Here is a 57,671-nt window from a genome sequence, read left to right on the forward strand (position 1 = left end):
CACTCGCGTGACGGCCCTTCTTCCACTTCTGACTCAGACTAGCCTGAGCGAACACCACCGCCGCATCCCACGCGCTCGCGAAGTGCGCATGCTTGCGCCGCCGATGCTGCATCGTGCCGTACTTGAGCCCCACCTCCCGGCACGCGAGCCGAACGTTCCCGGTGCGGCGGAGGAGCTTGAGGAAAGCACGGTTCTCGAGGGTCTGAGCGCGCGTGAAAGGTCTCGCCACCGGCGAGCGTAAGCAATTGAAATCCTACATTTCAACCATAATCGCCGCTCTCCCCTTCGTGGAAGAGGGCAGGGAGAGGGGCTGCTGCGGGCGCCCCTTTCCTTTTGCTCCCCCGCTGGGCAAAGGTGGGGCTGCCGAGTGAGGGGGCTATATGGCGAAGCTGAACATCAAACAGATTCAAGCCCGAGCGTTGGACATTCTTGAGTCGGCTACCGGTGGGATCAGGTGGGGCGAGTTGCTAAAAGCAATCCACGGCGCCGACCCCGAGACACCGCCAAACACGATCCACGGCGCTCTTCAGTCGCTCTTCTCAAACAATGACGACATCATCAAAGTTGCCCGGGGAACCTATCAGCTCGCGAAGTATGTGGACGCTCAAGCTCTTCAGTCAGTTGCGACAGAGTATGCGAGCGAGACTGAGGGAATCCAGGTCGAAACTCCGGCCAACGTGAAAGTTACGCTCGTAGAATCTGACTTCTACGAGAGCTTTGCACAATGGTTGATTGACGTTGCAGAAGAAGTGAATGCCGCCGTCGCACTTGGCGGCAGCATCCTGAAAGGAAAATGGAGTACGCCGGATGTCATTGGCGTTCTGAAATGCCGACCGCAAGACATCCTGAAATTCGAACCCCAGATTGTTTCGGCCGAGATCAAAATCGATCCCAATCAACCCGTGGTCGCCTTTGGGCAGGCGGTGGCCTACCGGCTCTTTTCACATAAGAGCTACATCGTCGTGCCAACTTCGACGAGCGAAGATGACCTGGCTCGTCTCAAGGCTCTTTGCACGCTCCACGGAGTTGGTCTGGTCAGTTTTGAGCTCAACAAAAGCGAGCCGAGCTACAACACGATTGTTCTACCCGCGCAGGCCAGCCCTGACATGTTCTACGCGAACCAGATGCTGCGACGGCTTCTCGACGCGGATGCCAAGATGTTCAACAAGCTTTTCTGATGCTGGCGGAGGGTAGCAGAATGAGCAACGAGCCGGCGGCAGCCTCATCCGCCGGAAATCGGTCGCTGGCCGATGCTAAGTCGGCAAAGCAGGACGAGTTTTACACTCAGTACGTCGATATTCAGAAAGAGGTCGAAGCCTACCTCGAGTTCGACCCCGATACCTTCCGAGCCAAGGTCGTTTACTGCAATTGTGATGACCCATTTGAGAGCAACTTTTTCAAGTATTTCGCCGCCAACTTTAACAGGCTCGGTCTGAGGAAGCTGATTACCACCAGTTACGACGGCTCCCCCATTGCTGGCGCACAACTCACGTTCGGTGAATACGACGAGAGTAATAGTAAGCGCCAAAAGCCCGTAGCGGTCGCCGTTGAGATCGAAGAAGTGCACGATCTCAATGGAGACGGCGCAACTGGCATTGAAGACGTCAAAGTGTTCTTAGAGCGAAACCCCCATACCCGCACACGCCTGGAGGGGGGTGGTGACTTTCGCAGTAGCGAGTGCATCGCTCTTCTGAAGGAGGCAGATGTGGTGGTTACAAACCCACCCTTTTCCCTCTTTAAAGAATACGTTGGCGAAATTATCGCACACGGAAAGAAGTTCCTCATCGTCGGCCCGAAAAACGCGATTACCTATAAAGAAATATTTCCGTTTATCAGAGAAAATAAGCTGTGGCTTGGGTCAGGCTTTGCTAACGGTAACGCCTATTTCAGTATTCCGTCTCACAGCAATCGGACGTTTGCTAATGGAGTTTTCGACGAGAGCACGGGACTCGTAAAATTTCGCAACGTAGGTTGGTTCACGAACCTCGATCACGGGCGTCGCCATGAGAGAATACCACTTATGACCCTCGCGGATAACCTGAGATTCAGCAAGCATAAGCAGATTAAGGGGAAGGCGTCGTATGAACGGTATGAAAATTTCGATGCCATAGAAGTCCCATACGTCGACGCGATTCCAAGCGATTTCGGCGGCATCATGGGGGTGCCCATCACGTTCCTAGACAGGTACGACCCCGACCAGTTCGAGATCATCGCGAATGGCGACGACCGCGATGAAATGCAGGCTCTTGGGGTTCTGCCGCTGGGATCCGAATATGTCGGCAACGCTGGACGCCGCAAGGTTGGCTTACCAAGCACCAAAAAGGCTCCCTACAAGCGCATCCTCATCCGCGCCCGCCACCCATCGAAGGAGACGGCGAAGTGAAAACGAGCCTTCGCACCGACCTCACTGTCTCCGATGTTTGTGACGGCTTCGTGTACAATCAACTCGAAGGCAAAGGCCTGTTCGGCTTAGGCGGCAAGCTCACTATTCAGCCCGAATATCAACGTAACTACATTTATGCGGAAGGCGGCGGGAAGCGCGAGGAGGCGGTTATCCACTCGCTGCTGAAAGGGTATCCTCTCGGCCTGATCTACTTCAACAAGGTCGGCACGGACAAGTTTGAGGTGCTTGACGGACAGCAGCGCATCACGAGTGTCGGACGGTTCGTGACCAACAAGTTCGCTATCACGGACGACGGCAATCCCAAGACTTTCGACGGTTTGGCCGCGGACCAGCGAGACAAGATTTGTAAGTCGAAACTGCTGATTTACGAATGTGAAGGGACCGAGTCTCAGATCAAACAGTGGTTCGAGACGATCAACATCGCCGGTGTGCCGCTCAAACCGCAGGAGCTTCTGAACGCAATCTACTCGGGACCGTTCGTCACCAAGGCGAAAGAGGAATTCAGCAACAGCCAGAACGCGAACATCCAGAAGTGGGGCGCCTACGTCAAAGGCAGTGCGAACCGGCAGGACTTTCTCGAGCGGGCGTTGGACTGGGTGAGCAAGGGCGAAATCGGCTCTTACATGAGTGCGCATCGCAACGACACCAACATCGATGAACTCAAAAACTACTTCAATAGCGTAATCGACTGGGTTTCGACGGTTTTTACGGATGTGTTGCCCGAAATGAAGGGCTTGGAGTGGGGCCGACTCTATGAGCAATATCACTCCAAGTCATATGATCCGGCCAACGTTTCTACCGAGGTCAAACGGCTTTATGGCAGCCCGTACGTCAAGAACCGCCGCGGCGTCTTCGAGTATATTCTCGGAGGTCTTCAAGACTCGAAGCTTCTGGATGTGCGAGTGTTCGACGACGCGACCAAGCAGTCTGTCTACGCGACCCAAACAGCAGCCGCGCAAGCCAATGGCACGTCAAATTGTCCGCTCTGCGCAGTTGGCCACGCTGCAAATCAGGGCAAGATATGGAACCTTGCCGAAATGGATGCCGATCATGTTTCCGCGTGGAGTAAGGGGGGCGATAGCTCGGCCAAGAACTGCCAAATGCTTTGCGTCACGCACAATCGGGCAAAAGGCAATCGGTAGGGTGCTGCCAATTGATCAGCACCAAGGCAGTTTCCCACGCACGTACCGGTGCGCCAAACCCTCGCTGATCAGCGTTTCGCCAACGCTCGATCCATTGACGTAAACGAGTCTCAGCTTGCGCCCGTAAATATCCGTGTCCCGGTCAATCGACTGTAGGCTGACGGGACCGCTATTTAGCAACTCATGCAGCCGCTGGGTGGCATTGTCGCCCAGTGCCTTCTCGGAGGGGCACTGCCATTCATGCGTCTCAGGTGCATCGATGTCGGCAATGCGAATGTCTTCGCCCTGAAACCAGAACGTATCGCCATCGACAACGCAGTCCGTACCGCCCCCGGCATAGCAATAACCGAAGCTCGTGATGACTGCCGTACTAGTCGCGGGGACGCTGGTGGAAGCTGGCTTCGCCGCACCGAGAGTCCGCAAAGGCCAGCGGGATTGGCTCAGCCACCCGACAATCACGATAGCTCCGACAGTGAGGGCAAGAATCTTCGTCCGGTAGACCAGGTATGCACCGAGACCGCGCCTAGGTTTTCCCCTGCGGTATCTAGGATGTTGGAAATTGCCCTGCTGCCTCCGCCGTGCGGCAAGCGCAATTTTCTCTTCGTAACTCAACGCGTCGTAGGCAGCTGGACTGAGCCAGTCCATTTCGTAACGCTTGTTGCGATCCCCCATATCGCGACGTTAGTCAGCTCATCATCCGTGTAAATCCCGGACGGACGTTCGCTAGCAACAGTTCGGTGTTCACGAATCGTTCTCATCGCCATATCGCTACAGGGCGATGGCTCGATTCGGGATGACTGACCTGCGGGAAAGGGCCTTGGCGGCGGTGAGTGAAGTCGCAGAACGGGCGCGCGATGAACCGATAGAACGGTCCCTAGCTCTTCGATTTACGTTAGCATTCCTTGCCAACTTCGCAGACGAGCGCTGGCCGTTCGATAATTTTTGGCGGGCTGTAGCTGTGCCCGACGACAAGGTGAGAAGTGCGACAGTCGTGGCCGCGCTAAATGCTATCCGGCGCTCGGTGACTTGAGCTGATTTCGATGGCCGTGATATTCGACCTCAACGGGCAGGAAGCGCTCGGAAGACCCGAGCAAAACCGCCGAGCGCCGCAGCGCCTGAACACGGCGAGCCGCGTCCTCCAGTGACTCAGCTTTGATGTCGAGCATCCAATTCCCGCCTTCATGCTCGTAGGACAGGACAAAATCGCGCATGGCCACACAACGCTCAGCTGGCGCTACGGATGCGCCTAGCCAATCATGAAAAGAATGATCGCCAAGCAAGCGCCCACAATGATCAGCGACCAGCCAGGGTAACTAGCCGGTAGTTGGGAACGGCGCGGAAGCACCGCTGCCGCCCCCTACTTCTTCGGCCGCGGATCGTCCGCCGGGTTGGCGTAGGTGATCGCGAACGGGCCCATCGCGCTGACCTCGACCTGCGCGCCGTCGGCGGTCAGCACCCAGTGGTTCATCTTCGCCTTCATGACCACCTTCTCGCCGGGGCTGAGGCCCTGCGCGGCGGTGCGGTTGAGGCGGTCGCTCATGCCGTAGGCGAGCTTGCCCGAAACGACCGTCACATGCTCGTCGCTCGGGTGCCAGTGGGCCGGGACCGAATAACTGGCCGGCATCTTGATGCCGATGGTGAACATGCCCGCCTTCTCGGGATTGCCCTTGATCACCGCGAAGGTCGCTCCGGCCGGAAGCCCCGGCGGGCCGTCCATCCATTTGAGCTCGGCCGGCGTCGCCGGCGCGGCTTTCTTCACCGCGGCGTGGTGCTTGGTCCTGGCAACCGCCGGAGCGGCGATCACCAATGCGCTCAGTGAAAGAAGAATGAAGCTCTTCATGACATGCCCCCTTTCAAACCCCATCAAAGTGGTACTTTGACGGGAACCCTTCTGTTTCGCTGATTCCCATAGCAAAAGTTGCGGGCCCGGCACACTTCGGTTATGGGCGCCGCCTTCCAGCGAAATCTGGAGCCGATGCGGGAGATTGCCTTCGGGTGATCGCTTGAACCGCTAAACTTGAGGCGAGCCTGCCGAGATTTTTCGAGGGCAGGCCATCAACAGAGTGAGACCATGGCAAAGAAAATCACCGGATACATCAAGCTGCAGGTGCCCGCGGGCATCGCCAATCCGTCGCCGCCGATCGGGCCGGCGCTGGGCCAGCGCGGCGTCAACATCATGGAGTTCTGCAAGGCGTTCAACGCCGCCACGCAGGAGCTCGAGAAGGGCGCGCCGATCCCGACCGTGATCACGGTCTATGCCGACCGTTCCTTTTCGTTCACCACCAAGACCCCGCCCGCGTCCTTCCTGCTCAAGAAGGCGGCGCGGCTGAAGTCGGGCTCGGCCGAGCCGGGCAAGATTTCCGCGGGGACGATCCGCCGCTCCCAGCTGGCGCAGATCGCGGAAGCGAAGATGAAGGATTTGAACGCCAACGACTTGGACGCGGCGACGAAGATCATCGAAGGCTCCGCCCGCGCGATGGGCCTCCAGGTCGTGGAGGGCTAAGGACATGGCACAGCTGACAAAGCGGCAGAAGGCGCTGGCGGGGATCGACCGCGAGAAGTTCTACGGCGTCGATGAGGCGCTAAGCCTGGTCAAGCAGAACGCGACCGCCAAGTTCGACGAGACGGTCGAGGTTGCGCTCAACCTCGGCGTCGACCCGCGCCACGCGGACCAGATGGTGCGCGGCGTCGTCAACCTCCCCAAGGGCACCGGCAAGGCGGTCCGCGTCGCGGTGTTCGCCAAGGGCGCCAAGGCCGACGAGGCCAAGGCGGCGGGCGCGGACGTGGTCGGCGCCGAGGATCTGATGGAGACGATCCAAGGCGGCACGATCGATTTCGACCGCGTCATCGCGACCCCCGACATGATGGGCGTCGTCGGGCGGCTGGGTAAGGTGCTTGGTCCCAAGGGCCTGATGCCCAACCCCAAGCTCGGCACGGTCACCATGGACGTGACCAAGGCGGTGACCGACGCCAAGTCGGGCCAGGTCGAGTTCCGCGTCGAAAAGGCGGGGATCATCCACGCCGGGATCGGCAAGGCGAGCTTCGATGAAGCCGACCTCCAGGAGAACTTCCGCGCGTTCATGGACGCGATCGTCAAGGCCAAGCCGTCGGGCGCCAAGGGCAAGTTCGTGAAGAAGGTATCCGTGTCTTCGTCGATGGGGCCAGGGGTCAAGGTCGACCTCGAGGAGATCGTGGGCGCCTAACGCCTTCGATCGTTTGGAAAATCGGAAGGCCGGGCGTTCGCGTCCGGCCTTTTTCGTTCGTTTTGCCGCACTGCAGCAACGGCTCGCCTGTGTCGGGTCGGTCACAGTTTCCGGCCGAGATCGGCGATTTTGCGAATTCATGAAACCATCCCGCAGCGCACCGGTTTCGAGGGCTCCCCAATCCCCAGAAGACAAAGGGTACAAAATGCAAAAATACTTCCTGCTCGCTGCGGCGGGCATCGCCATTGCTGCGCCGGCGGCGGCGCGCGACGGTTCGGGTTACATCGGTGTCGACGGCGGCATCCTGTTCCCCAAGAGCCAGCACATCAACGGCTCGGTCAACTTCACCGATCCGCTGGTAACCGACATCACCGACCAGCGCGTGGCGACGGTCAAGTTCAAGAAGGGCTATGACGTCGACCTCAACGCCGGTTACGATTTCGGCATGTTCCGGGTCGAAGGCGAGCTCGGCTACAAGAAGGCCAACAACAAGAGCCTGCGCTTCGATCCGACCTTCCTGACCGCGCTTGGGACCGGCTCCGGCAACACCGTCACCGACGCCACGTTCGACCTTAACGGCCACAGCAGCGTGCTGTCGGGAATGGTCAATGCGCTGCTCGACGTCGGCGGCGATAGCGGCTTCGGCGCGTCCTTCGGCGGCGGCTTCGGCCGGGCTCGCGTGAAGTCGCTCGGCGACAGCGACAGCGCCTGGGCATGGCAGCTGATCGCCGGGGTCCGCACCGCGATCAGCCCGAACATCGATGCGGGGCTGAAGTATCGCTACTTCCGCACCGGCAAGCTCGATTTCAGCGATGATGTTGCGTTCGTCGGCACCGGCACAGGAAGCGGCGGCACCGTCTTTCTGGACGCCGGCAATCACTTCAGCTCGCACAGCCTGCTTGCCAGCCTGACGTATAATTTCGGGTCGGCCCAGGAAGCGGCACCGCCGCCCCCACCGCCGCCTCCTCCCCCGCCTCCGGTTGAACCGCCCGCGACGCAGACCTGTCCGGACGGCTCGGTGATCCTGGCGACGAGTGCGTGCCCGGCGGCACCGCCCCCGCCGCCCCCGCCGCCGCCGCCGGTCGAGCGCGGCGAACGCGGCAAGTAAGCGAGTTCGGGAACCCGGGCGGAGCGCCTCGCTTCGCCCGGGATTTTCACCGCTCGATGCGCGCCGGTCTCAACCCCCCGGACTGTGGCGGAATCGACACAGGCCCTTGGAAGATTTTTGCTTGCTGCAACCTTCGTGCTTTGTGCATGTTCGGGTGGGCGACAAGACGACCACTTGAAAGGGGGTATTTCCTGATGCGTAAACTCTTGCTTGCAGCAGCCGCCACGCTGGCCATCGCGGCGCCTGCCGCGGCTCGCGACGGTTCCGGCTACGTCGGCGCCGATCTCGGCGCGCTCTTCCCGCAGCAGCGTCACCTCGACGCAACCATCGATTTCACGAACACCGCGAATACCGACACAAGTCTCATTCGTGCTGGCCGAATTCGGTACAAAACGGGCTATGACGTCGATTTGGTCGGCGGCTACGACCTCGGCCTGTTCCGGGTGGAGGGCGAGCTCGGCTACAAGCGCGCCAAGCATCATAACCTGTTCGTTCCGACTAGTTTTTTGAATGTCGTCAACGGTCAGACCGGTAATAGCTTCGTGGGGGAGGATCTTGACCCGAGTCATCGCGTGACGGTCCTGTCAGGCATGATCAACGGCCTCGTGGACATGGGCGGCGATGAGGGCATTAGCGGCTTCGTCGGTGGCGGCGTCGGTGTCGCACGGGTCAAGGAATTGGGAGACAGCGACAGCGGCTTTGCGTGGCAAATCCTCGCCGGGGTACGCACGGCGATCAGCGAGAATATCGATCTCGGCCTGAAATATCGCTACTTCCGAACCGGTCGTAACAACCTTAGCGACACGTCCGCGATTGCGGCTGGATCGGGCGCCTGCGGCGCCTTGCCGTGTTCGGCGGCGACGTTTGTGACCACGTCAGGCGAGCGGTTTGAATCGCACAGCGTTATGTTGAGCCTGGTTTACAACTTCGCCAGCGCGGCTCCGCCGCCGCCTCCCCCACCGCCGCCTCCGCCGCCACCTCCGCCGCCCCCGGCGACGCAGACCTGCCCGGACGGCTCGGTGATTCTGGCGACGGACGCTTGCCCGCCGCCTCCGCCACCGCCGCCGCCGCCACCGCCGGTCGAGCGCGGCGAACGCGGCCAGTAGGTTACGCTTCAGCGAAAACGGTCCCGGGTGGAGCAGCTGCTCCGCCCGGGATTTTTTGTTGAAGGGATCGCGACCGCTTCCCTGTCGTTTGCAGAATTGATTTTGCGCGGCGGTCGGCAATCCGGCAGCGCGCTCGTGCCGTTTCAAATTCGCTTCGAAAATTGAAGGACTGTCACTGCCGTGAAAATCCGCATTGCCCTGCTTGCCGCCGTCGCCCTGACGGGCGCTCTCTCCGCTTGCCGTTCCACCTCGAGCGAACATGCCGTCGAAAGCGGCACCGACACCGTCGACGCCTCGCTGCCGACCCAATTGCCGCGCACCGCAATCCCCAGTCATTATGCAATCGAGATCACCCCGCACGCCCAAAGCCTGAAGTTCGATGGCACAGCGGCGATCGACCTCAAGGTGATCAAGGCCACGCGCGAGCTCGTCCTGAACGCGGCCGACTTGTCGATCTCCCAAGCCACGCTCACGCCCGATGGCGGACAGCCGGTCGTGGCGAAGGTGTCGGTCGACGCCGACAAGCAGACCGCGACTTTCGCCTTCCCCGCCGACTTGAAGCCCGGCGAATATAAGTTGGACATTGCGTACAGCGGCAAGATCAACACGCAGGCGAACGGGCTATTCGCGCTTGATTATACCAATGTCGACGGTCAGCCGGCCCGCTCTCTGTTCACGCAGTTCGAGGCGTCAGACGCCCGCCGCTTCGTGCCGAGCTGGGATGAGCCCGATTACAAGGCGACCTTCGATCTTACCGCGCGGGTTCCGGCCAAGGACATGGCCGTCAGCAACATGCCTTCAACGGCCTCGAAGGATATCGGCAACGGCTTGAAGGCGGTCACTTTCCAACAAACGCCGGTGATGTCGTCCTACCTGCTGTTCTTTGCCACCGGCGATTTCGACCGCATCACCAAGCAGTCCGCCGGCCGCGAGGTCGGCATCGTCATGTCGCGCGGCAATGGCGACAAGGCGCGCTACGCGCTCGATGCCGAGGCGCAAATCCTCCCTTATTACAACGATTACTTCGGCCGACCCTATCCGCTGCCCAAGCTCGATAACGTCGCCGGGCCCGGTGGATCGCAATTCTTCAGCGCGATGGAGAATTGGGGCGCGATCTTCACGTTCGAAAAGCGGCTGCTGCTCGATCCCGCGATCAGTAGCGAGGCCGACAAGCAGGCGATCTTCGGCGTCGAAGCGCACGAAATGGCGCACATGTGGTTCGGCGACCTCGTCACCATGGCGTGGTGGGACGATCTCTGGCTCAACGAGGGCTTCGCCAGCTGGATGGCGAACAAGACCACCCAGCATTTCCACCCCGACTGGGGCGGCGACATCGACCAGGTCGGCGACCGCGAGCAAGCGATGGAGCTGGATGCGTTCGCGACCACCCACCCCGTCGTTCAGACCATCCGCACCGTCGAGCAGGCCAACCAGGCCTTTGACGACATCACCTATGAGAAGGGTCAATCGGTCATCTCGATGCTCGAGGGTTTCGCGGGTGCAAACGTCTGGCGGCAGGGCATCCGCAGCTACATGGCCAAATTCGCCTACAAGAACACGCGGACCGGTGACCTGTGGGCCGCGGTCGAGGGGGCCGGCGCCAAGGGTCTGATGGCCGTCGCGCGCGATTTCACCACCCAGCCCGGAATCCCGCTCGTCCAGCTAAGCGCGTCTCGTTGCCTCAACGGACAGACCGTGGTCCCGGCGATCCTGGGCCAGTTCTCAAACGACCGGCGGCAGCAGGCGGCGGCAAGCCCGCTCGCCTGGCATATCCCGATCCGGACGTCAGGCGGGTCCGGCGCGCCCAGCCTACAGGTCACGCAGGGCCATAATGCCACGCTGAGCGCGTCCGGCTGCGGACTGCTGTTGGTCAATCCAGGCCAGACCGGCTACTTCCGGGTGCTCTATACGCCCGAACAGGCCGAGGCCTTGCACCGCGCGTTCGCGAACCTGCAGCCGGTGGATCAATACGGCATCCTCGCCGATGCCTTTGCGCTGTCGAATGCCGGTTACCAGCCTTTGTCGCGCGCGATCGATTTGCTCGCCGCAATCCCGGCCAACGCACATGCGAAGGTCGCCGAGCTGGGCAGCAACGATTGGCTCCGGCTGTTTCGCATCATGGACGGAAACCCGGCCGCGCAAGCCGCCATCCGCGACCATGCGGCGCGCGCCTATTGGCCGCGCCTCCAGCGCCTCGGCTTCGCGCCGCGCGACGGCGACAGCCCGCTCGACGCCTTGCTTCGCGCCGAATTGATCGCGAGCCTGGGCGAAGTCGGCGAGCCGCATGTCGTCGCCGAAGGCCGCCGCCTCCTCGACGCCCTGCAGCGCGACCCGAAAGCGATGCCGGGATCGCTAAAAACGGCCTGGCTCGGCGTGATCGCCGAAAATGCGGACGCCCGGACGTGGGACGCGCTTCACCGGATGGCCGTTTCCGCGCGCGGGGCAACCGAGCGTTCGACCTATTATCAGCTGCTCGGACTGGCGAAGAATGACGCGCTCGCCCGGCGTGCGCTCGACCTCTCGATCACGAAGGAGCCGGGGGCTACGGTCAGCGCGGGAATCATCGCCAGCGCAGCGGAAAATCATCCCACGATGGCACTGGACTTCGTGCTTTCCCACCTGGCCCAAGTCACACCCTTCATCGACCTTGCATCGAGCTCTCGCTTCGTCGGCAGCCTGGTCCAGGACAGCGGCGACGCGACGCTGATCCCCAAGTTGCAGAGCTACGCGGCGGCGCACATCAAGGCCGAGGACCGCCGACCGATCAACCACGCCGCCGCGCGCATCAAGTGGAAGGCGGACAATCAGCCGCGCATCCAGCGCGAGACTATCGCCTGGCTCAAAGCCCACCCGGCGAACGGTTAAGGCGCGCTGGTCGCCGTCGCCAGATCGACTTTGTCGGCGGGTACGAGCTCGAGGTTCGGACGCAGGGCGCGCAGCTTGTCGATGAACTTCGACGTGTCGCCGACGATCACCAGCGAGATGCGGTCGGGCTGGAGCATCTTGGCCATCGCCGCGGTCGCACGGCCGCCCGATGTCGCCTGAATCCGGCTCGTGTAGGCCACCGCTTCGGATGGTTCGAGGCCCCGCGCGACGAGACTCGCGACGGTGCCGTTGAAGCCGGCGCTGGTTTCCATCTGGCGCTGGAAGCTGCCGATCAGGAGCGTTCGCCGCTGATCGACGAGGCTGTCGTCCAGCGGCTGGGCCGCGAGCCGCCCGAGCTCGTCGAGAAACACCTTGGCGACGTCGGCCGCGCTTTCATTCTTGGTCTGCGCGCTGGCGACCAGCGTACCTTGGTCGAGGCGCGACGCGAGGCTGCTGTAGGCTCCGTAGCTCAGGGCCCGCTTGACCCGGACCTCGATGAACAGCCGCCCGGTCGAGGAGCCGCCAAGCGCCGAATTGGCAACGGCGGCGTCATAAAATTCCGGGTCGGAGCGCTTGAGGCCCCGGGCAAACGCATAGACCGCCGCCTGACCGGCCCCGGGCAGATCGACGACGAGCGTGCGTCCGGGGCGCTCCGCGCCGGCGAGCGACGGAGGCAGCTGCGGCGCTGCCCCGGCGACCTTCCAGTCGCCCAGGACCTGCTCGGAAATCTGCTGGACGGCGGCGGGGTCGATGCCACCGCTGACGACGACCGTGCTGAGCTCGGGCCGCCACCACTGGCTGCGATAGTCGAGCAGGTCGGCGCGGGTCATTCCCGCCAGGCTGGCAGGCGTGCCGGACTGGGCGATCCCGTACGGCGCATCACCATACGCCACCGGCTGGACCAGCAATGCGGCGAGTGAGCCGGGATCCTTCACCGCCACGGCCAGGCCATCGAGGGCGCGTTTGCGCTCGCGGTCGAAGTCGGCGTCGGGGAATGAGGCGTTGCGGACGATATCGGCGAGGATCGCCGCTGCCGCACCGAGGTTGGCCGTTGGCGCCGTGACCGACAAATAGGTCCCATCCAGGTCGACCTGACCCGAATAGGTCGCGCCCAGCTTTTCAAGTTCGGTGGCGATCTGGTCGGCGCTTCGCGTCGGCGTGCCCTTGTCGGCAATCGCGGCCGCGAGTCCTGCCCTGCCCGCCTTGACGCGCGGATCGCTCGCGGCGCCGGCGCGCACGAGGAGGGTCATGGAGGCCAAGGGCGTCTCGCCGGTGCGCGCGGCGATCACCCGAATGCCGTTTGCGAGGCGAGTGTCGGTTGGCGTTGGCAGGACCACCGGCACCTTGTCGCCCGGACCCGGTAGCGGGTCGCGCTCGGCCTCGGCGCGTAGCTCGTTTGCCTTGCCCTTGGCGGGCGGGACGACGCGAAACTTCGGCAGCGGAGTGGGATTGGCCCAGCCCTTCGGATCGCCGTCGCCCTGGACATAGCGGAAACCCAGCTCATGCTTTGGATTGAGGTAGAGCGCAGCAACGCGCTTGACGTCCGCCGCCGTTACCTTGGCGATGCGCGCCAGACGCTCGTCCGCGAAACGCGGGTCGCCCGTCCGCACGAGCCGCTCGCCAAGCTCGAACGCCCGGTCGGAAAAGGTCTCGCGCGCGCTGAGAGCGGCGGCGAGCAGCTCGTTCCTAGCTTCGAACACCTCGTCCGCCGTCGGGCCTGTGGCGCGCAACGACGCTATGACCTTGGCGAGCTCCGGCGCGACGTTGTCCGGCGTCTTCCCGCCGGCGAGGGTGGCATAGGCCGCAAGATAGCTCTCTTCCTCGGTGTCGTTGAAGTTGGTTCCGACCTCGCTGGCGAGGCCGGTCTTCACGAGCGCGGTGTCGAGCCGGTTGTGCTGCCCCGCCGACAGGATGGCGTCGAGGACCTCAAGCGCGGCCATGTCGCGATGCGCTTCGCCGGGCAGCTGATAGGCCGTGCCGACGACCGGGAGCGGAACGTTGGGACCGGTCGCGGTGACTGTCCGCGCGGCGATCGGCTTGTCCCTGGTGGTGATCGCGAGCGGGATCTTGTTCGGCCGGCTTGGGATTGGGCCGAAATAGCGGTCGACCAGGGCGTTGAGCTTGGCCGTGTCGAAATTGCCGGCGACGACCAGGGTCGCGGTGTCGGGCCCGTAATAAGCTTCATGGAAGGCGCGGGCGTCCTCGAGACTCGCCGAATCGAGGTCCGGGATGCTGCCGATCGTCGGACGGCGATGCGGCGTGAGGTTGTAGACATTCTCGCCAATCGCGAAGTTGAACAGGCGGCCGTACGGCGGCGCCAGGACGCGCTGGCGAAGCTCTTCCTTGACGACGTTGCGCTCGGTCTCGAACACCTCCTTGTCGATGACCGGCCGGGCCATGCGCTCGGCATGGGTCCAGATCATCCGCTCCAGATATTCAGCCGGGACCGTCTCGTAATAATTGGTGCGATCGTACCAGGTCGAGGCGTTGCGCGAGCCGCCAACGTCGTCGACCATCTTGTTGATCGCGTTGTAGGGCATGTTGACCGTCTTGCGGCTGAGGATGTGCTCGAACAAATGGGCGAAGCCCGAGCGCCCGTCGGGGTCGTGCTTGGAGCCGACCTCGTACCACATCGAAGTCATGACATTGGGGGTCGAGGTGTCGCGGATGGCAATCACGCGAAGCCCGTTCTTGAGTTTGCGGTCGGTGAAAGCGATCGCGGGAATGTCCATCGCTGGCGCCGCCGCGCGCGCAGGCGCCGGCGCGGCCGGAAGCGCACTCGTGCATAGCGAAGCGGAAAGCAGCGTAACGCCGCTTATAAGTGTCCCACGGATCATCGATGGCCCCCTGGCGATATGAGAATGGCGCAGAGGTCGGGTGGAGATGCCGTTGCGGCAATCCACGTTCGACGGATGGGCGGCTGCCTCCGACAGGGCGCGAGCAGCTTCGCCTTGATCGCGCGGCGAAATTCGCTATAGGCGCCGCTCCGCACCGGGCTTCGGCCCGATGCACTCGTCCGAGACAGTTGCTGAGGCTCGCCTCTTAATTTGCAGCCTAGACGGGGACAGGAATCATTCGAAGCGGGAAACCGCTTCGTCGTGCGTTGCTCTTACGCGGCGCCAGCGATCCCACCCCACGGACTTTAGTTGTTCAGGCTTGCCTGGGCTTTTGTTGAAGCTCGATCGGGCTCGCCCGGTCGAAACTTTGGAGTTGGCATGGATCGTTCGCAAAAAGCCGATCTGGTCGCCGAGCTGAAGAGCGTCTTCTCCGAGACGAGTGTGGTGGTGATCACCCGCAACCACGGTCTCTCGGTCGCGCAGTCCACGGACCTGCGCTTGAAGATGCGCGATGCCGGGGCCCAGTATAAAGTTGCGAAGAACCGTCTTGCCCTGATCGCGCTCGAGGACACGCGCTACAAACCGATCGGCGACCTTCTCAAGGGACCGACCGCGCTGGCGACATCTGAAGACCCCGTTGCGGCCGCCAAGGTGGCGGTCGAATTCGCCAAGACGAACGACAAGCTCGAAATCGTCGGCGGAGCGATGGGCGATACCATCCTCGACGTGAACGGGATCAAGGCGCTGGCGGCATTGCCGTCGCTCGATCAACTGCGCGCGACCATCGTGGGCCTGATTCAGGCGCCCGCGAGCAAGATCGCACGCACGATCAGCGAGCCTGGCGCGCAACTGGCACGGGTTTTCGGGGCTTATGCCGCGAAAGAGGCAGCATAGTTTTTCGCTTTAGTTTTCACGCACGACACATGGGGCGAAGCCCCGCACAGGAGTAAGAAATGGCTGACATTACCAAGCTGGTCGACCAGCTTTCCGGATTGACCGTTCTCGAGGCCGCGGACCTCGCCAAGGCGCTCGAAGAGAAGTGGGGCGTTTCCGCCGCTGCTGCTGTTGCCGCGGCTCCCGCCGCCGCTGCGGCTGCCGGCCCGGCCGCCGAAGAGCAGACCGAATTCGACGTTATCCTCACCGGCGACGGTGGCAAGAAGATCAACGTCATCAAGGAAGTCCGCGCGATTACCGGCCTGGGCCTCGGCGAAGCCAAGGCGCTGGTCGAAGGCGCGCCCAAGGCCGTCAAGGAAGGCATCAACAAGGCCGAGGCCGAGAAGATCAAGAAGCAGATCGAGGATGCCGGCGGCACCGTCGAGCTGAAGTAAGCTTCGCAGCTTCGCTGAAACAAGGAAGGGCGGCTCCTCGCGGGCCGCCCTTTTCTTATTGAAGATCGTCGAGTGCCGCGCCGAGGCGCTTGAGCCCCCCTTCCAGGAGATCGGTCGGGACACCGAGGCCGACGCGGAAATGGTCGGGCATCTCGAACCAGCTGCCCGGTACGACCGCGGTGTCCTGATGTTCGCGAAGGTGGGCGGCGAGCGGCTCGGTATTGCCGGTCCAGCGCGGAAAGGCGACGATGCCGTGCTCCGCGGGCATGCACTCGAGGTCGGGCCGGCCGGCGACGAAAACGTCGAACAACGCGCGATTGCGGCCGAGCATGGCCGGAGTCTGACCGAGGATTTCATCGAGGCGTTCGAAGGCGATGCAGGCGAGCATTTCCGCCTGATGCGCCTGGTTCACCCCGAACAGGTCGTTGAGCCGCCACATGCGCTCGGCAAGCTCGGGCTCGGCGAGGATCCAACCGCAGCGCAGCCCGCTGAGGCCGTAAACCTTGGTCAGACTGTTGGTGCAGACAAACTCCGGTCCCAAATGAGCCGCGCTGCGCCGGGCCGGGACCGCGGAATCGAGATAGACCTCATCGACCAGCACGCGCGCGTTCGTCTTTCGCGCGAGCTTGGCCAGCGCGCCGAGCTCCGCCTCGTCGGCGAGCGCGCTGCTCGGATTGTGAAGATTGGTGATCACGATCAGGCGCGTTCGTTCGCTCAAACCGGCCGCGACGCGGTCGACGTCGATCCGGAAGCGGTCCTCCGCGCGACGGTCGAAGCGCTTGATTTCGGCACCGAGGAAGCTCGCGATCCCGAGGAGCGGCTCGTAGGTCGGGCGCTCGACCAGCACCTCGTCGCCGGGCGCGATCAATGCCGCCATCGCCAGGAAATTGGCCATCGAGGTGCCGTCCGCGGCCGCCACCTGTTCAGCCGCAACGCCGTAACGCCGGGCTATGGCCTCGCGCAGCGGCGGGTAGCGAGGGTGGCTCGCGCCGTCCATGTCGAGATCCGCGATCGCGATCGGCAGCGAGTCCATGCGGAAGTGCGGGACTTCACTGGCGGTCAGCGCGAAGCGCACGGGCGGTTTGAACTTCGCCCAATGCATGTAATCGGACCCCGTCGCCCTCACGCGGGATTCCGGCTCTTGCGCTGCCAGTAGAGACAGGCCGGCACACCGGCCAGCAGGATGGCGTAGCCGACCAGGCTGTTGGTGAGGTTGTTCCAGACCGTGGCGATGACGGTAACGGCGCAGGCAGCGACGAACAGGCCCGTGGTCAGCGGATGCAGCGGCACCTTGAAGCTGACCGGCTGATCGGGATGGCGCCGGCGGAAAATGAACAAAGCGGCGCCGGTCAGGCCGAAGAAGATGAAATCGACCGAGACGACATAACTGAGGATCTGACCGAACGTCCCGGACAGCGCAATGGCCGCCGCGGCGACGCCCTGCAGAACGATCGCCACGACCGGAACCCGACTCTTCGGGTTGACCCGGGCGACGCTGCGAAAGAACAGCCCGTCCTCGGCCATTGCGAAATAGACCCGCGGGGCGGTCAGCATGCCCTGGCTGAGGAAACCGAGCGCGGAAATGGCGATGCCGATGGCGATCAGGGTGGCTCCGCGATCGCCAAGCGCGAGGCGCATGACGTCGGTCGCGGGCGTCCTGGACGCGGCAAGGCCGACGGGCCCGAGCGCCTGGACGCAAACGAAGGCGACCGCTGTGTAAAGGATGATGACTCCGGCGACCCCGAGCAGCAGCCCGCGGGCAAGGTCGCGCTGCGGATTGCGCATCTCGCCGGCAACGAAGCTCGAGGTCTGCCAGCCGCCGTACGAGAACATCACGGGGGTAAGCGCCGCACCGATCGCGGCGAGCGTCGAGATCGAGCCCGGACCCGCGACATCGGGTTGGGGCGCGACGGCGGGCGCTAGGTAGAGGCCGACAAGCACCAACGCGGCGATGGCCAGGATCTTGAGCACCATGAGGCCGCTCTGGACGTTGCTGCCCGACCGCACACCGAGGCAGTTGATCAGCGTGAGCCCCCCTAAAACACAGACCGCGACAGCGCTCTCGGAAATGGGGAGCTGGACCAGGTTCCCGAAATAGCGTGCGAAGGTGATCGCGACCGCCGCCATCCCGCCCGATTGGATCACCAGCAGCAACGCCCAGCCGTAGAGGAAGGCGGGCATCGGGCCGTAGGCGTCGCGGAGGTAGGCATATTGCCCCCCGACATCGGGCCGGCGCGCCGCAAGCTCGGCATAAACGAACGCCGCGGCGAGCGCGACGAGGCCGCCGAGCACCCAGACGCCGACGACCAGGAACTCGGTATCGACATGCCGCGCGACCTCGGCCGGTGTGACGAAAATCCCCGAACCGATGATCCCGCCCATGACCAGCATGGTCGCGTCGAACGAGCCGAGGCGGCGGACGAGGCCGTGTGGTCCGGGGTCGGCGGGGCGAGAAGCGCTCAAGTCAGACTTGCCGGACTGCGCGCTGCGACGACATGCCGGATCATCACATCAGCGCGAACCGTCCGCAAGCCGCAGTCAGCCTGTGAGTTCGTCCAGAAAGTCGTCGATTGCCGCGGTCGCCGCAGGCTCATCGAGTATCGGTGCGTGGCCAACCCCCGGCACGACCGCGAATTTCGCCCGCAGTGCGACGGCCCTCATTTTTTCGAAGACCTCGGCGCTCAGAAGCTCGCTGATCGCGCCGCGGACCACCAGCAGCGGCTTCTGCGCCAAGGCGACAAAGAGCGGCCACAAGTCGACCTTAGGGGTCGGCGCGCCCTTGAACACATTCGCAATGGCCGCGTCGTAATCGAAAACGACTGCGCCATCGTCCTCGCGGCAGTTGCGGCGGGCCATCGCCAGCCAATCGTCACGCGCATAGCCAGGGTAGGCGGCGCCCTGGTGCCTCGCGAGCGCCTCCGCGGCGTCGTCCCAGCTGGCGAAGCGCTCACCCTTACCAACGTAGCTCTGGATGCGATCGAGCCCGGCCTGAGTGAGTTTCGGTCCGACATCGTTGAGGATCGAGGCGGCGATGCGCTGCGGCGCCGTGACCGCGATCGCCATCGTCACCAGCCCACCCAGCGACGTGCCGACGAAAATCGCCTGGGCAATGGCGAGCTGGTCGAGCAGCTGGATCACGTCACCGGCGTAGGCGAGCGGCGTGTAGCGGGCCGGCAGCGGGTCGCGGTCGCTGTCGCCGCGCCCACGGAAATCGAGCGCAATGACTCGGAAGCGCGGTGAATAGCGCTCTGCGAACGCCTCGAAATCGCGCGCGTTGCGCGTGAGGCCGTGAAGACAGAGGAGCGGCGGTCGATCGTCGCTGCCTGGATAGTCGCGAAAGTGAAGGCGGAGGCCGTCGGCGACGACGACGTAGCCGTCGCGATATCGCGGCTCAGCCACGCGGCGTCAGGTCGCTCGGCGGCGCAAGGCCCTCGCCCACGGTCCTGTCATCCGGCCGCGGCTCGCCATAGGCGACCTTGACCGGCACGAAGCCCGACCAGACGCCGTCCGGGCCCGTCTCGGTCGAAACGCTGCTGTTCACTTTGCCGACCGCTTCGTCGATCGGAACGACGACTATCATCGTGCCGCCGAGGTAGCCGTCAGGCAGCGGCGGGAGCACGGCGGTGCGGCTCTTGCCGACCAGCGATTCGAAAACGTGGGTCATGATCGCCTGCTTCTCCGCTTCGTCCTCGACCGTCCGGCCGCGGCCGTAGACCGTCGCCGAGCGGTACAGCATCGAATGGTCTTCGATGCGCCGGCACACCGCCATGGCGTCGATGATCATGACGTTGATGCAGGCTTCGGCGCCGTTGGCGATGGCATTGAGCAAGCGGTTGGTGGCGAGACCATGGAGAATGAGGTCGCTGCCGATCCGGGCGTGGATCATCGGCTGGACGTGGGGAGCGCCATCGATCGCCACCGCGACCGAGGCAATCAGCGCCTCGTCGAAGATCGCGTGGATCGTCTCGGCGTCGTAGGTTGCACGCTTGGCCCGGCGCCGCATCGTGGTGCGTGTCGTGCGCGGATATTGGTCAACCATGCGCGGGCTACAGCAGATCAGGCGGCCTGAAGAAAGGCCTCCGGTGTCAGATCCTCGGTCGCCAGCGCCCGCTGGACCGTCGGCCGCTCCACGATGCGCTGGGCGAGCGCGGCCCAGCGCGGATAAGCGCTCATGTCGTTGCCGATGCGTCTGCCCCAACGGAAAAAGGTCAGCAGATAGGAATCGGCGGCGGTGAAGTGGCCGTCGACCGCCCAGCCGGTCCCAAGCAGGCCCTCGATTTCCGCAAAGTGGCCGCGAAGCGCTTCGTGGCCGCCGTCGACGATGGTCGGATACGCATCCGTGTCGGCGGTGAAGCGCTCGGGCCGCCACACCTGAGCGAAGGCGATATGGACCGTCGACGCGAACCAGCCGAGCAGCTCGTTGCATCGGGCGGCGGCGAGCGGATCGTCAAGCGGAACCGAACCCGCGGCGCCGAACCGCTGCGCGAGGTAATTCAGGATCGCGATGTTCTCGGTGATGATGCGACCATCAACCTCGAGCGCCGGCACACGGGCGTGCGGATTGATGCGCAGATACTGGGGCGTGCGATGGGCGCCTTCGGCGAGCACGACACGCTCGGCAGTGTAGGGCGCCGCCGCTTCCTCGAGGGCCACGTGAGCGACGAGCGAGCACGCGCCCGGCGAATAATAAAGGATCATTGGCGTTCCCTTCCCGCCTTCGTCAGTGCGGAATTGCGGGCGCCGTCGCCAGTCAGTTCACCTCAAGATTCGATTGAATGTATCTCATCGGTGAAAAGCGCGGCGACCGCTTCAACGAACGGCAGCACCACGGGCAGCTTGGTGGAGCTTGGATTCCACACCGCCCAATAGCTGTATTCGGCCGGCACCTCGCGCTCGAACAGGCGGACGAGGCGGCCGCTGCGAAGGTCGTCGACAACCAGCCGCCCGCGGGCCAGGGCAATGCCGTGACCCGCGGCGGCAGCCTCCACCGCGAGCGCGCTGTCGTCGATGTAGAGCGCGTTGCCGGAACGCGACGGGTCGGGCGCGGCAGGATCAAGCCACAATCGCCAGCTGCTTTCCGGGTGGTGGATCAGGACATGGTCGGCAAGCTCCGTCTGGTCGCGCGGCCACTCGCCACGGTTGTAGGTTCGGCTGACGACCGGGAACAGCATCTCGTCGCCGAGGAAGCGCGTCTGGACCCCTCGCCATCCCCCCGGCCCGAAGCGAATGGCAAGGTCGATGTCGCGGTCGAGATCGGCCAGCGCGGTCGTGCAACGAAGATCGAGCATCATGCCCGGCGCCGCGGCCTGCAACCGGGACAGCACCGGCAGGAACAGGCGCTCGGCGATCGACGCCAGGGTCGAAATGACCAGCCGGTCGCGCGCCCGCCACGGCGCCGTGTCGAAGGCATCGGCGAGCAAGCCGAGGCTGAGGCGGACGCGCGCGGCGAGCGTCCGCCCGGCCGCCGTCAGCGCGACCGCGCGGCCTTCGCGAGTGAACAATTGCTGATCGAGCCTTTGCTCAAGCGCCTTGATCGCGTGACTGATCGCGCCTGGCGTTAGGTTGAGCTCGTCGGCGGCCCGAGTGAAGCTGGCATGGCGCGCCGCTGCCTCGAACGCCGCGATCGACCGCAGTGACGGGGGACGGACGGCCACCAAGGCCAGATGGCGGAATGATGAACTTCGTTCAACCAAAACGTGAGCATGTTCCGCTTTCCGCGACGCCCGGGTCGAGGCAGTTCGGAGCGATGCAAATTCAGGGCTACGATCATGTCGGCATCCGTGTCAGCGACCGCCAGCGCGCGCTGGAGTTTTATGCCAAGCTCGGCTTCACGCTCGACCCCGAGTTCAGCAATGAGCGGGCAGCGGAAATTCTCGCGGCGGATGGAACGCGCATCAACCTCATCTTCAACGGGGTCGCTCAGTCCATGGCGCACAACGTGTTGCTCGACGAGCCGGTCAAGCTGCCCGGCTACACGCACGCCGCGTTCATCGTCGATCGGCTCGACGACCTCCTCGCCTGGGCCGCGCGCGAAGAGGTCGCGGTGACCGAAGGCCCCGTCGATTGGGACCGGCGGATGACCTGCTTCATTCGCGATCCCGACGGAAATGTGCTGGAGTTCAACGAGCTGAAGTCGCCCGCGCCACGCCAATGAAGGGACGCCCATGTCATTGCAGCTGTGGTTCGCTTACGCGCTGATCCTGTTCCTCTTCTCGATCACTCCCGGTCCGGCGGTGATCCTCGCCTCGAGCCGCGGCGCCGCCCGCGGTTTCGCCAGCGGGATGGCGGTGGTGGTCGGGATCATGCTCGGCAACATGGTCTATATGGGATTGTCCGCCTTCGGCCTCGGGGCGATCGTGCTCCGCTCCGAGCGGCTGTTCCTGGCGATCAAATATGCCGGCGCCGCGTACCTGCTGTTCGTCGGCCTGCGGGCGCTGCGCGACGCGTGGCGCAACGCGCCGGACGCGGCCGTGCCGAAGCCCTGGACGCACCCTATCTGGCAGGGCGTCAGCAACCAGCTCGCGAACCCGAAGGCGATTCTCTATTATTCGGCGATCCTGCCCCAGTTCGTCGATTACCGCTCGGCATCGTTCGTCGGGACGATCCTGCTGCTTGCGGCCACCGAATGGTTGGTCGAGGTCCCGGTGCTTGCCGCTTATGTCGCGCTGGCGGCGAACGCGAGGCGCATCGCTTTCCGCCGCCCGTCGCGAATGCCGCAGGTCGCTTCGGGGCTGGCGCTGGTAGGGGTTGGCGCGTCGGTTGCGATCGGCTCCAACCGCTGAACGCTCTGACCGGGAGGGACGATGGATCCGCTGGATGATGAAGTTGGCCCGGCATTGGACCGGGTCCAACGCTACTCGCTCTCCCACCTCGCGGCGCTGGGAGAATCTCGGGCGGCGACGAATCCACGGTCCCGGGACCCGCTCGGCCTTCCCGCCGCCGGAACCGGCGCGCTCGCGGCGATCGACGAACTGATCGCGCGGTACGGCGATGAATTCTCGGGGAGCCCGGGCCCGCGTTACTGGGGCTTCGTCAACGGCGGCGTCACTCCCGCCGCGCTCGCCGGCGACTGGCTCGCCTCGGCGATCGACCAGAATGCGCAGCTCAACGGCGACGGCGCGGCGGCGTTCATCGAATATGAAACGCTCGGCATGTTGCGCACGCTGTTCGGCCTGCCCGAAACATTCCACGGCGTGTTCGTCACCGGCGGGACGATGGCGAACCATGTCGGGCTCGGGATCGCACTGCAGCGCCTCGGCGCGAGGCGTGGCATCGATGCCAGCCAGCATGGCGTCGCTGCGCTGGGTGAGGTGCGGATCGTTACCGGCGAGAGTCATTCGAGCATCGCCAAATCGGCCGCCATGCTCGGGCTTGGACGCGACGCGGTTACGCAAGTGCCGCGTCTCGACGGGCGCGAGGCGGTCGATCCGCGCGCCATGGCCGAGGTCCTGCAGGCCCATCGGGATGCCGCGCTGATCATCGTTGCCAATGCCGGCACCGTCCTGACCGGGGATTTCGACGACATCGGCGCGCTGGCCGACCTCGCCGAGCGGTTCGGCGCGCATCTCCACGTCGACGGCGCGTTCGGCGCCTTCGCGGCTTGCTCGCCGGCGCATCGGCACCTCGTCGAGGGGATGGAGCGCGGCGACACGGTCGCCTCGGACGGACACAAGTTCCTGAACGTGCCGTTCGACAGCGGCTTCGTCTTCGCCCGTGCGCTCGAGCCGCAGATCGAGATGTTCAAGAATGTCTCGAGCTATCAGGCGCCGCCACGCCTCGACCCGCAGCATCTGATCCACCTGAGCCCGCAGAATTCGCGCCGGCTACGCGCCCTTCCCGCCTGGATCAGTCTGCGCGCCTATGGCGCCGGCGGATATCGCGCGATCGTCGAGCGCTGCTGCGGCCTTGCCGCGGCGCTGGGCGAGCGGATTGCGGCGGCCGACGGGTTCCGCCTGCTTGCGCCGGTGCGCTACAACGTCGTCGCTTTCCAGCTCGTTCGGCCAGATGGCGAAGGAGCAAGCGCGGACGAGACCGGTGCATTTCTCGACCGGATCCGCGACGACGGGCGCGTGTTCGTCACGCCCGGCAACCTTCGCGGCACGCCCTGCGTCCGCCTGGCGATGGTCAATTGGAGCACGACCGACCGCGACATCGATATCGCCATGTCGGCCTTCGAAGATTGCTGGGCGCGTCAGGACGCCGGAAGCTCGGTGAAGACATAGACATGCTGCCCATCGCGCGTCGTTAAAGTGCGCTTGCCCGCCGCATCCTTGCCGACCACGAAGTCGAGGTCCTGGAAGCCCGGCTCGATCGTCACCAGGGATTCGGTCTTGTCGTCATTGTGGCGAACAGCGACGTCGCCCGACCAGGCCGGCGCGATCAGCCGCACCGCGTCGCCTTTCCGCGTCACGGTGAGCGTGCCGAGGTCGGCGTTGCGGTAGGATTGGGCAAGACCCGACGCGATCGGCGCCGGGACCGGATTGACGAGCTTGCTTCGCCATTGCGCTTCTTCGGCGTCGGTGCGCTTCACCTGAGCGTCGACGTCCGCGACGGCTTCGGGCTTGCCGTCGTAGAGCAATTCCAGAAGGCGGCGCATGAACGGCCGCCGCATCGCCGGCCCATTGTCCGCATTGGTGAGCAGAACCGCGCCGACCTGCGCCGAAGGAATGGCGTACATGTCGCTGTGGTAGCCCTCGAGGTCACCGCCGTGATGGATCACCGGCACGCCCCACGTCGAATCCTCCATCAGCCCCATGCCGTAATATTGGTCCTCACCGATCGGCACCGTGCGTTCGCGACGGGCGAGGAGGTTGGCCGGCGACATCATCGCTTTGCCATTGGCAAGCCTGCCCTCGCTCAACTCGTTCTCGATGTAGAGGATCATGTCATGCGGGCTCGACCATGCGCCCCCGGCCGGACGGAACGGCAGGAACGCATAGTTCACGTCTTGTGAGGTGACCGCGACATTGCCGTGAACGTCATTGCTGTGCGGGCTCGCGTGATCGCCTTTCTGCCCCTCCTCCATCGACAGCGTCGTGTCGTGCATGCCGAGGGGGTCGAAGATCACTTCCTGCATGGATTGATCGAACGCGCGACCAAGCTCCAGGTCAGGGTGGAGGAGATGCGCACCAATGTAGCCGGCCGCCGACGCCATCAGATTGTTGTACTGGAACGTCTCGCCGAAGCCGCTGGTCGGCTCGGTCCCGGCCAGGATCTTGAACGTCTCCGACGCCGGCGTGTTGCGGGTGGTGTTGAACACCATCTCAAAATCCTTGCGCGGCAATCCGGTGCACGCGCAGACCAGGTGCTTGATGAGGACGCTGCGCGTCGTCTGGTCGCTGCCAAGCCGGAATTGCGGGTAAACCTGGATCACCGGCTCGTCCCAGCGAAGTTTGCCCTCGTCGACTAGCTTCGCGAGCAGGAGCGTTGCCATGCTCTTGGTGTTCGATGCGATCATGAACTTCGTATGCGCATCGATCGGCTCGGGCTTGCCGATCTCGCGGACGCCGACCCCGCCTTCGTAAACGATTTTGCCGTGATCGATCAGCGCCAGGCCGACGCCGGGCACTTTAAGGCCAGTCGCCGCGGACCGGACAAAGTCGATCAACTGGGCAACGCGCGCCTCGTCGAGCGGATGCGCCGTGCGGCCGGTGAACATCTCCCTCTGGTACCCGGCTGGACGCATGCTCTGGAGCACGAGGTTGACCGCCGCCGCACGCTTCTCGGACGTTGCCTCGCTGCCGTCGATGATCGCCACCGTCCACGACTTGCCGAAGCGCCGGGCAACGCTCGAGATCGCCAGATGCTCGTTGGGAGACGTTTCATAGTCGATGACGGTCGATTGTTCCCAACCGTTGCGGCCAGGCCGCTCGGTCGCCAGCTTGAAGGGATGAATGCCCTGCGGCCTATAGGCCTTCCAGGCCGCGTCAGCGGCCGCCTTTCCATCGGCCGCGGGGCCGACCTCGACGAGGGCGATCGCGAAGTTGCTTTCGGGCGCCGTCAAAACGGTCACGTCCCCCGAGGGATGCGCCTGTTGCCACGCCGGCGGCATCGTGAAGGTCGTCTTCGGGGCCGGAGCTGCCGCCACCGGCGGCTCAGTGGCAAATGATGGCGACAGCGGGACCAAGGCAAAGGCGCAGGACGCGAGAAATAGACCGGCTGCTTTCATGACGAATCGCCCCCAAGTGGCGAGAAGGCTGCGGCATTTCCCAAGCAACCGCAACTGGTTCTGCTCGCCCGGATGTTCGCAGCGCTTGAGGATTTCGCGATGCGAGCTAGGTTCGACGTCGGGGTTGATAGGGGACTTTCGATGAACCAGGCGACTTTGCGCTACGGCATCCCGTTGGTGGTGCTGGCGACGCTGGCAGCGCTGCTGGTGGCAATGCACAGCGCGAGCCAGATGTTGCTGACGCCTCCGTCCGGCGGATTCATCGGGATCACGATGCTGATCTGTGCCGCAATTGCCTTTTACGCGGCGTATATGCTGGCAGGTGACTTGCCGTCCCGCCTCGCTCGCCGGCTGATCGTGATCGGGGTCATGGCCTTTGCGTTCTACGCGGGAGGAGAGACGTCTCGCGGTCTCTACGCGATCAACGCCTTCGGAAATGGGCCGGCAACGGTCGCCAAAGAGCCGTGGATGACCATCAATGGCCACGGCAGCTCCATCACCCTGACGAACGCCGCTCGTCGCAAGTCGATTACGCTTCCGGCAACGGCCGACGCGGCGCTCGCCGCAAGGCCAGGGAATTGCGTGAACGTGGAGGTCGAACGTTCGGCCTCTGGCGCTGAACGGATCGCCAAGTCCCGGGGCGCCATCCAGGCGACTGACATTTCGGTCTGCTGATCCTCTTGCAAGGCCGGCAATAACCACTATATCGGCCCAATCCAACAAATAGACGGCTCCGCCGCACGGTGACGTGCGCGCCGGGGCTTTTCCCGTCCTCTCCGGGACAGGGCCCGAACCGGCGCACGGGCTCCACGCATTGGAGAGGAAAATCGGGAGGCAGCGCTCCACGACAACTCTCGGCCGTGGCCGAGGACCATTTGCGGGGCGCCACAGGTGCGTCCCCGCGCAGCGCAGGGAACACCATGGCGACCAAAGCGATCGAGGCACCGGCCAAGCGGCAAACCCACACTGCCGCCGCTCGGCGAATCCGCAAGATCTTCGGCAACATCCACGAAATCTCCGAGATGCCGAACCTCATCGAGGTTCAGCGCGAGAGCTACGAGCAGTTCCTCCGCTCGGACCCCGCGACCGGCTATGTGTCGGGCCTCGAGAAGACCCTTCGCTCGGTATTCCCGATCGTCGATTTCGCCGGAACGGCGCACCTCGATTTCGACCATTACGAGCTGGAGCATCCCAAGTACGACACCGACGAGTGCCGCCAGCGCGGCCTCACCTATGCCGCGCCGATGCGCGTCACGCTGCGCCTGACCACCTTCGAGATCGACCCAGAGACCGAGGCCAAGTCGGTCATCGATATCAAGGAGCAGGACGTATACATGGGCGACATGCCGCTCATGACCATGAACGGCACCTTCATCATCAACGGCACCGAGCGCGTCATCGTCAGCCAGATGCACCGCTCGCCGGGCGTCCTATTCGACCATGACCGCGGCAAGACCCATTCTTCGGGCAAATATTTGTTCGCCGCGCGGGTCATCCCGTACCGCGGCAGCTGGCTCGACTTCGAGTTCGACGCCAAGGACATCGTCAACGTCCGCATCGACCGCAAGCGCAAGCTGCCGGTGACCGCGTTGCTTCACGCCCTCGGCATGCCGAGCGAGGAGATCCTCAACACCTTCTACAAGCGCGTAACCTACACGCGCGGCAAGAACGGCTGGCAGATCCCGTACAGCGCCGAAGCCTGGCGCGGCCAGAAGCCGATGCACGAAGTGGTCGATGCCGACAGCGGCGAGATCATCTTCAAGCTGGGCGAGAAGATCACTCCGCGCCGCGCCAACCAGGCAGGCAAGGACGGGGTCAAGAACGTTCTCATCCCGACCGAGGAAATCTTCGGGCGCTACTCGGCGTACGACCTCATCAACGAAAAGACCGGCGAGATTTATATCGAGGCCGGCGACGAGGTGACGCCGGAGAACCTGGCCAAGCTCGACGACGCCAAGACCAACAAGCTCGAGCTGCTCGACATCGACTACGTCAACACCGGCCCGTGGATCCGCAACACGCTCAAGGCCGACAAGAGCGAGGACGGCGACAGCGCGCTGGCCGACATCTACCGCGTCATGCGCCCCGGCGAGCCGCCGACGCGCGAGACCGCCGATGCCCTGTTTTACGGCCTCTTCTTCGACCCCGAGCGCTACGATCTTTCGGCGGTCGGCCGCGTCAAGCTCAACATGCGCCTTGGCCTCGATGCCGAGGACACCGTCACGACCCTGCGCAAGGAAGACATCCTCGCGGTCGTCCAGGAGCTGGTGAACCTCAAGGACGGCAAGGGTGAGATCGACGACATCGACAATCTCGCCAACCGCCGCGTCCGCTCGGTCGGCGAGCTGCTTGAGAACCAGTATCGCGTCGGGCTGCTGCGCATGGAGCGCGCGGTTAAGGAGCGCATGTCGAGCGTCGACGTGTCGACCGTGATGCCGAACGATCTGATCAACGCCAAGCCGGCGGTCGCCGCGGTCCGCGAGTTCTTCGGCTCCTCGCAGCTGTCGCAGTTCATGGACCAGACCAACCCGCTGTCGGAAGTGACCCACAAGCGTCGCGTTTCGGCGCTCGGGCCCGGCGGCCTGACCCGCGAGCGCGCGGGTTTCGAGGTCCGCGACGTCCACCCGACCCACTATGGCCGGATTTGTCCGATCGAGACGCCGGAAGGCCCGAACATCGGCCTCATCAACAGCCTTGCGAGCTTCAGCCGCGTCAACAAGTACGGTTTCATCGAGACGCCCTACCGCAAGGTCGTCGATGGCAAGGTGACCACGGACGTCGTCTATCTCTCGGCGATGGAAGAAGCGAAGCACACGATCGCCCAGGCGAACGCCGAGCTTACCAAGACCTTCACGTTCGCCGAGGAGATCATCTCGGCCCGCCGTAACGGCGAGTTCCTGATCGCCCCGCGCGAGCAGATCACGCTGATGGACGTCAGCCCCAAGCAGCTGGTGTCGGTCGCCGCCTCGCTCATTCCGTTCCTCGAGAACGATGACGCCAACCGCGCCCTGATGGGCTCGAACATGCAGCGTCAGGCAGTGCCGCTGCTGCAGGCGGAAGCGCCGCTGGTCGGCACCGGCATGGAGGAGACGGTCGCGCGCGATTCCGGCGCCGCCATCGCCGCCCGCCGCACCGGCATTGTCGATCAGGTCGACGCCGCGCGCATCGTCGTTCGTGCCACCGGCGACCTGAAGCCCGGCGAATCCGGCGTCGACATCTATACGCTGATGAAGTTCCAGCGCTCGAACCAAAACACCTGCATCAATCAGCGCCCGCTGGTGAAGGTCGGTGACACGGTCGAAGCCGGCGAGACGATCGCGGACGGCCCGTCGACCGAATATGGCGAGCTAGCGCTCGGCCGGAACGTGCTCGTCGCGTTCATGCCGTGGAACGGCTACAACTACGAGGACTCGATCCTGATCTCTGAGCGGATCGTCAAGGACGACGTCTTCACCTCGATCCACATCGAAGAGTTCGAGGTCATGGCCCGCGACACCAAGCTCGGGCCCGAGGACATCACCCGCGACATTCCCAACGTCGGCGAGGAAGCGCTGCGCAACCTCGACGAGGCGGGCATCGTCTACATCGGTGCCGAGGTCGAGCCGGGCGACATCCTGTGCGGCAAGATCACGCCGAAGGGCGAAAGCCCGATGACTCCGGAGGAGAAGCTCCTCCGCGCCATCTTCGGCGAAAAGGCCTCGGACGTGCGCGACACGTCGCTGCGCCTGCCGCCGGGCGTGGAGGGCACGGTCGTCGAGGTGCGCGTGTTCAACCGCCACGGCATCGACATCGATGACCGTACGCGGGCCATTCAGACCGAGGAGAAGGAGCGGCTCAAGAAGGACGCCGACGACGAGCGCGGAATCCTTAATCGCGCGACCTTCTCGCGTTTGAAGGAAATGCTGCTGAAGCAGGTCGCGACCGCGGCGCCCAAGGGCATCAAGAAGGGCTCGACCCTCGACGATGCGACGATCGAGGCCGCCGAGCGTCACGACTGGTGGAAGATCGCCGTCAAGGACGACAAGCGTCAGTCCAACATCGAGGCGCTCAAGGGCCAGTACGACGAGGCGATCGCGGTCATCAACCGGCGCTTCGAGGACCGGGTCGAGAAGCTTGAGCGTGGCGATGAGCTGCCGCCGGGCGTGCTCAAGATGGTCAAGGTGTTCGTCGCGGTGAAGCGCAAGCTTCAGCCGGGCGACAAGATGGCCGGGCGCCACGGCAACAAGGGCGTGATCAGCCGCATCCTGCCGATCGAGGACATGCCGTTCCTCGAGGACGGAACTCATGCGGACATCGTCCTCAATCCGCTCGGCGTGCCGAGCCGGATGAACGTCGGCCAGATCTTCGAAACACACCTCGGCTGGGCGTCGCGCGGCCTGGGTCGCCAGATCCAGGAAATGCTCGACGGCATGCACGAGCGCGGCAAGGATATCGGCGGCAAGGACGTCAAGGCGATCCGCGCGAAGCTGAAGGACATCTACGGCGACGGCTACGTCAAGGAACTCGACGCTCGGGACGATGAAGCAATCATCGACCTCGCGTCGAACCTCACCGCCGGCGTTCCGATGGGCACTCCGGTGTTCGACGGCGCGCGCGAGCCCGATGTCAGCGCGATGCTGGAGAAGGCGGGGCTCGACACGTCGGGCCAGGTCGTCCTGTTCGACGGCCGCACCGGCAACCCGTTCGATCGCAAGGTGACCGTGGGCTACATCTACATGCTGAAGCTCCACCACCTCGTGGACGACAAGATCCACGCCCGCTCGATCGGCCCGTACAGCCTGGTCACCCAGCAGCCGCTGGGCGGCAAGGCGCAGTTCGGCGGCCAGCGCTTCGGCGAGATGGAGGTGTGGGCGCTGCAAGCGTACGGCGCCGCCTACACGCTGCAGGAGATGCTGACGGTCAAGTCCGACGACGTCATCGGCCGGACCAAGGTCTACGAAGCGATCGTCAAGGGCGACGACACCTTCGAAGCGGGCATTCCCGAGAGCTTCAACGTGCTGGTCAAGGAAATGCGCTCGCTCGGCCTCAACGTCGAGCTGGACAGCATCGCGGACCCGGACGCCGAGCAGCCCGCCCTCGCCGCCGAATAATACAAGGATCAACCCAACCCCTCCCCCAAGCGGGAGGGGTCAGGAGCTAAAAATGAACGAACTGACGAACTTCGCAAACCCGATCGCCAAGCCTGAGACCTTCGACGAGATCCGCATCGGGATTGCGTCACCGGACAAGATCCGCAGCTGGTCCTTCGGCGAGATCAAGAAGCCGGAAACGATCAACTACCGCACGTTCAAGCCCGAGCGTGACGGCCTGTTCTGCGCGCGCATCTTCGGCCCGATCAAGGATTATGAGTGCCTGTGCGGCAAGTACAAGCGCATGAAGTACAAGGGCATCGTGTGCGAGAAGTGCGGCGTCGAGGTGACCGTCTCCAAGGTCCGCCGCGAGCGCATGGGCCATATCGAGCTCGCCGCCCCAGTCGCCCACATCTGGTTCCTGAAGAGCCTGCCGAGCCGCATCGGCCTGCTGCTCGACATGCAGCTCAAGCAGCTCGAGCGCGTGCTCTATTTCGAGAGCTACGTGGTGATCGAGCCGGGCCTGACCGCGCTCGAGAAGTACCAGCTGCTGACCGAGGATGAGCTACTCGCCGCGCAGGACGAATATGGCGAAGACGCCTTCTCCGCCGGGATCGGCGCCGAGGCCGTCAAGCACATGCTGATGGACCTCGACCTGGCGGGTGAGAAGGAAATTCTGCTCAAGGAGCTGGCGGAGACCAAGTCGGAGCTGAAGCCCAAGAAAATCATCAAGCGCCTCAAGGTCGTCGAGAGCTTCCTCGAGTCCGGCAATCGGCCCGAGTGGATGATCCTGGAAGTCGTCCCGGTCATTCCGCCCGAGTTGCGCCCGCTGGTGCCGCTGGACGGCGGCCGCTTCGCGACGTCGGACCTCAACGACCTCTATCGCCGCGTCATCAACCGCAACAACCGCCTGAAGCGGCTGATGGAGCTGCGCGCGCCGGACATCATCGTCCGCAACGAAAAGCGCATGCTCCAGGAAGCGGTCGACGCCTTGTTCGACAACGGCCGCCGCGGCCGCACCATCACCGGCGCCAACAAGCGACCTCTGAAGTCGCTGTCCGACATGCTCAAGGGCAAGCAGGGCCGATTCCGCCAGAACCTGCTCGGCAAGCGCGTCGACTATTCCGGCCGCTCGGTCATCGTCACCGGTCCGGAGCTGAAGCTCCACCAGTGCGGCCTGCCCAAGAAAATGGCCCTAGAGCTGTTCAAGCCGTTCATCTACTCGCGCCTCGACGCCAAGGGCCTCAGCATGACGCTGAAGCAGGCGAAGAAGTGGGTCGAGAAGGAGCGCAAGGAAGTCTGGGACATCCTCGATGAGGTGATCCGCGAGCATCCGGTGCTCCTGAACCGCGCGCCGACGCTCCACCGCCTCGGCATCCAGGCGTTCGAGCCGGTGCTGATCGAGGGCAAGGCGATCCAGCTTCACCCGCTGGTCTGCGCCGCGTTCAACGCGGACTTCGACGGCGATCAGATGGCGGTCCACGTGCCGCTGAGCCTCGAAGCGCAGCTTGAAGCGCGCGTGCTGATGATGTCGACCAACAACATCCTCTCGCCCGCCAACGGCAAGCCGATCATCGTGCCGTCGCAGGACATGGTGCTGGGCCTCTATTACCTCTCGATCGAGAAAGAGGGCGAACCGGGCGAGGGGATGATGCTGTCCGACATGGCCGAGGTCCACCAGGCCCTCGCCGCCGGCGCAGTCACGCTGCATTCGAAAATCATCAGTCGGGTTCCCCAGACCAATGAGGCGGGCGAACAGGAAATGAAGCGGTTCGAGACGACCGCGGGCCGCATGCTGCTCGCCGAGACTCTACCCAAGAGCCACAAGGTTCCGTTTGAGACCGTCAACCGGCTGCTGACCAAGAAGGAAATCGGCGACGTCATCGACATCGTCTATCGCCACACGGGGCAAAAGGAGACGGTGCTGTTCGCCGACGCCATCATGGCGCTCGGCTTCCGTCACGCGTTCGCCGCCGGCATTTCCTTCGGCAAGGACGACATGGTCATCCCGGCCGCCAAGGAAGGGCTCGTCGAAGAGACGCGCGCGCTGGTGAAGGATTACGAGCAGCAGTACCAAGACGGCCTGATCACCCAGCAGGAAAAGTACAACAAGGTGATCGACGCCTGGTCGCGTTGCGGCGACCAGGTCGCCACCGCGATGATGAAGGAAATCTCGGCCACTCCGAAGCAGGACGACGGCCGCGAAGCTCCGGTCAACTCGATCTACATGATGGCGCACTCCGGCGCCCGTGGCAGCCAGGCACAGATCAAGCAGCTCGCCGGCATGCGCGGCCTGATGGCCAAGCCGTCGGGCGAGATCATCGAGACGCCGATCATCTCGAACTTCAAGGAGGGCCTGACCGTCCTTGAGTACTTCAACTCTACCCACGGTGCTCGCAAGGGTCTTGCCGACACCGCGCTCAAGACGGCGAACTCGGGCTACCTGACCCGCCGTCTCGTCGACGTGTCGCAGGACGCGGTGATCATCGAGGATGATTGCGGTACCGACCGCGCGCTCGAGATGCGGGCAATCGTCCAGGGCGGCGCGACCATCGCGTCGCTCGGCGACCGCGTGCTTGGCCGCACCACCGCCGAGGACATCGTCGATCCCAAGACCAGCGACGTCATCATCCCCGAAGGGGCTTTGCTCGACGAGGCGATGGTCCTGAAGATCGAGGAGATCGGTCTGCAGGGCGTGAGGATCCGCTCGCCGTTGGTCTGCGCCTCCAAGCAGGGCGTTTGCGCCAAGTGCTACGGGCGCGATCTCGCCCGCGGCACGCCGGTCAACATCGGCGAGGCGGTCGGCGTGATCGCCGCCCAGTCGATTGGCGAGCCGGGCACCCAGCTGACGATGCGGACCTTCCACATCGGCGGCGCCGCGCAGCTCAACGAGCAGTCGAACCTCGAATCGCCGGTCGACGGCACCATCGAGTTTCGTGACATGCCGACGATCGTCGACCCGCGCGGACGGCATTTGTCGCTGTCGCGCTCGGGCGAGATCGCGATCCTCGACATGGACGGGCGCGAGCTGTCGACGCACCGCGTGCCGTTCGGCGCGCACCTGCTGTGCGAGAGCGGACACATCGTCAGCCGCGGCGACCGCATCGCAGAGTGGGACCCGTCGTTCAGCCCGGTGATCACCGAAAAGGCCGGTACCGTGAAGTACCAGGACCTGATCGAGAACCGGACGATGACTGAGGTGGTCGACGAATCGACCGGCATCACGCAGCGCGTGGTTACCGACGACACGGGCAGCAAGTCGAAGAAGGAGGCGCTGCACCCGCGGCTCACCCTGACCGGCGCCAAGGCAAAGGAAGCAGGCGTCTATCGCCTGGCAGCCGGAGCCATCGTTGCGGTCGAGGACGGGCAGTCCGTCGAAGCCGGCGAAGTGCTGGCGCGCATGCCGCGCGAAGCGGCGCGTACCCGCGACATCACCGGCGGTCTGCCCCGCGTTGCCGAGCTGTTCGAGGCGCGCAAGCCCAAGGAGAATGCGATCATCGCCAAGGTGAGCGGCAAGGTCACCTTCATGCGCGACTACAAGGCCAAGCGGAAGATCGCGATCGTCCCCGACGACGGTTCGGAGCCGGTCGAGTATCTGGTGCCGAAGTCGAAGCTGATCGAGGTCCAGGAAGGCGATTACATCAAGCGCGGCGAAAATCTTGTCGGCGGTTCACCCGATCCGCACGACATCCTTGAAGTGCTCGGGATTGTCGCGCTCGCGGAATATCTCGTGAGCGAGATCCAGGAGGTCTATCGGCTGCAGGGCGTGAAGATCAACGACAAGCACATCGAAGTGATCGTTCGCCAGATGCTGCAGAAGGTCGAGATCACCGATAGCGGCGACACCACGCTGCTGCCGGGCGAGCAGGTCGATCGCGAGGAAATGGATGAGATCAACTCCGCCCTAGAGAAGAAGCAGAAGAAGGCCGAAGGCAAGCCAGTGCTCCTGGGCATCACCAAGGCGAGCCTGCAGACCCGCAGCTTCATCTCCGCGGCCTCGTTCCAGGAGACCACGCGCGTCCTCACCGAAGCCGCCGTCCAGGGCAAGGTCGACAACCTTCAGGGTCTCAAGGAGAACGTGATCGTCGGACGCCTCATCCCGGCCGGCACCGGCGCCGGCATGAACCGCCTGCGCGTCGCCGCCTCGTCCCGCGATACGGCCCTGCGCGCAGCGCAGCGCCGGATGCAGGAAGCGTTGATCGCGCCGGACTCGGCGGAAGAGCTGCGTGCGGCCGAGAACGCGCGTTCGCCGCGGGACAACACCGGCACCGGTGATGATCCGCTCGGCGAGGTCGTGCCCAGCGGCCACGGTCTCGATGCCGACGCCGGAGACTATCTGCAGAAGTAGTTCCGGCAGAGAGCGCAAACAAAAACCCCGCCGGAGCGATCCGGCGGGGTTCTTTTTTGGCTAGACTAGCGGATCAGCAGCGGCCGCCGTGCATCGCATTTTCCGTGCAGGTCGCGGCCGAATTGACGTCACTCGCCGCGCCGCGGACGGTGTTACAGGCGGCGATCCCGAGAGAGCCGCCAATCAAGAGCACCGTCACCAACTTCCGAACCATGATCGTTCCTCCATTCTGGATACGGAACGATCATGGCTAGCGGAAGCATTTTGTCTAGCGGCTTAACAGCTCTTGGTGCCGTTGATCGCGTTTTCGGTGCAATTCGCGACCGAGTTGACATCGCGAGCCGCGCCGCGAACGGTGTTGCACGCCGCCATCGCGAGCGCGGCGCCAATCAGGCCGACAGTCAGAACCTTCTGGAACATTGTTGTTCTCCTTTACGTGACGGCTGAAACTAACGCGGACGCACAGGAACGGGTCCATTCCGCCAGCGTTATTTTGTCCTCGCGCGATGGAGTGTGTGATGCGCAAGGCGATCCTGTCACTGCTGTTGCTGCTTCCGGCCTGTGCAACCAGCACGACCGGAGTCCATCCGCTGCGCCCCCTCGAAATCCCCACCGCGCCTTATCAGGCATTCGTCACGGCGGCACTGCCGGGAAGCTTGCTGTACGAAGGCAATTGCCTGCTGTTCCGGGACGAAGCGACCAAGTCCTATCTGATGCCGGTATGGCCGATCGGGAGCAGCTTCAACGGGACCGCCATCCTCGTTCACCAGCCCGGCAAGACCGATCAGCGGATCATGATCGCCGAGGAATTCCTGATGGAAGGTCAGCCGCTGCAATGGTCGGCGCTCAGCGGGGCGGCTTATGCGCCGTTCCTCCAGCAATGCGGGGTGCAGCCCTTTTTCGTGAGCTCGGTGCGCCCGGCGAACTGAGCTACACCGCGACCGGGGCCGCGATGTGCGGATGCGGGTCGTAGTTTTCGACGACGAAATCCTCAGCCTCGTAATCGAACAGGCCCTGCCCGCGGTCCTTGATCACCAGGCGCGGCAGCGGGCGGAACTCGCGGGTTAGTTGCAAGCGCGCCTGCTCGAGATGGTTCGAGTAGAGGTGGCAATCGCCGCCGGTCCACACGAACACGCCGGGCTCGAGCCCGCATTCGCGGGCCAGCATGTGCGTCAGCAGCGCATATGAGGCGATATTGAAGGGCACGCCCAGGAACAGGTCGGCGCTGCGCTGGTAGAGCTGGAGATTGAGCCGGCCGGCGGCGACTTGCGTCTGGAACAGACAATGGCACGGAGCGAGTGCCATCCGGGCGATTTCGCCGGGGTTCCAGGCGGTGACGATCTGGCGCCGCGAATAGGGATCGCGCTTGATCAGCTGGACCAGGTTGGCGATCTGGTCGACGTGGTGCCCATCTCCCGTCTCCCAGTCGCGCCATTGCTTGCCGTAGACCGGTCCGAGATCCCCATTCTCGTCCGCCCATTCGTCCCAGATGCGAACATTGCGGTCCTTGAGCCAGGCGATGTTCGTGTCGCCGCGCAGGAACCACAACAGCTCGACGATGATCGAACGCAGATGCAGCTTCTTGGTCGTGAGCAGAGGGAAGCCGTCGGCGAGGTCAAACCGCATTTGCGCGCCGAACCATGACAAGGTGCCCGTTCCGGTGCGGTCCTCCTGCGCAATCCCTTGGTCGAGGATCCGCTGCATCAGCTCGAGATATTGGCGCATCGCGAGGACACACTAGTCAGACCCAATTCGGAGTAAAAGGGCCGCAGTTGCTCCGTTTCGGAGAAAGTTCGGTTCAATATCGATGCGGTTCAAGTGGCGGGACGCGCTCCGCGCCCTAGGGTCCAGGCATGCGTTATCAGCGTGCCGAAACCCCGCTGAAGCTCGACGGCCTGGCCGCGGCGCAGTCCTTCTTCGCCGGCTGCCTCGCCCAGGGCGATCCCGCACGGGAGGAATTGTGGGTCGCGCATACCGACGAGCGCGCCCGATGCATCCACGTTTCGCGCCATCAAGGCGATGAGTCCGGGGGCAGCTTCCCGCTCAAAGCCATTATCGCCGACGCCGTAACGCACGGCAGCTCCGGCATCGTGCTGGCGCACAATCATCCGAGCGGGGACGCGCGGCCGAGCGATTCCGACTGCCGGGTCACGCGCCGCCTCGCGATCGCGGCCGAAGCCCTCGACTGTGCGATCCTCGATCATCTGGTATTCGCCGGCGATCAGTACACCAGCTTCCGCGAAATGGGCCTGCTCTAGCCGTCGCAGGCCTTGATCTGCGCCGGCGCCGGACGCGGGCGCGCAAGGCGGAAGGCCATGAAATAATCGTCGCCGCCTGGCAGCGGCTTGAACTTGACCGGATCGAGACCGAGCGCGGCAAACTCGCATTTGAGCTGCTGTGGCGGGATGCCGTGATGCTTCACCGCGCGGTTGGAGTCGACGACGATCGCCAGGCCGTCCGGCTTCAGGCCCTCGCGCAAATGCCACAGGAAGGCATAGGGCGACTGCACCTCGTGATACATGTGGACCAGAAACGCCCGGTCGAACGACTGGCCGGGGAGCATCGGATTGTCCGGGGTGCCGAGCTTGACGGCGACGTTGTCGAGGCTCTCGCGCTGGACCCGGTCGCTGAGCTCATCGCGCACGTCGGACATGATGTCTTCGGCCAGGACCCGGCCCTTGGGCCCGACGACGCGCGCCAGCCGGACCGTGTAATAGCCCTCCCCCGCCCCGACGTCGGCGACCGACATGCCCGGCGTAACCCCGGCCAGCTGCATGACGTCCTCGGCCTCGCCGAGACGGTCGCGCGCATCCTCGGTCGAGAAGGAATCGCCGACGATCGGCGCGACGTCGCGGTGGGCATTCGGGAACGGCGGATCGCTCGGCTGTGCCCGGCACGAGCAAAGCAGGACCAGCGCCGCGGCCGATGCTGCCTTAGTCCACATCATCGTCCTCGACCTCGACGGTTTCGCCGGTCACCCATTGCGAGAGCGCCGCGGCCATGAAGCGATCGAGGTCGCCGTCGAGGACGTCGCTCGGCGCGGTCGACGTCACCCCGGTCCGCAGGTCCTTCACCAGCTGATAGGGCTGGAGCACGTAGGAGCGGATCTGGTGGCCCCAGCCGATGTCGCTTTTGGCGGCATTGGCGGCATTGGCTTCCGCTTCGCGCTTCTGCAGCTCGGCCTCGTAGAGCCGAGCCTTCAATTGTTTCATCGCCTCGGCGCGATTCTTGTGTTGCGAGCGCTGGTTCTGACACGCGACCACGATTCCGCTCGGGACGTGGGTAATACGCACCGCGCTGTCGGTGGTGTTGACGTGCTGCCCCCCGGCTCCCGAGGCGCGGTAGGTGTCGATCCTCAGGTCCGCCTCATTGACCTCGATGTCGATGTCGTCGTCGACCTCGGGATAGACCCACACGCTGGCGAAGCTCGTGTGGCGCCGGGCGTTCGCATCGTAGGGGCTGATGCGTACCAGTCGGTGCACGCCGCTCTCGGTCTTCAAATTGCCGTAGGCATTCTCGCCCTTGATCAGGATCGTCGCCGACTTGATCCCCGCCTGCTCGCCCGAATGATGGTCGATCAGCTCGACCTTGAAGCCATGGCGCTCGCCCCACCGGCTGTACATGCGCTGGAGCATACTCGCCCAGTCCTGGCTCTCGGTGCCGCCGGCGCCGGCGTTGACCTCGACGTAGGCGTTGTTGGCATCGGCTTCACCGGCGAGCAGCGCCGCGACCTTGTCGCGCTCGGCGCGCTCGGCGAGCTCGGCGAGGCTGTGGACGCCGTCGTCCACCAGCGCCGCATCGCCCTCGCTTTCGGCAAGCTCGATCAGCTCGGAGGTATCGGCGAGCTCGCGCTCGATCGCCCGCGTCGCGGTGATCGCCTCATCGAGCCGCCGCCGCTCGCGCATCACCTCCTGCGCCGCCTTCGGGTCGTCCCACAGCGTCGAATCCTCGACCCTGGCGTTGAGCTCGTCGAGGCGCTTGAGCGCCCGGTCCCAGTCGAGGAACCGGCGCAGCAGCGCGGTCGCGGCATTGATCTGATCGATATGCGTTTGCGCTTCGGCGCGCATTGTCAAACCTTCACGGAAGCATTCGAAAACGGCTCTATTGGAGGCTGTTCTCGATTGGCAAGGAGTCAGGCAAGGAGGATTGCCGATCGCCCTCGTCCCGTTGCTGCTGAAGTTGCTGGATCCGCGCCTGCAGTTGTTGGCGCTGCTGCTCCAGATTGTACGGATCGCCGGTCGCGCCGCGATAGCTTCGGCGCGGTTCGGTCTGCGGCTGGAACGCCTCCCAGATCACCGACGACTTGGGATCGTCGGTCACCGGGAAAACGCCGAACACCTTCTTGCCCGAAGCACGGTCGATGCGCACCCAGCGGATGCCGGGCGGAGCTACGAACGGCGTCTTCGGCTGATCGTTGAGCGCGGTCTGTGCCCATTGCTTGAATACCGGAGCGGCGATGCGGCCGCCCTGCGCATAGCCGCCCATCGGCCGCGGCTGGTCGTAGCCCATGTAAATGCCGGCGACGACGTCCGGCGTTCCGCCGACGAACCAGACGTTGGTCGGCCCGTTGGTCGTGCCCGTCTTGCCGAACAAAGGCCGATTGAGGTCGCGAAGCACAACCGCGGTGCCGCGAGTGATCACGCCCTCCATGATGTGGACCATCTGGAACGCGGCCATTGGATCGAGCAGCTGGCGCGTGCGGTTCGGCGGCCGCGGCATCGCTTTGCCGTCCCAATCGGCGGCATTGCAGATTTCCATCAGGGCACAACGATTGTCGCTGCGATAGATGATCTTCCCGTTACGGTCCTCGACATAGTCGATGGTCGTCGGCTTCACCGAGCGGCCCTGATTGGCGAGAACCGCATAGGCATTGACCAGCTTCGAGACGGTGGTGTCGCCGGCGCCCAGCGCGAACGACAGGTAGTTTCCATAATCGCCGACGCCCAGCTTGCGCGCGGTGTCGGTGATTTTCTGCATACCGACGGTCGAGGCGGCGCGGACCGTCATCAGGTTGCGCGACTGCTCGACGCCCCAGCGCATGGTGTGCGGCCCGGCCGAGCGGCGGTCGAAATTGACGAAGCATTTGTTGCCGAGCCCGGCGCCCTGCCAGACGCAGAATGGCGCATCGAGCTCGATGGTCGCCGGCGTGAACCCATTCTCGAGTGCCGTCACATAAACGACCGGCTTGAACGCCGATCCCGGCTGCCGGAGCGCCTGAACCGCGCGGTTGTAGCTGGATCCGACGACGTCGAAGCCGCCCTGCATGGCGAGGACTCGGCCCGTGTGAACCTCCTCGGCGACCATGCCCCCGGAGATTTCAGGGATCGACTTCAACTGGTAGCTGCCGGCACCGCTATCCTTGACGATGACGATCATGCCGGGCTTGAGCGAATTGAAGGCGGCGCCGCCGACGTTGCGAACCGGCATGGATGCGGCTGAAGCGGGCAAGGTTCCCGTGCTTCCGTTGGCGAATCCGACCGATGCCTGGCCATCGCTCTTCGAGAGCACGACCGCTTTCTTCCAGTCGACGTAGCCGGTCCCGACCGGCGCCCGGTCGAGCTGTCCGGCCCAGTCGCCCTTGGCGAGGTCGATGGTCATGTTGAGGTCCCGCCAGCCGCGGCCGCCGTCGAACCGGACGAGCCCGTCCCGAAGCGACTGGGCGGCGGCATCCTGCAGCTTGGGGTCCATCGACGAGCGAACCCACAACCCTCCCGCATAAAGACTGTTGGGCCCCTTGTCGGGGCTCTCGCCAAACTGCTTGATCAATTCGCGCCGGACCTCCTCCATGAAATAGCCGCCCTGCTGGCGGAACTTCTCGCTGCTGCCGTAGCGGATGGTCCCGAGCGGCTGGGTGGCGGCGGCCTTCCATTGCTCCTCGGTGATGTAGTCGTTGCGGGACATCTCACGCAGCACGTAGTTGCGGCGGTCGAGTGCCTTCTGCGTCGCGCGGGTCGGATCGTAATTGGCTGGCGCCTTGGGCAGGACCGCGAGATAGGCCGCCTCGGGCAAGGTCAGCTCGTTGACGTCTTTGTCGAAGTAGGCGCGCGAGGCGGCCTGGACCCCGTAGGCATTGCGGCCGAGAAAGATGGAGTTGAGGTAGAGCTCGAGAATCTGCTCCTTGGAGAGCGTCGATTCGAGCCGGAAGGCAAGGATCGCTTCGCGCACCTTGCGGCCGACGTTGTAGCTCGAATCCTTGAGCAGATACTTGGCGACCTGCTGGGTGATCGTCGATCCGCCTTTGGCGCGCCCGCCGCCCGTGACGCTCTTGATCGAATAGTCGGCGACCGCGCCGATCAGGCCGGTGAAATCGATGCCGTGATGCTTGAAGAAGCCCTTGTCCTCGGCGGAGATGAAGGCGTGAACGACGAGCGGCGGGTATTCATCATAGCTGAGCTCGACGCGCCGCTCGCGGGCAAAGGTCTGGACCGGGGTTCCGTCATAGCCCCGGACGTTGGTCGGCAGCGGCGGCTGGTATGCCAGGAGCGTTTCCGACGAAGGCAAGCCGCTGGCGAAATAGATCCACATCGCGGCGAACAGGGAGAACAGCCCGGCGAAGGTCCAGGTGCCGCGGCGGACCCACTTGTTCTCCCACCACGGGTCGATCCGCTCGTGCACCCTCTCATTGAAGGCGACGAGATCGGGCAGCTCCCACTGGGGGACGTTCAGACGCTCGAACTTCATTCGACGCGGCGTCTAGCCTTTTCAGCCCAAGGCCGAAAGCGGGTTAATGCCGCGAGCGCGCGGCGACGTCCGCCTCGATCGCCTGGGCGAGCGCAAGCGCGATGGCCGACCGGTGCCAGGCATCGCGCAGAAGCACTTCGTCGTCGGCGTTGCTGATATAGCCGGCCTCGAACAGCACGGCGGGGGTGGCCGCCCGGCGGAGCACGTGGAAGGCGGCGAAGCGGTGCGGCTGCGGCCTGAGCTCGAAGCGGCCCACCGCTTTGTTGACGAGACGCGAAGCAAGGTCGGCCGAGGCACTCATCTGCGAACGCATGGCGAGATCGGACAGGATCGCCTGAACCGGCCCGCCCGGCGCATCGGTAACCGTTCCGGCATTCTGCGCCGCAGCGAAATGCGCGGCCTCCGCATCCGAGGCGATATCCGACAGGGAATAAACGCTCGCTCCGCGGGCCAACCCGTTGGGGGCGCTATCCATGTGCAGCGAGACGAACATCGCCGCGTTCAGCCGCCGCGCGACGGCGGCGCGCTCCTCGAGCGTTAGGTAGCGGTCGTCGTCGCGAGTCATTGCGACCCGGACCCGGCCGCGCTTGACCAGATCGTCGCGGAGCTCGCGTGCGAGCGTCAGCGTGAGATCTTTTTCGGCGATATCGCCGGAGACGCCCTTCGCACCGGGATCGCGGCCGCCGTGTCCGGCATCGATGACCACGATCGGCCGGCCCCGCGCCAGGGGTGACCCGTAGATGCGGTCGTTGGCGGGCGGCGGGACATGGACCGTCAGGCTCGGCTGAGCCGTCGCACCGCTCCGAGCGGCAATCGTCGCGAGCAGCGCCGAAGCGGCGACAGCGGCTGCCACCGCCCCCGCCAGCGTCCGTCGGCTCGTCGTCGCCGTTGCCATTCGCCCCTGCCAACCCGTTGAAGTCCAAGCCAATGTATCACGTCAAAATGGTTAATGGGGAATTATCCACGTTTTCCGCCGGAAACCTCGGCGGCGTGGTTGCGGCCACCGGCCACCGATGCTAACCGAAGTTTGATCTTCGGCACTCGTCGAGGAATTCGTGCCGCAGCAGTGTGATTGTTCGCGGCTGCACAAGGTTGATGCTTACATGATGCCACGAAGCGCCTCTCGCCCCAGTAAAATGGCGACGACCGGCGTGTTTCTCGCGCACCGCCGCGGGATGGCGACTGGAGCAGACGCACTTTCAACACCATCCGCCATCGCTTCGTGCGTGGCCCCAATTTTAGCGCGCCCCGGCATTACGCCGCCGGATCGGCGCGCTCGGAGAATATTCAATGTCCATGCGCATGCTGATCGATGCGCGCCACCGGGAAGAGACCCGGGTCGCGGTCGTCAAAGGGAACCGGATCGAGGAGTTTGACTTCGAGTCCGTCGAGCACAAGCAGCTCAAAGGGAATATCTATCTCGCCAAGGTGACCCGCGTCGAACCGTCGCTCCAGGCGGCGTTCATCGATTATGGCGGAAACCGTCACGGCTTCCTCGCCTTCAGCGAAATCCACCCGGATTATTATCAAATCCCCAAGGCCGACCGCGATGCGCTGCTGCGCGAGGAAGCGGAGCATGCGGCCGAGGAAGAGCGGCTGCGTTCCGCCGAGCTCGAAGGGGTCGATGAACGGCAATCGGTTGAGGAAGAGGCTGACGGCGAACCCGAACTAGCCGAAGCGACCGCCACGTCGACCGCGGCCGAAACCACGACCGAGGCGGGGACCGGTTCCAACCGCTCGCCCGTCGACGAGTCCGCCGCGGACGAGCTGCGTCGCAAGCGCCAGAACCTGCGCCGCCGCTACAAGATCCAGGACGTGATCCAGCGCCGTCAAGTGCTGCTCGTCCAGGTCGTCAAGGAGGAACGCGGCAACAAGGGCGCGGCGCTGACCACCTATCTGTCGCTCGCCGGCCGCTATTGCGTGCTGATGCCCAACACCAGCCACGGCGGCGGCATTTCGCGCAAGATCGCCAACGGGCCAGACCGCAAGCGCCTGAAGTCGATCATGACCGATCTCAAGCTGCCTTCGACCATGGGCTTGATCGTCCGCACCGCGGGCCTGTCGCGCACCAAGGTCGAGATCAAGCGCGACTTCGATTATCTCGCGCGCCTCTGGGACGAGATCCGCGAGCGCACTCTGGGCAGCACCGCGCCCGCGCTCATTTACCGCGACAGCGACCTCATCAAGCGCGCGATCCGCGACCTCTATCATCGCGAGATCGAGGAAGTGATCGTCGAGGGCGAGGAAGGCTACAAGGCGGCGCGCGGCTTCATGAAGCTGCTGATGCCGAGCCACGTCCGCCGCGTGAAGCAGCACATCGAAAGCACGCCGCTGTTCCAGCGCCACGGCGTCGAGGACCAGCTATCGGCGATGTACCAGCCGATCGTCCAGCTGAAGTCCGGCGGCTATCTGGTCATCAACCCGACCGAGGCTCTGGTCTCGATCGACATCAACTCGGGCCGCTCGACCCGCGAGCATAATATCGAGCAGACCGCCTTCGCCACCAACCTCGAAGCGGCGGCCGAGATCGCCCGCCAGCTGCGGCTGCGCGACATGGCCGGCCTGGTCGTCATCGACTTCATCGACATGGAGCAGTCGAGCCACGTCCGCAAAGTCGAGAAGGCGATGAAGGACGCGCTGAAGAACGACCGCGCGCGGATCCAGGTCGGGCGCATCTCGAGCTTCGGCCTGATGGAAATGAGCCGGCAGCGACTGCGCACCGGCGTGCTCGAAGCATCGACCAAGCCCTGCCCGCATTGCGAAGGCACGGGCCTGATGCGCACCGCCGCTTCGGCGGGGCTCAGCGCGCTGCGGATGGTCGAAGACGAGGCCGCGCGCGGGCGCGGTGAGAAGATCCTGCTTCGCGCCGGACGCGAGGCCGCGGTCTATGTGCTCAATAAAAAACGTTCGGAGTTGGCCGACATCGAGGAGCGCTATGGCGTCTCCATCGAGGTGGCCATCGACGAAGGCTTCGAGGGCGCGCGGATGACGGTCGAGAGCTCCGGCCCGCGCCCAACCGTCGTGCCTCGCCCCGAGCCGGTAATGGCCGAAGAGCCGGATGACGACGAGCCGCTGCTCGACGAGGAAGAGGACGAGGAGGAGACCGTCGAAATCTCGCTCGAGGGCGAGGACCGGGCCGAAGCGGGAGAAGGCGAGCGGGGCAGTCGTCGCCGCCGTCGCCGTCGCCGTGGCGGCCGCGGCCGCGGCCGCCGCGACGAGGAGGGCCAGCTGCCGCAGGACGCGCAAGCCGACGAGCCGGAAGCGACCCGCGCCGAGCCCGAGGCGGTCGCCGAACAAGACGAGGCTCCCGCCGAGCCTGCCCGGAAACGCCGCCGCCGCGGACGCAAGACCGGTGGCGAGGAGGCGATCGCGGCAGTCGAACCCGACAGCTCGCCGATGGTCGAACGGCCGATCGACGAGGAGCCGGCGATCGCGAAAACTGCTCCGGCCGAGGAAGCGAAACCCAAGTCGCGCCGGCGCAAGCAAGCTCCGGAAGCGGATGTCACGGTGCCGGAGCCTGCTCCCGCCGAGGCTCCGCCCGCCGAAACGGCCGAGCAGCCGGCTCCGGCCGCCAAGCCGTCGCGCTCAAGGAAGAAGAAGGCCGAGCCTGGCCCGGCCGACCTTGTCGAACCGGAACCGGGTGTTCCCGCCGCCAATAACGACACCGCAGCGGCCGACGATGCAGACGGGCCGCGGCGCAGCGGCTGGTGGCAGCGCACCTTCGGTTAACCGAACATCCGGTCCACCGTGCCCTCGGCACGGCGGCATGCAGATGTTTCATGCCGGGTTCAGGGGCCGGGGTGGTAAGCGCTCGGCCATGAACGCGCCGGTCGCCCGCTTCGTGCGTCAGCTGATGCTGGCGCTGATGCTCGCCGTCAGCATGCCGGCCTCGGCGCAGGACAGCGACGAGTCCGGCCCGTCGGTCTTGCGCGACACCGAGACCGAGGCCCTATTCCGCGACGCCTCGCGTCCGCTGATCGAAGCGGCCAAGCTCGATCCCAACAGCGTCAAGGTCGTCCTGCTCAACGATCCGGAAATCAATGCCTTCGTCGCCACCGGGCAGACGGTCTACATCCAGTCCGGCCTGCTGGAGGCGACCGACAACGTCAATCAATTGCAGGGCGTGATCGCGCATGAGCTAGGCCACGTCGCCGGCGGCCATTCGATCCGCATCGACGAAGGCGTTCGCTCGGCGACCGGCCTGACGATCGCCACCCTCGTCCTCGGCGCCCTCGCGATCGCCGCCGGCGCCGGCGAAGCCGGCATGGGCATCATGGCCGCGGGACAGCAGGCGGCCCTCGGCAATTTCCTCTCGTTCACCCGGACTCAGGAAGCATCGGCGGACCAAGCCGGGGCGCATTATCTCTCGGTCGCCGGCATCACCGGCAAGGGCATGCTGGACTTCTTCGGCAAGCTGCAGAATCAGGAATACCGCCTCGCGATCTACGACAAGGACAGCTACGCGCGGACCCACCCGCTTTCGTCGGAGCGGATCCAGGCGCTGACGATGATCTTCCACAGCGATCCGGCCTGGGGCCACCCGGTCGATCCGGCGCTCGACGCCCGCTTCCAACGGGTCAAGGCCAAGCTGTTCGGCTTCCTCGAGCCGCGCCGCGCGGTGAGCAAATATCCCGAGACCGATCAGAGCGTGCCTGCGCATTATGCGCGCGCCTACGCCTACCACATGGGCAGTTACCCCGACAAAGCCATCGCCGAATCGAATGCCCTGCTCGCGACCAATCCCCACGATCCCTATTTCCTCGAGCTCAAAGGCCAGATCCTGCTCGAATCCGGCAAGCCGGCGGACGCCATCTCCCCGCTTCGCGAGGCGGTGCAGCGCTCCGGCGATGCGCCGCTCATCGCGGCGATGCTCGGCCACGCGCTGGTCGCCACCGAAGATCCCAAATATTTCACCGAGGCCAAGCAGGTCCTCAAGACCGCGGTCGCCCGCGATAACCAAGACCCGTTCGCCTGGTATCAGCTCGGCGTCATCTACGACCGCGAGGGCGATGAAGCACGCGCGCAGCTTGCGACTGCGGAGCGCAGTAACCTGGAAGGCAATCCGAAGCTCGCTTACGCCAGCGCTCAAATGGCCATGAAGGGCATTGCGAGCGGATCGCCGGACTGGCTTCGCGCCCAGGATATCGCCATGGTGTCGCGGATCGAGCTTGCCAAGAAAGACAAGCGCTACAGAGACAAGGAACAGAAGGACCAGTGACGAACAGATCCTCGCTCTTCGGAGCGGCGGTCGCGGGGGGAGTAGTCGGGTCGGCGATCACCGCCGCGCTGCTGTTCTTCGCGGCTCCGCAATATCTCGCCAGCCGCATCGTCCGTCAGGGCATGCTCGACGATCCACAAATCCTGTCCGACACCGTCGATGCGCTGCGGGACATGCAATATGCGCCCGTCCTCGCGCAGTATCGGGCAGCGGTCGAGACGCCGTTCGCAAGCTCGTGGCGGGGGGCGGCCAAGCCCGACGTCACGCTGGTCGAATTTTTCGATTACGCCTGCCCCTATTGCAAGGCGAGCAACCCCTACGTCGACCGCCTGCTCAAGGAAGATAAGGGACTTCGCGTCGTTTATCGGGAGCTGCCGATTCTCGGCCCGGACAGCGTGACCGCCGCGCGCCTCTCGCTGCAAGCGTCGGGAGCGGGACACTTCGCCCAGTTTCATGACACCTTGTGGGAGGCCGGCCGGCCCGCTCCGGACACGATCGCTAAGGCGGCCCAAGCTGCGGGGATTCCCGCCACGCCGACCGACGATCCCGCCATTCGCGAAGAGCTGAAGCGCAACTTCCAGCTGGCGGGCCAGCTTGGGGCCACCGGCACGCCGTTGTTCGTGATCGGCAATCGGGTGATGAACGGCGCCGTCGGCTATGACGCGCTCAAGGACGCGATTGCGGCGGCGCGCAAGAAGAAGTGAGCCCGATTCCAAGGTAGAGCGTGAATGAACCCTGGGTGCCGACGTTTCGCAGTTGGGATGCTTGTTCTCGTGGCGGCGGCCGTGTCGTCGCCAGCGTCTGCGCAACCGTTCGCTCCCCCAATTCGGTCAGACTACCTTACCTGGAAAGGCGCCCCAATTCCGGGCGGCGAAGGTAGGATTGCCTTTGCCCTGAATAAAAGGAAATCTCGGCCAATCGCGGTCCTGCTCCGGAGGACAGGCAAGAAAGATAATTTCGGTACGTTCTATTCGACGGAACTTCTTCCAGAGTTTCTGCTCGAAAAGGGTTTTTCTGTGGCGCGGATCGAGCCCTTTGGAAACGGGCGACCCGACCCGGTCCGGGAAGCTCGCTTCACACGCGACGGCATCGCCGAAATCCTTCGGCGCGCCCGCGAACTCGGCTATGACGATAGCAAGCTCGTCTTAGTGGCATCCGGATGGGATGGGTATGCTGGAGCCCGCGTCGCACTTGAGAACTCTCCAATAATCGAAAAGATCAAAGCGGCAGTCCTTATCGACGCCGCAGGCCTAGATCCCCATGGCGGTCGGAATCGAGATATTCCAGGACTTGAGTCTATGATGACGCCGCCAAATGCGAGCTCTTTGATCGTCCTAGGGGTCAAGGACTTCGGCGCGCGTGCCGACGCGGCGCGGTCATTTGTCGAAGCGCTCCAAAAATCGGGAGTCCAAGCACATCTTCTTTGGACCGGGCGGACGCTGCGGGACACTGAATCGACCCAACTTGGAGGCAAGGGCAACAAGCCAACCGAAGAAATCATTCGACTGTTGGCTCAGGCCGGGATCATCGAGAAGGAGTAATCAGGCTCATGCTCTTGAACCCTTGGGCGACCACGTACCACTCGCTCGAATCCTTACGGCTGGCCGGCGGTTTCGCGTGCTTGACGGTCGTAAAGCGGCGTTTGAGCTCGGCGACGAGGTCGTTGTCCGCGCCTCCCGCCAGCACCTTGGCCACGTAAGCTCCCCCGGGCCGCAACACTTCGGATGCGAATTCCAGGCCGGCTTCGACGAGGGCCATCGTGCGCAGATGATCGGTCTGCGGATGGCCGACGGTGTTGGCGGCCATGTCGGACAGCACGAGGTCGGCCGCCCCGCCGAGCGCTTCCTTGAGCCGGTCGGGGGCCTGCTCGTCCATGAAATCCATCTGCAAGATGGTGACACCGTCGATCGGATCGGTCGGCAGGAAGTCGATCCCGACCACCGCCGCCTGAGGCACGCGCCGGCGGACTACCTGGCTCCAGCCCCCCGGAGCGATGCCGAGGTCGATGACGGCCTTGACGCCCTTCAGGAACCCGAAACGCTCGTCCAGCTCGAGCAACTTATATGCCGCCCGGCTGCGGTAATTCTCCGCCCGGGCACGCTTCACATAGGGGTCGTTGAGCTGCCGTTCGAGCCAGCGGGTCGAGGAGACTTTGCGGCCCTTGGCAGTCTTCAGCCGCTTCACTTGCCGCTCACAGCGGCCAACCGTCGCGGGCCATCAGCGACCTCAGGATCCCTTCGCGGATGCCGCGGTCGGCGATGCCGAGGTTTTGGGCCGGCCAGATCTCGATGATCGCCTCGAGGATCGCGCAGCCGGCGACCACCAGATCGGCCCGCTCGGCGCCGATGCACGGCAACGCCGAGCGCTCGTTATAATCCATGCCTGCGATCATCGCGCTGATCTGTTGCATCGCCTCGATCGGGACGTGGAGGCCGTCGACCGCGCGGCGGTCGTAGGATGGCAGTTCAAGATGCACGCTGGCGAGCGTGGTGACGGTGCCGCTCGTGCCCAGCAGCCGGATGCCGTCACGGGTCTCCGGGAGCATGGTTGCGAAATTGGCGAAGGCGCGGCGCGCCCGCTCGCGCATGCGTTTGTAGGCCTTGAGCCGGTCAGCGCCTTCGAGCGCCTCCTTGCCTTCGCTTTCGGTCAACGACACCACGCCCCACGGCGCGCTCCACCAGGCCCGGATCCTGGGCGTGCCTTCGACCTGGTCGATCAGAACCAGTTCGGTAGAGCCCCCGCCGATGTCGAAAATCAGCGCCGGTCCGTCGCCCGGCTCGAGGAGCTTGTGGCAGCCAAGAACGGCGAGGCGGGCTTCCTCCGCCGGTTCGATGATATCGAGCACAATCCCGGTCACGTCATGCACACGATCGACGAACTCGCGGCCGTTGTCGGCGCGGCGGCACGCCTCGGTGGCGACCGATCGCGACAGCGAGACGTTGCGTCGCCGCAGCTTGTCAGCGCAGATCGACAGCGCATCGACGGCGCGGTCCATGGCATCTTGGGAAAGCGCGTTCGAGCGCGATAGGCCTTCGCCAAGGCGGACGATCCGCGAAAAAGCGTCGATGACGGTGAATCCGCTGTCGTTGGGGCGCGCGATGAGCAAGCGGCAGTTGTTGGTGCCGAGATCGATCGCGCCATAGGTATGGCGGTGATCCCGCCGGCGCGGAGCTCCTGGTTCGAACCGCCCGCCCTGCGCACCGCCTTCATGCTGCAGAGCCGGCGTACTGACGGCTTGCTGCGCCATGTGCACGCCCGTTCCTGTTCTTCACCACGCGTCAAGCGCGGCTGACTTGATCCGGTTTTAATCACAATTTTAGGGCTTTGGGCAAGTCACGGCGGGATTTTCCCCGGCGTTGACAGGCTCCGGAGCGCTTTCTATCTCGCCCGCTTCCGCCGTTTTCCGGCTGATGCCCCGTCGTCTAATGGTAAGACTACGGACTCTGAATCCGTCAATCGAGGTTCGAATCCTCGCGGGGCATCCATTCACCTGCTAAAGCGCTGAGCGCCCGTGCTGACGACCTCAAAGCCCGAATTTTCTATTGTCGCCGCCGAGGACGGCGAAGGCTTCCGGATCGCTGTCGAAGCTAACGCCGCGTCCGTCACCTACCTCGTGCCGACCGGCACGCAGCAGGATTTCGCCCTGTTCTATCGGAAGCTCGCAGTAGATTTCGGGACGCGGATACCGCATCTCTTCGCCGCTGCGGTCGAGCATCCGCCGGCCGCCATCCGCTGGCGGCCGCTGCTCACCGAGAACGTCCATCCGAACATCCTCGTCGGGTACGGCGACCCCGCCGTGCTTCGCGGCAATGATGGATATTGGCTGGTCGCGACCTCCAACGACGCGCCCGACGCCTTCCCCATCCTCCATTCCGTCGATCTCGAACATTGGGAGCCCAGGGGCTTCGTTTTCCGTGAGGGCGACGAGCCGAAGTGGACGGCGAAGGGCCGCAACGTCGCGGATTTCTGGGCCCCGGAAATGGCCAGGGTCGGCGGCGAATATTGGCTCGCTTACACCGCTCGGCAGGCATCGAACGCGCTGGCGATCGGCGTCGCCCGGAGCACGAATCCGGTTGGCCCGTGGCTCGACAATGGCGCGCCGCTGATCACCGGCCAGCCGCTGAACACGACCGGGCTCGGGCTCGATCCGGCCAAGCCGCAAATGAGCGGCGGGGTGATCGACTCCCATATCTTCGTCGATCCCGGAACGGACGATCCTTATCTGTTCTGGAAGGACGATACGAACAGCATCTGGCCACGGCCGCTCGCCGGCCTGCTGCGCCAGCATCCGGAGCTGATCGACCGGCTCTTCGAGGGCGAGGAAGACCGGCGAACCGCCGCCTTTGCGGCAGCGATCGTCGGCTGGGCCAATGTCCAACGGCCGATGGTCCGCTTCTTCATCATGCAGCCGCTGATCGAGGCAGTGCTTGCTAACCGGGCTCGCGCGAAAGCGGGACTGATAGAATGCGGACTGGCGCCGGGAATCGTCGATGCGATGTCGACCCCCATCCATGCCCAGCGCCTCGCCCCCGACGGCCGGTCGCTGACGGGCGAAGACCGCATCGTGCTGGCCAACGACGTCGATTGGGAGGGGCACCTGATCGAAGGGCCGTTCGTGACGTTCCAGAACGGCCGCTACTGGATGTTCTACGCCGGCAACGACTTCTCGACGCCCGCCTACGGCATCGGCGTCGCGGTCGCCGATCATCCCCTGGGGCCCTACCTCAAGCAGGGCGCTCCGGTGCTCCAATCCACGCGCGAGTGGACGGCCCCGGGGCATGCCTCGGTGGCGCCAGGTGTCGATGGCCGGCCGCAGCTGTTCTTCCACGCCTTTCACCCCGGGACGGGCGGCTACAATGCCTTCCGCGCGCTCCTCACGGTCGGCCTCAGCTTCGAGGGTGGCCGAGTCGAAGTGGTCGAGCTCTAGTTGATCCGGTGGACCGCACCGCCGCCGTTGATCGCGCTCGAAACGCGCGGACTGCCCGAGTAGCGGATCTCGCCCCCGCCGTTGACCGCGGCCGCCAGGCTCGAGCGGGCACGCACGCTGATCAGCCCGCCGCCGTGGACCGCCGCGCTGACGTCGCTCGCAGGAACTGCGAGTGCATCGATCTTGCCGCCGCCGCGGACGGCCGCCGAGAGCTGGCGCTGTGGGCCAAACCCGGCTGACGCGCGAATCAGCCCGCCGCCATCGATCGCGAGATCGGGCGCGCTTGGGCTCTGGACATCGATCCGCAGCCGGTAGTGACGCGGGCAATTGCCGGCGCAGACGTCGATGCGCAACTGGCCGCCCCGTTCGACCCGGAAGCGCGTGATTGAGGCGCTCCCCTCGACGATGGTGACGCGTTGGCTCGGGCCGGGGCGGACCGTCACTTCGCCGCCGCCGCGAAGCTGGATCGACCGGAAGGCCGGGACAGCAACGTACTCGGAGGCCAGCACGGGCGCGGCGATGGCGATAGGCAGAACGAACAGCGGCAGCAGCGAACGCATGGGTGACCTCCTGCGGGATACGCTACATATGTAGCGCTACATTTGCAGCGTGTCCATAAAAAGTTGCGGCCCGGGCGCAAACACGCCAGTCCGATCCAATGATCCGCATCATCGGCAGCTACGTTAGCCCCTATGTTCGCAAGGTGCTGGCCTGTCTCAACGTCAAGGGCCTGGCCTACGAAATCGACCCGATCACGTCCTTCTTTGCGAACGACGACTTCACCCGGCTCAGCCCGCTGCGGCGCATTCCCGTCTTGATCGACGGCGACGTCACATTGTGCGATTCGTCGGTGATCGCGGCCTACATCGACGAGGCCTATCCCGGCCCTGCCCTGATGCCATCGGATCCCGCCGGCCGCGCCCGCGCCCGCTGGCTCGAGGAATATGCCGACACCCGCCTCGGCGACCTGTTCATCTGGGGCCTGTTCTATCAAAAGTGCGTCCATCACCTCGTATGGGGCGAACCGGGAGACCAAGCCCGGATCGAAAAGACGCTGACTGACGACCTGCCGGACGCGCTCCACTATCTCGAGACCGAATTGCCCGAAGCCGGCTTCCTGTTCGGCGAGATCGGCATCGCAGACATCTCGCTTGCGACCTTCTTCAGGAACGGCGTCTATGCCGGGTTCGAAGCCGATCCCGATCGATGGCCGAAGACCGCGGCCTATGTCGAGCGCGTCCTCGCGCATCCGGCCTTCGCGCACCTGCTGCCATTCGAGGACGTGCAACGCAGCGTCGAAATCCGGCGGCGTCGCGAAGCCCTGCTGGAGGCGGGCGCGCCGCTGACCGCGCAGACCCACGGGACGCGGGAGCCGCGCCGCGGGATCATGCGCCTTTAGCCTTTGGGCTGCTTGCAGCCGAGCACGTACTTTTTCTTTGAGCTTGCCGATTTGGCCGGTCGTGGCGGCGGCGCGGGCTTCGGCGCCGGAGAGGCCACCGGCGCGGGGGCGGCCGTGGGCGCAGCCGCGACCGGCTTCTTCAGGGTGAAGGGCTTGGAGTCGCAATGACCGGAGTCGGTCGCGGCAGCGGAGGTCGCCCAAAGCATCGCCGCCGCCATCAGGATTTCGCGTGTCATGTCATCGCCCTAGCAAGGAGCGACCGCGCGCGAAACTCAATGATGCTGCCCGGAAATCCAATGCTCGATGCGGGTGCGCAGCGAGGGCTTGGAGGGAATGAAGCCGGGCTCGGGGATCGCCGGCTCTTCCGCCGCCTCGTAGAGGGTCAGATTGTCGGGAAGCCGCGGCCGTAGCGTCTCCCGCCCGCGCAGCAGATCCTCGGCCATTGCCAGCGACCGATGCACGTCCTCGGCGGTGAACGGCTTCATCAGGCAGCCAAGCGCGAGGTCGGGCATGGCGAAGCGCGGCGCCTTGCCGCTGACGAACAGGCACGGGACGTCGAGATCGGTGAGGCGGGCGGCGACCGAAAAGCCGGTGCTTCCGCGCGCGAGATGGAGATCGAGCAGGACCAGGTCGGGCTCTTGCTCGGCAACTGCCGCAAGGGCGCTGTCGGCGTCGTCGGCGGTCCCCACCACGCGGTAGCGCGGATTATCCTCGACCAGATATTTAAGCGTTGCCGCGAGCTGTGAATCGTCCTCGACAATCAGGATCCTGAGCATCCCCGTATGCCTCCCCGAAGCGGAGATTCTTGAAGAAAAATCCGCAACTTGATGGTCGCTCGGATTGTCTCCGGCGCGAATCCCTCGTGAACGAGGTTAACGCTGAGGCGGCTCCGTCGCGGGCCAAAGCGAGGACCAGATGAGAAAAGGCGCCCCGGCGAGCGAGTGCCGGGACGCCTTCGGGCAAACTGCGGGGTTCGAAACTAAGCGCGGTAGAAGATGTGCTGTCCGATCTTGCGCTCCTCGGTCAGGTTGCGCCGCCACGACGGCGCAACATAATCGGCGTGGTACCAGAGAACGTCGGTCGAGACGCTCGGAACGACATTGGTCGCAGCGAGGCGGGCAACCGCCTCCGCCTTGCGCCAGGCGTCGGAACCGTAGTTGACCGCCGGGAACTGGCCGTTGCGAACGAACGAGAATTGCGCCGGCTGCTTGATCGTCGCGCACCAGGTCGGCGGGTACTTGCCCGACGCGGCGCGGTTCATGACCACCCGAGCGACCGCCAGCTGACCGTCCGCCGACTCGCCGCGCGCCTCGAAATAGACGGCCGTCGCGAGGCAATTGGTTTCCGCGTCGAGCGGGGCGTTGGCGGCATAGCGATCGACCAGCGCATAGAGCGGCCAGCCGGCGCGATAGAGCCACGCCGCTTCGGACGCCATCGTCCCGACTTTGACCGTCACTGACTGCGCCGGCGCCGACTGCACCACGCTGCCGTTGCCGAGCGTCACCGCACTCGTCGTCTTGACGATCGCCTGGGTGACCATGGCAGCCGCCGAGTTTGCCGTCGCGCCGCCCAGCGGGCGAGCCGTCGGATAGGCAGCAGCGTTAACGGCAGCCTTCAGATTGTAATTGATGTTCGCCACCTGCGCGCCGGCCTCGCTCGAGCCCAACGCAAGCATGAGAAGTCCCATCACCGCGGACGCGCCGCGGTTACCCAATAATTTGATCACTTGTTCTTTTGCCCTAATCTGGCGGACGAAACCGCTGGGGGCGCCGAAGCGCACTTGCGACCCAGTGGAGATGCTCGTCCGTCTTGCCCTGGAGCCCGGCGTCTCAATGCGCCTTCGGCTCACTCGCTCTCAATTGCTGAAAACTAGATAAGCGATGCGTTAACCCGTTCCAATCAACAAGCGGTGAACCGGTTGTGAGCCGGGATGGAATTCGGAACCCTTTCAGTTTGTTCAGTTTTCTCGACTTTTTCGGGGATCGGCGGCTCGGCTCGCCGCTGCTTTGAACCCGTTCGACGGCGGTGTAACGGGATCCGTCCCAAAAGGAGGCGTTTCCGATGACCCGCTGGCTGATGAAATCCGAACCCGAGAGCTACGGCTGGGCGGATCTGGTGCGCGATGGCGCCACCGAATGGGATGGCGTGCGCAACAATGCGGCGCGGTTGCACCTCAAAGCGATGAAGCCCGGCGACGAGGCGTTTTTCTATCACAGCATGTCGGACAAAGCGGTCGTCGGCATCATGCGCGTGACGCGCGGCGCCGAGCCCGATCCCAAAGCGCCCGAGTGGGTCCGGGTGCGGGTCGAGCCGGTGCGGCCGCTCGCCCGGCCGGTGACGCTGGCGGAGATCAAGGCCGAGCCCGCGCTGGCGAAGATGGAGCTGATCCGCCAGTCGCGGCTGTCGGTCGCGCCGGTGCGCGACGACGAATGGGCCAAGGTGCTGGAGATGGCGGGCTAGCTGCGCCAGATTGCCGCTTGCGGCCATGAACGTCATGAGCAGGTCGTGAGGGTTTGCTGAAAAATGACCACCGACTGCTTCCGCTTCGACCGCTTCACGCTCGACGCCGCCGACCGCCGCCTGCGCCGCGACGGCGCGCCGGTCGAGCTCAACGCGCGCTACCTCGACGCCTTGTGCCTGCTGGTCGGCGACGCCGGGAAGCTGATCCCCAAGGAGCGTTTCCTCGACGAGGTGTGGCGCGGCGTGCCCGTCACCGACGAAGCGCTGACCCAGTGCATCCGGACCTTGCGCAAGCAGCTCGGCGACGAAGCCGGGCGGCCGCGCTTCATCGAGACGGTGCCCAAGCACGGCTACCGCTTCATCGCCCCGGTGGAAGGTGGCGTCGAGCGCGGCGGCGTAGCGTTGGGGCCGAGCGCCAGGCCGGCGCGCGACTGGGGGCGATTCGTCGAGTTCGGCATGGCGGGAACCATCGGCGGCGGGCTCGCGGGGCTGATCGGCGGCATCATCTACGGCTTCGCCGCCTCGTCGCAGCCGCTCGCGCCGGGCATGGGCGCGGTATCGATGCTGCTGGTGCTGACGTGCCTCACCATTGTCGTCGCGCTGACCGGCGGCGCGGGGGTGAGCTTCGGCATCGCCGCGGCGCGGCTGATGGCTGGCAGCTTCGGCCGGTGGAGCATTGCCGGCGGCGCGGCGGGCGGGCTGCTCATGGGCGCGATCGTCAAGCTGCTCGGGCTCGACGCCTTCAACCTCCTGCTCGGGCGGGCGCCGGGCGAGATCACCGGCGCGTTCGAAGGGCTGGTCGTCGGAACTGCGGTCGGGCTCGGCGTGTGGCTCGGCCGCGGCCGCTTGCGGCGCAGCGCGATCGCCGCCGGCGGCGCGGGCGCGCTCGCCGGCGCGGCCATCCCGCCACTCGGCGGCCATTTGATGGCCGGCAGCCTCGCCGCGCTCGCCCGCACCTTCCCGGAATCGCGCCTGCGGCTCGACCAGATCGGCCACATGGTCGGCGAGGCGAGCTTCGGCCCGACCGCGCAGATCGTCACCGGCGCCCTCGAAGGCGCGCTGTTCGGCGCCTGCGTCGCCGGAGCGATTGCCGTGGCGCGCAAGACGCTCGCGGAATGAGCTAGCGCGCGACGGGCGGCGGGGGGTGAGTCAAGTTGGTCAACTTCGCTCGAAATCCAACGAAGTTTACGAAATTGACGCCGTCTATGTGCGCGGAAATTGGCACCTCTACGCGCGTGCGCACCCGCGACCGGCCGTCGGCGAAACGATCTGCTGAGCGACGAATGTTCGCGAATGTTCGCAGTGACGGCGGCGATTTTGGGCCCGGCGGATGAGGACCAGCGCGGTGGGAGTAAGCGGGGCTGCTGGAGTCGAGCGCGCATCAACCAGCTTATGACTGAAGTGGGGT

Annotated in this window: 51 protein-coding genes and 1 tRNA gene; 28 read left to right on the forward strand and 24 right to left on the reverse strand. The window is 64.7% G+C overall.

Going from position 1 to position 57,671, the window contains the following annotated elements; translation table 11 throughout:
* The first annotated feature begins 380 nt into the window (after positions 1-380).
* The 3 genes from N539_RS0105365 to N539_RS0105375 are packed head-to-tail and all read left to right on the forward strand — an operon-like array spanning position 381 to position 3,546.
* Entirely contained in the window at positions 381-1,178 is a 798-nt protein-coding gene (locus N539_RS0105365; protein ID WP_028969434.1) for a hypothetical protein, read from the forward strand.
* 20 nt (positions 1,179-1,198) lie between these two features.
* A complete protein-coding gene (locus tag N539_RS15630) occupies positions 1,199-2,383 on the forward strand; it encodes an adenine-specific methyltransferase EcoRI family protein (protein ID WP_051531510.1) in 1,185 nt (394 codons plus the stop codon).
* Positions 2,380-3,546 carry an HNH endonuclease family protein gene (locus N539_RS0105375; RefSeq protein ID WP_028969435.1) on the forward strand — a complete coding sequence of 389 codons (1,167 nt, stop codon included), beginning with the start codon at positions 2,380-2,382 and terminating at the stop codon, positions 3,544-3,546. The genes N539_RS15630 and N539_RS0105375 overlap by 4 nt, the downstream gene beginning before the upstream one ends.
* Before the next feature lie 15 nt (positions 3,547-3,561).
* On the opposite strand, the gene N539_RS18125 is transcribed toward N539_RS0105375, so the two are convergent.
* From N539_RS18125 to N539_RS0105390, 3 genes are all read right to left on the reverse strand, one after another.
* Entirely contained in the window at positions 3,562-4,218 is a 657-nt protein-coding gene (locus tag N539_RS18125; RefSeq protein ID WP_231462892.1) for a thermonuclease family protein, read from the reverse strand.
* Between the two features lie 335 nt (positions 4,219-4,553).
* Entirely contained in the window at positions 4,554-4,712 is a 159-nt protein-coding gene (locus tag N539_RS0105385) for a hypothetical protein (RefSeq protein ID WP_156029771.1), read from the reverse strand.
* A 191-nt stretch (positions 4,713-4,903) separates the two neighbouring features.
* Positions 4,904-5,386 carry a cupin domain-containing protein gene (locus N539_RS0105390; RefSeq protein WP_028969437.1) on the reverse strand — a complete coding sequence of 161 codons (483 nt, stop codon included), beginning with the start codon at positions 5,384-5,386 and terminating at the stop codon, positions 4,904-4,906.
* A 231-nt stretch (positions 5,387-5,617) separates the two neighbouring features.
* On the opposite strand from N539_RS0105390, the gene rplK reads away from it, so the two are divergent.
* The 6 genes from rplK (at position 5,618) to N539_RS15650 (ending at position 11,828) form a co-directional block, all read left to right on the forward strand.
* Positions 5,618-6,049: a 50S ribosomal protein L11 gene (gene rplK / locus N539_RS0105395; protein ID WP_028969438.1), complete on the forward strand. Its 432-nt coding sequence runs from the start codon at positions 5,618-5,620 to the stop codon at positions 6,047-6,049.
* Positions 6,050-6,053: 4 nt separating this feature from the next.
* Complete coding sequence (gene rplA, locus N539_RS0105400; protein WP_028969439.1) at positions 6,054-6,749, forward strand: 50S ribosomal protein L1; 696 nt, start codon at positions 6,054-6,056, stop codon at positions 6,747-6,749.
* 205 nt (positions 6,750-6,954) lie between these two features.
* A complete protein-coding gene (locus tag N539_RS15640; RefSeq protein WP_051531463.1) occupies positions 6,955-7,857 on the forward strand; it encodes an outer membrane protein in 903 nt (300 codons plus the stop codon).
* Between the two features lie 194 nt (positions 7,858-8,051).
* Positions 8,052-8,963 carry an outer membrane protein gene (locus N539_RS15645; RefSeq protein WP_197018350.1) on the forward strand — a complete coding sequence of 304 codons (912 nt, stop codon included), beginning with the start codon at positions 8,052-8,054 and terminating at the stop codon, positions 8,961-8,963.
* A 27-nt stretch (positions 8,964-8,990) separates the two neighbouring features.
* Entirely contained in the window at positions 8,991-9,128 is a 138-nt protein-coding gene (locus tag N539_RS18400; protein WP_156029773.1) for a hypothetical protein, read from the forward strand.
* A gap of 15 nt (positions 9,129-9,143) precedes the next feature.
* On the forward strand, positions 9,144-11,828 hold the full coding sequence (locus N539_RS15650) for a M1 family metallopeptidase (RefSeq protein ID WP_051531469.1): 2,685 nt from the start codon (positions 9,144-9,146) through the stop codon (positions 11,826-11,828).
* Here the strand turns inward: N539_RS15650 and N539_RS0105425 are convergent.
* Positions 11,825-14,560 (reverse strand): M16 family metallopeptidase, encoded by a 2,736-nt coding sequence (locus N539_RS0105425; RefSeq protein ID WP_197018351.1) that lies wholly within the window; start codon positions 14,558-14,560, stop codon positions 11,825-11,827. The genes N539_RS15650 and N539_RS0105425 overlap by 4 nt on opposite strands.
* A 483-nt stretch (positions 14,561-15,043) precedes the next feature.
* Here N539_RS0105425 and rplJ point away from each other — a divergent pair, with 483 nt between their 5' ends.
* Together rplJ and rplL are read left to right on the forward strand one after the other, a co-directional pair.
* Positions 15,044-15,559, forward strand: coding sequence for a 50S ribosomal protein L10 (gene rplJ, locus N539_RS0105430; RefSeq protein ID WP_028969441.1), 516 nt, complete (start codon positions 15,044-15,046; stop codon positions 15,557-15,559).
* Positions 15,560-15,618: 59 nt separating this feature from the next.
* Positions 15,619-15,993, forward strand: a complete 375-nt coding sequence (rplL, locus tag N539_RS0105435; protein WP_028969442.1) for a 50S ribosomal protein L7/L12 — start codon at positions 15,619-15,621, stop codon at positions 15,991-15,993.
* Between the two features lie 55 nt (positions 15,994-16,048).
* Here the strand turns inward: rplL and N539_RS0105440 are convergent, their stop codons facing one another.
* The 6 genes from N539_RS0105440 to N539_RS15655 all read right to left on the reverse strand — a co-directional run bounded on the left by N539_RS0105440 (position 16,049) and on the right by N539_RS15655 (position 21,647).
* Positions 16,049-17,119 (reverse strand): pyridoxal phosphate-dependent aminotransferase, encoded by a 1,071-nt coding sequence (locus tag N539_RS0105440; protein ID WP_028969443.1) that lies wholly within the window; start codon positions 17,117-17,119, stop codon positions 16,049-16,051.
* Positions 17,116-18,456 carry an APC family permease gene (locus tag N539_RS0105445; protein WP_028969444.1) on the reverse strand — a complete coding sequence of 447 codons (1,341 nt, stop codon included), beginning with the start codon at positions 18,454-18,456 and terminating at the stop codon, positions 17,116-17,118. Before N539_RS0105445 ends, N539_RS0105440 begins: the two co-directional genes overlap by 4 nt.
* 75 nt (positions 18,457-18,531) lie before the next feature.
* On the reverse strand, positions 18,532-19,392 hold the full coding sequence (locus N539_RS0105450; RefSeq protein ID WP_028969445.1) for an alpha/beta fold hydrolase: 861 nt from the start codon (positions 19,390-19,392) through the stop codon (positions 18,532-18,534).
* Positions 19,385-20,032 (reverse strand): pyridoxamine 5'-phosphate oxidase family protein, encoded by a 648-nt coding sequence (locus N539_RS0105455; RefSeq protein ID WP_028969446.1) that lies wholly within the window; start codon positions 20,030-20,032, stop codon positions 19,385-19,387. Before N539_RS0105455 ends, N539_RS0105450 begins: the two co-directional genes overlap by 8 nt.
* A 17-nt stretch (positions 20,033-20,049) precedes the next feature.
* The gene (locus N539_RS0105460) at positions 20,050-20,691 is read right to left on the reverse strand and encodes a glutathione S-transferase family protein (protein WP_028969447.1); all 642 of its coding nucleotides are present in this window, start codon (positions 20,689-20,691) and stop codon (positions 20,050-20,052) included.
* Positions 20,692-20,753: 62 nt separating this feature from the next.
* Entirely contained in the window at positions 20,754-21,647 is an 894-nt protein-coding gene (locus N539_RS15655; RefSeq protein ID WP_051531472.1) for a LysR substrate-binding domain-containing protein, read from the reverse strand.
* 92 nt (positions 21,648-21,739) lie between these two features.
* Between N539_RS15655 and N539_RS0105470 the strand changes: the two genes are divergently transcribed.
* From N539_RS0105470 to N539_RS0105480, 3 genes are read left to right on the forward strand one after another with little or no spacing between them, the layout of a single operon-like run.
* Entirely contained in the window at positions 21,740-22,147 is a 408-nt protein-coding gene (locus N539_RS0105470; protein WP_028969448.1) for a VOC family protein, read from the forward strand.
* A 10-nt stretch (positions 22,148-22,157) separates the two neighbouring features.
* Complete coding sequence (locus N539_RS0105475; protein ID WP_028969449.1) at positions 22,158-22,775, forward strand: LysE family translocator; 618 nt, start codon at positions 22,158-22,160, stop codon at positions 22,773-22,775.
* Positions 22,776-22,796: 21 nt separating this feature from the next.
* Entirely contained in the window at positions 22,797-24,215 is a 1,419-nt protein-coding gene (locus N539_RS0105480) for a pyridoxal phosphate-dependent decarboxylase family protein (RefSeq protein WP_028969450.1), read from the forward strand.
* Here N539_RS0105480 and N539_RS0105485 read toward each other — a convergent pair.
* Entirely contained in the window at positions 24,185-26,080 is a 1,896-nt protein-coding gene (locus N539_RS0105485) for a serine hydrolase domain-containing protein (RefSeq protein ID WP_197018352.1), read from the reverse strand. The genes N539_RS0105480 and N539_RS0105485 overlap by 31 nt on opposite strands.
* Before the next feature lie 222 nt (positions 26,081-26,302).
* Here N539_RS0105485 and N539_RS0105490 point away from each other — a divergent pair, with 222 nt between their 5' ends.
* The 3 genes from N539_RS0105490 to rpoC all read left to right on the forward strand — a co-directional run bounded on the left by N539_RS0105490 (position 26,303) and on the right by rpoC (position 35,578).
* Positions 26,303-26,836: a hypothetical protein gene (locus tag N539_RS0105490; RefSeq protein WP_156029774.1), complete on the forward strand. Its 534-nt coding sequence runs from the start codon at positions 26,303-26,305 to the stop codon at positions 26,834-26,836.
* 245 nt (positions 26,837-27,081) lie between these two features.
* On the forward strand, positions 27,082-31,251 hold the full coding sequence (gene rpoB / locus N539_RS0105495; protein WP_028969453.1) for a DNA-directed RNA polymerase subunit beta: 4,170 nt from the start codon (positions 27,082-27,084) through the stop codon (positions 31,249-31,251).
* Between the two features lie 52 nt (positions 31,252-31,303).
* Positions 31,304-35,578 (forward strand): DNA-directed RNA polymerase subunit beta', encoded by a 4,275-nt coding sequence (gene rpoC / locus N539_RS0105500; protein WP_028969454.1) that lies wholly within the window; start codon positions 31,304-31,306, stop codon positions 35,576-35,578.
* A gap of 73 nt (positions 35,579-35,651) precedes the next feature.
* Here the strand turns inward: rpoC and N539_RS0105505 are convergent, their stop codons facing one another.
* Together N539_RS0105505 and N539_RS18405 are read right to left on the reverse strand one after the other, a co-directional pair.
* A complete protein-coding gene (locus N539_RS0105505; RefSeq protein WP_028969455.1) occupies positions 35,652-35,792 on the reverse strand; it encodes an entericidin EcnAB in 141 nt (46 codons plus the stop codon).
* Positions 35,793-35,854: 62 nt separating this feature from the next.
* On the reverse strand, positions 35,855-35,998 hold the full coding sequence (locus N539_RS18405; protein WP_156029776.1) for an entericidin EcnA/B family protein: 144 nt from the start codon (positions 35,996-35,998) through the stop codon (positions 35,855-35,857).
* A gap of 98 nt (positions 35,999-36,096) precedes the next feature.
* Here N539_RS18405 and N539_RS0105515 point away from each other — a divergent pair, with 98 nt between their 5' ends.
* On the forward strand, positions 36,097-36,507 hold the full coding sequence (locus N539_RS0105515) for a hypothetical protein (protein ID WP_028969456.1): 411 nt from the start codon (positions 36,097-36,099) through the stop codon (positions 36,505-36,507).
* Between the two features lies 1 nt (position 36,508).
* Here N539_RS0105515 and N539_RS0105520 read toward each other — a convergent pair whose 3' ends face one another.
* Complete coding sequence (locus N539_RS0105520; RefSeq protein ID WP_028969457.1) at positions 36,509-37,303, reverse strand: thymidylate synthase; 795 nt, start codon at positions 37,301-37,303, stop codon at positions 36,509-36,511.
* A 128-nt stretch (positions 37,304-37,431) separates the two neighbouring features.
* Here N539_RS0105520 and N539_RS17680 point away from each other — a divergent pair, with 128 nt between their 5' ends.
* A complete protein-coding gene (locus N539_RS17680) occupies positions 37,432-37,836 on the forward strand; it encodes a JAB domain-containing protein (protein ID WP_051531473.1) in 405 nt (134 codons plus the stop codon).
* On the opposite strand, the gene N539_RS15665 is transcribed toward N539_RS17680, so the two are convergent.
* The 4 genes from N539_RS15665 to N539_RS15675 are packed head-to-tail and all read right to left on the reverse strand — an operon-like array spanning position 37,833 to position 43,112.
* Positions 37,833-38,522, reverse strand: coding sequence for a class I SAM-dependent methyltransferase (locus N539_RS15665; protein WP_231462894.1), 690 nt, complete (start codon positions 38,520-38,522; stop codon positions 37,833-37,835). The genes N539_RS17680 and N539_RS15665 overlap by 4 nt on opposite strands.
* A complete protein-coding gene (gene prfB, locus N539_RS0105535) occupies positions 38,512-39,645 on the reverse strand; it encodes a peptide chain release factor 2 (protein WP_028969458.1) in 1,134 nt (377 codons plus the stop codon). Before prfB ends, N539_RS15665 begins: the two co-directional genes overlap by 11 nt.
* A 34-nt stretch (positions 39,646-39,679) precedes the next feature.
* Positions 39,680-42,259 (reverse strand): PBP1A family penicillin-binding protein, encoded by a 2,580-nt coding sequence (locus N539_RS15670; RefSeq protein WP_051531475.1) that lies wholly within the window; start codon positions 42,257-42,259, stop codon positions 39,680-39,682.
* A gap of 43 nt (positions 42,260-42,302) precedes the next feature.
* Positions 42,303-43,112 (reverse strand): N-acetylmuramoyl-L-alanine amidase family protein, encoded by an 810-nt coding sequence (locus N539_RS15675; protein ID WP_197018353.1) that lies wholly within the window; start codon positions 43,110-43,112, stop codon positions 42,303-42,305.
* Positions 43,113-43,549: 437 nt separating this feature from the next.
* Here N539_RS15675 and N539_RS0105555 point away from each other — a divergent pair, with 437 nt between their 5' ends.
* The 4 genes from N539_RS0105555 to N539_RS18410 all read left to right on the forward strand — a co-directional run bounded on the left by N539_RS0105555 (position 43,550) and on the right by N539_RS18410 (position 49,018).
* Complete coding sequence (locus N539_RS0105555) at positions 43,550-45,988, forward strand: Rne/Rng family ribonuclease (RefSeq protein WP_028969459.1); 2,439 nt, start codon at positions 43,550-43,552, stop codon at positions 45,986-45,988.
* An 88-nt stretch (positions 45,989-46,076) separates the two neighbouring features.
* The gene (locus tag N539_RS0105560; RefSeq protein WP_028969460.1) at positions 46,077-47,477 is read left to right on the forward strand and encodes a M48 family metalloprotease; all 1,401 of its coding nucleotides are present in this window, start codon (positions 46,077-46,079) and stop codon (positions 47,475-47,477) included.
* Positions 47,474-48,181 carry a DsbA family protein gene (locus N539_RS0105565; protein ID WP_028969461.1) on the forward strand — a complete coding sequence of 236 codons (708 nt, stop codon included), beginning with the start codon at positions 47,474-47,476 and terminating at the stop codon, positions 48,179-48,181. The genes N539_RS0105560 and N539_RS0105565 overlap by 4 nt, the downstream gene beginning before the upstream one ends.
* 57 nt (positions 48,182-48,238) lie before the next feature.
* Positions 48,239-49,018, forward strand: a complete 780-nt coding sequence (locus N539_RS18410; RefSeq protein WP_156029777.1) for a hypothetical protein — start codon at positions 48,239-48,241, stop codon at positions 49,016-49,018.
* Here the strand turns inward: N539_RS18410 and N539_RS0105575 are convergent.
* Both N539_RS0105575 and N539_RS0105580 read right to left on the reverse strand, forming a co-directional pair.
* Positions 49,002-49,661: an RlmE family RNA methyltransferase gene (locus N539_RS0105575; protein ID WP_028969463.1), complete on the reverse strand. Its 660-nt coding sequence runs from the start codon at positions 49,659-49,661 to the stop codon at positions 49,002-49,004. The genes N539_RS18410 and N539_RS0105575 overlap by 17 nt on opposite strands.
* A 7-nt stretch (positions 49,662-49,668) precedes the next feature.
* Positions 49,669-50,724, reverse strand: coding sequence for a Ppx/GppA phosphatase family protein (locus N539_RS0105580; protein ID WP_028969464.1), 1,056 nt, complete (start codon positions 50,722-50,724; stop codon positions 49,669-49,671).
* A 164-nt stretch (positions 50,725-50,888) separates the two neighbouring features.
* On the opposite strand from N539_RS0105580, the gene N539_RS0105585 reads away from it, so the two are divergent.
* Positions 50,889-50,962 (forward strand) — tRNA-Gln (locus N539_RS0105585).
* A 26-nt stretch (positions 50,963-50,988) separates the two neighbouring features.
* Positions 50,989-52,404: a glycoside hydrolase family 43 protein gene (locus N539_RS0105590; protein WP_051531478.1), complete on the forward strand. Its 1,416-nt coding sequence runs from the start codon at positions 50,989-50,991 to the stop codon at positions 52,402-52,404.
* On the opposite strand, the gene N539_RS17685 is transcribed toward N539_RS0105590, so the two are convergent.
* Entirely contained in the window at positions 52,401-52,964 is a 564-nt protein-coding gene (locus N539_RS17685; RefSeq protein ID WP_028969466.1) for a GIN domain-containing protein, read from the reverse strand. The two genes, N539_RS0105590 and N539_RS17685, sit on opposite strands and share 4 nt — an antisense overlap.
* A gap of 98 nt (positions 52,965-53,062) precedes the next feature.
* On the opposite strand from N539_RS17685, the gene N539_RS0105600 reads away from it, so the two are divergent.
* Positions 53,063-53,803 (forward strand): glutathione S-transferase family protein, encoded by a 741-nt coding sequence (locus N539_RS0105600; protein ID WP_037552174.1) that lies wholly within the window; start codon positions 53,063-53,065, stop codon positions 53,801-53,803.
* Here N539_RS0105600 and N539_RS0105605 read toward each other — a convergent pair.
* The 3 genes from N539_RS0105605 to N539_RS17695 all read right to left on the reverse strand — a co-directional run bounded on the left by N539_RS0105605 (position 53,800) and on the right by N539_RS17695 (position 55,529).
* Positions 53,800-54,039: a hypothetical protein gene (locus tag N539_RS0105605; RefSeq protein WP_028969468.1), complete on the reverse strand. Its 240-nt coding sequence runs from the start codon at positions 54,037-54,039 to the stop codon at positions 53,800-53,802. The two genes, N539_RS0105600 and N539_RS0105605, sit on opposite strands and share 4 nt — an antisense overlap.
* Positions 54,040-54,075: 36 nt before the next feature.
* Positions 54,076-54,579 (reverse strand): LytR/AlgR family response regulator transcription factor, encoded by a 504-nt coding sequence (locus N539_RS17690; RefSeq protein WP_051531481.1) that lies wholly within the window; start codon positions 54,577-54,579, stop codon positions 54,076-54,078.
* Positions 54,580-54,782: 203 nt separating this feature from the next.
* Positions 54,783-55,529 (reverse strand): cell wall hydrolase, encoded by a 747-nt coding sequence (locus N539_RS17695; RefSeq protein ID WP_156029778.1) that lies wholly within the window; start codon positions 55,527-55,529, stop codon positions 54,783-54,785.
* A gap of 335 nt (positions 55,530-55,864) precedes the next feature.
* Here N539_RS17695 and N539_RS0105620 point away from each other — a divergent pair, with 335 nt between their 5' ends.
* Positions 55,865-56,263 (forward strand): EVE domain-containing protein, encoded by a 399-nt coding sequence (locus N539_RS0105620; RefSeq protein WP_028969469.1) that lies wholly within the window; start codon positions 55,865-55,867, stop codon positions 56,261-56,263.
* Positions 56,264-56,326: 63 nt separating this feature from the next.
* Positions 56,327-57,382: a winged helix-turn-helix domain-containing protein gene (locus N539_RS0105625; protein WP_028969470.1), complete on the forward strand. Its 1,056-nt coding sequence runs from the start codon at positions 56,327-56,329 to the stop codon at positions 57,380-57,382.
* Positions 57,383-57,671: the final 289 nt, after the last annotated feature.

Source organism: Sphingomonas sp. URHD0057, assembly GCF_000620665.1.
GTDB lineage: Bacteria > Pseudomonadota > Alphaproteobacteria > Sphingomonadales > Sphingomonadaceae > Sphingomicrobium.

Bases quoted from the DNA above. Each gene is read 5' to 3' on its own strand.
- N539_RS0105555 (WP_028969459.1), top strand. From the start codon at position 43,550: ATGTCCATGCGCATGCTGATCGATGCGCGCCACCGGGAAGAGACCCGG.
- N539_RS0105385 (WP_156029771.1), bottom strand. From the start codon at position 4,712: ATGCTCGACATCAAAGCTGAGTCACTGGAGGACGCGGCTCGCCGTGTT.
- N539_RS0105460 (WP_028969447.1), bottom strand. From the start codon at position 20,691: ATGATCCTTTATTATTCGCCGGGCGCGTGCTCGCTCGTCGCTCACGTG.
- N539_RS0105455 (WP_028969446.1), bottom strand. From the start codon at position 20,032: ATGGTTGACCAATATCCGCGCACGACACGCACCACGATGCGGCGCCGG.
- N539_RS0105560 (WP_028969460.1), top strand. From the start codon at position 46,077: ATGAACGCGCCGGTCGCCCGCTTCGTGCGTCAGCTGATGCTGGCGCTG.
- N539_RS17690 (WP_051531481.1), bottom strand. From the start codon at position 54,579: ATGCTCAGGATCCTGATTGTCGAGGACGATTCACAGCTCGCGGCAACG.
- N539_RS0105620 (WP_028969469.1), top strand. From the start codon at position 55,865: ATGACCCGCTGGCTGATGAAATCCGAACCCGAGAGCTACGGCTGGGCG.
- N539_RS15645 (WP_197018350.1), top strand. From the start codon at position 8,052: ATGCGTAAACTCTTGCTTGCAGCAGCCGCCACGCTGGCCATCGCGGCG.
- N539_RS0105580 (WP_028969464.1), bottom strand. From the start codon at position 50,724: ATGGCGCAGCAAGCCGTCAGTACGCCGGCTCTGCAGCATGAAGGCGGT.
- N539_RS0105470 (WP_028969448.1), top strand. From the start codon at position 21,740: ATGCAAATTCAGGGCTACGATCATGTCGGCATCCGTGTCAGCGACCGC.
- N539_RS0105490 (WP_156029774.1), top strand. From the start codon at position 26,303: ATGAACCAGGCGACTTTGCGCTACGGCATCCCGTTGGTGGTGCTGGCG.
- N539_RS18125 (WP_231462892.1), bottom strand. From the start codon at position 4,218: ATGGGGGATCGCAACAAGCGTTACGAAATGGACTGGCTCAGTCCAGCT.
- N539_RS0105365 (WP_028969434.1), top strand. From the start codon at position 381: ATGGCGAAGCTGAACATCAAACAGATTCAAGCCCGAGCGTTGGACATT.
- rplK (WP_028969438.1), top strand. From the start codon at position 5,618: ATGGCAAAGAAAATCACCGGATACATCAAGCTGCAGGTGCCCGCGGGC.
- N539_RS0105390 (WP_028969437.1), bottom strand. From the start codon at position 5,386: ATGAAGAGCTTCATTCTTCTTTCACTGAGCGCATTGGTGATCGCCGCT.
- N539_RS0105505 (WP_028969455.1), bottom strand. From the start codon at position 35,792: ATGGTTCGGAAGTTGGTGACGGTGCTCTTGATTGGCGGCTCTCTCGGG.
- N539_RS15665 (WP_231462894.1), bottom strand. From the start codon at position 38,522: ATGTGGACTAAGGCAGCATCGGCCGCGGCGCTGGTCCTGCTTTGCTCG.
- rplA (WP_028969439.1), top strand. From the start codon at position 6,054: ATGGCACAGCTGACAAAGCGGCAGAAGGCGCTGGCGGGGATCGACCGC.
- rpoB (WP_028969453.1), top strand. From the start codon at position 27,082: ATGGCGACCAAAGCGATCGAGGCACCGGCCAAGCGGCAAACCCACACT.
- rplJ (WP_028969441.1), top strand. From the start codon at position 15,044: ATGGATCGTTCGCAAAAAGCCGATCTGGTCGCCGAGCTGAAGAGCGTC.
- N539_RS0105480 (WP_028969450.1), top strand. From the start codon at position 22,797: ATGGATCCGCTGGATGATGAAGTTGGCCCGGCATTGGACCGGGTCCAA.
- N539_RS17680 (WP_051531473.1), top strand. From the start codon at position 37,432: ATGCGTTATCAGCGTGCCGAAACCCCGCTGAAGCTCGACGGCCTGGCC.
- N539_RS0105625 (WP_028969470.1), top strand. From the start codon at position 56,327: ATGACCACCGACTGCTTCCGCTTCGACCGCTTCACGCTCGACGCCGCC.
- N539_RS0105520 (WP_028969457.1), bottom strand. From the start codon at position 37,303: ATGCGCCAATATCTCGAGCTGATGCAGCGGATCCTCGACCAAGGGATT.
- rplL (WP_028969442.1), top strand. From the start codon at position 15,619: ATGGCTGACATTACCAAGCTGGTCGACCAGCTTTCCGGATTGACCGTT.
- N539_RS17685 (WP_028969466.1), bottom strand. From the start codon at position 52,964: ATGCGTTCGCTGCTGCCGCTGTTCGTTCTGCCTATCGCCATCGCCGCG.
- N539_RS0105515 (WP_028969456.1), top strand. From the start codon at position 36,097: ATGCGCAAGGCGATCCTGTCACTGCTGTTGCTGCTTCCGGCCTGTGCA.
- N539_RS0105600 (WP_037552174.1), top strand. From the start codon at position 53,063: ATGATCCGCATCATCGGCAGCTACGTTAGCCCCTATGTTCGCAAGGTG.
- N539_RS15630 (WP_051531510.1), top strand. From the start codon at position 1,199: ATGAGCAACGAGCCGGCGGCAGCCTCATCCGCCGGAAATCGGTCGCTG.
- prfB (WP_028969458.1), bottom strand. From the start codon at position 39,645: ATGCGCGCCGAAGCGCAAACGCATATCGATCAGATCAATGCCGCGACC.
- rpoC (WP_028969454.1), top strand. From the start codon at position 31,304: ATGAACGAACTGACGAACTTCGCAAACCCGATCGCCAAGCCTGAGACC.
- N539_RS15640 (WP_051531463.1), top strand. From the start codon at position 6,955: ATGCAAAAATACTTCCTGCTCGCTGCGGCGGGCATCGCCATTGCTGCG.
- N539_RS15670 (WP_051531475.1), bottom strand. From the start codon at position 42,259: ATGAAGTTCGAGCGTCTGAACGTCCCCCAGTGGGAGCTGCCCGATCTC.
- N539_RS18405 (WP_156029776.1), bottom strand. From the start codon at position 35,998: ATGTTCCAGAAGGTTCTGACTGTCGGCCTGATTGGCGCCGCGCTCGCG.
- N539_RS0105605 (WP_028969468.1), bottom strand. From the start codon at position 54,039: ATGACACGCGAAATCCTGATGGCGGCGGCGATGCTTTGGGCGACCTCC.
- N539_RS18410 (WP_156029777.1), top strand. From the start codon at position 48,239: ATGCTTGTTCTCGTGGCGGCGGCCGTGTCGTCGCCAGCGTCTGCGCAA.
- N539_RS0105475 (WP_028969449.1), top strand. From the start codon at position 22,158: ATGTCATTGCAGCTGTGGTTCGCTTACGCGCTGATCCTGTTCCTCTTC.
- N539_RS0105425 (WP_197018351.1), bottom strand. From the start codon at position 14,560: ATGGACATTCCCGCGATCGCTTTCACCGACCGCAAACTCAAGAACGGG.